We start from the raw sequence: 57671 nt of genomic DNA, 5'->3' as shown, positions 1-57671 counted from the left end.
TAGCCGCCTGTGCTATCTGAGTTTCAAGTTCTGCGCTCTTTTCCTCAAGCGCTTCTATTTCTGATTCTATGTTATCATACTCCTTCTGCTCCTTAAATGAGAGTTTGGTCTTCTCTCTTGGAGCGCGGTATTTGCCCTTGGCAGTCATATTTTCAGCTTGAGCATTACTGTCACCGGAGGCTGCATTGCTGCCTTTTGCTGCTTTTCCTTTTGCATCAGAGTCGCTTCCTCCAGCAATCCCTTCTTCTTTTTTGTGAAGGAGATAATCAGAGTAACCGCCTTCGCTCTGATAAAGACTTCCGTCCTCTTCGAATGCGAAAATGCGTGTAACAACACGATCAAGAAAGTATCTGTCATGACTTACGGTAATGATAATTCCCGCAAAGCCGTCCAGATAATCCTCAAGAATTCTGAGGGTCTGAATATCCAGGTCATTTGTAGGCTCGTCCAAAATTATTACATTTGGCTGTTCCATAAGAACCCGCAAAAGATATAGTCTTCTCTTTTCACCACCTGAAAGCTTGGAAATCGGTGCATACTGCATTTCAGGATTAAAGAGGAACCTGTCGCACATAACAGATGCTGAGGTAAGTCCATCCGTTGTTCTGATGAATTCCGCCGTATCTCTTATGTAATCGATCACCCTCTTACTTTCATCAAGAGCTTCATTCTCCTGCCCGAAGTAACCAATCTTTATAGTCTGTCCGATTTCAACTGTTCCTTCATCGGGAGTCACATCACCAATAATGCATTTAAGAAGAGTAGACTTACCGCAGCCGTTAGGTCCGATAATTCCTATTCTGTCCAGCTTATTGAATATATATGAAAAGTTTTTAAAAAGTGTTTTGCCTTCATAGGCCTTGGAAATCCCTTCAAGAATTATGGTCTTGTTTCCCATTCTTGTAGGAAGCGAAGAAAGCTCAATCTGTCTCTCTTCCTCAGGACGCTGCCTGTCGCGGAGTGCTTCAAATCTCTGGATATGAGCCTTCTGCTTGGTAGACCTCGCTCTCGCACCTCTAAGCATCCAGGCCAGATCCTTTCTGTAAAGAGAAGCCGCTTTTCTCTCGGCAGCCTGCTCGTAATCAAGGCGCTGCTGTTTTAGCTCAAGAAATCCCGAATAATTGGATTCATATCGATACACACTACCCTTGTCAATTTCCAGGATTGAATTAGTCACCTCATCAAGGAAATATCTGTCGTGGGTTATCATAAGAAGTGCGCCTCTAAAGTGCTGCAGGAAATCCTCAAGCCACTCGATCATATCAGAATCAAGATGGTTAGTAGGCTCATCCAAAATCAAAAGATCAGAAGGCGTCATGATAGCAGCAACAAGAGCAGCTCTTTTCTTCTGTCCGCCTGACAATATGGATGATTTGCACTCAGGATCATCGATTCCGAATTTGGCGAGGTTAGCCTTTATTTCGCCCATTTTATCCCAGTGGTCACCACCTGCATAGATTTTGTCTGCGATGTTCTGAAGCAGGGTCTTATCCGTATCAAATTCAGGATTCTGTGGAAGATATGAAATACGAAGGCCATTACTTACTATGACCTTCCCGCTATCTGGTGAAGTCACTCCTGCAACAATGGAAAGAAGTGTTGATTTACCAGTTCCATTGGTACCTACCACGCCAATTTTGTCTGTGTCGCTTATTCCTACGGAAATCCCACTAAGAACAGGCTTTGACATATATGATTTTGATACGTTTTCTACATTTAAAATATTCATAAGCCTCTGCCATATTTACTTTAAAATTTTTTAATTTGGGCTAAATCCCAAGTGTGTTTTTTCATGCCATAAAACTAAGTAATATTAGCATGCCACAACTATTTTGTAAAAATCTCTCTGATTATTGTAAAATCTATATATAAATTTGATAAGATGATAGTTTTATAAATTACCGTTTCAGCACACTGACCTTGAGAAAACATATAAGCACATGTGGGGGAATAACAATATGAATACAGAATCTTCAAGAGAAAAAGTTACATTCTGGTCACTTATCTGGCTATTGGGACTTGCAGGGCAGCTGTGCTGGAACATGGAAAACCAGTGGTTTAACACATTCGTCTACGCCAAAATTGCTAAGGATCCCACAATTATTTCCTGGATGCTTGCAATATCGGCTGCCGCCACTACTGTTTCAACCTTTCTTTTTGGCTGCATCTCAGACAGAAAAGAAAACCGCAAAAGTCTTGTTTCTATCGGCTATATTCTCTGGGGAATTTTTACAATTCTTTTCGGTACAACAGAATTCATTAAGACGTCCGGAAATGAAAAAAGCTCTATCATCGGTGTTGCCTTCGCCGTGATAGCAGCTGATGCTATTATGAGTTTCTTTGGATCCATGGGAAATGATATCGGATTCAATGCATGGATAAACGATCATATGACTATGCAAAACGCCGGTGCTCTTGGAGCTGCCATCGCCGTGCAGCCTGTAATAGGCACTATTGTCGGCACAATCCTTGGTGGTCTTCTTGTTGGCGCTGACGATAATTACATGCGCCTCTTTACCGTTATTGGTGGAAGCGTCATTATCCTGGGTCTGTTTTCTTTGTTTTGCATGAAGGATTCTGAAAATCTCATGCCTTCTATAAAAGGCACCTTCTCAGAACAATTCTTTTCTATATTCAACGTAAAAGAGTATCTTAAACACAGAGAGCTTGTATTTGTAAACCTCATGCTGGCTGTTTACTTCATATCCTTCAATGTGTATTTTTCTCATCTTGGAAATTTCATGATCTATTATCTTGGATTTACTGCTGACACCATGGGGCTCATTGAAGGCATAGGACTTCTTGTGGCAATGCTGACCACTATCCCTGCTATTAAACTAATTCAGGCAGACAAATCATCGCTTATAGTGCTTTCCTCCCTTTTGGTTAATTCTATCGGACTTCTGATCATAGGTCTTATGGTATCGCCATCAAATGTCAATCCCGATAGCATCTGGAATCCGCATCTTCTTGCAGGCGTTCTGTTCGTGGGAATCGGCTACATCCTGTTCTTACAAACAGTCACAGTGTGGTCAAAAAGACTTTACCCCGAGGATGCCCGCGGACAATTTGAAGGGATCAGAATCATATTCTATGTCCTGATCCCCATGGTAGTAGCACCTTTAATTTCTAATCCTATTATAAAAAGAAGTGGCGAATTCGTGGATGAATATGGTTTTACCGAGTATTTACCCACAAATACGCTATTCCTTGCAGGAGTGATTATAGTGCTCCTCACTCTTATCCCGCTCCTTGCTGCAACTAAGGAGCATAAGCGTACCTGACACTTTTTGTGGCACTTTAAAGGCCACCTTTGGTGGTGAGGGTTTGTAGACCACTTTCATTTTGGTCCTATAACCCCATCCCTCAGCCTTCAAACACATACACGTTCCAGGAAAGAGGCTTTACATACTGCTTGAACTCGCCGTTTTCAAACTTGTAGTTTTCTTCCTTTTCAGGAGCAATGCGCTCATCGTTCTCATAGGTGTTCTTTAATTCCATATCATCTGTATGCATGCTATAAGCTGCTACAGGTTTATAGCCCTCAAAGCCCTTAAGGTCAACTGTGAGAGGATATTCTGCATCTTCATTTCTGTTGATAACAAATACTGTAAGTCTCTTATTTTCTGCATCCCATGCGCTGGCAGCATCAATATAGTTAACGCCCTCTTTTCCGGTGTACTGTGATGTATCCTCGATGGCATAGCCGGGCATATCGTAGGTCTCAGATTCAACCTTAGTATCAAGGGATACTCCCTTGGCATATTCCATGAGCTGCATATATACATAGTGAGAAGCAGATCTCCAAACGTGATCGTGGTTTGAAGCAGCAAGTGCTGAAAGTCCGCCTGTCATGCAACCTATCTTAACTCTGTCAGCGTGCCTTAGAAGTGCAAGCTGAATAGATGCCATGGAAAGTGCATGGATCATATCACCGCCCGGGAACTGACGATCAGGCATATTGTCAGGATCATGCAGAATATATCTTCTCTCAGGATCGAAACGATAGTGGTTTCTCGCCATATTGTATCTGCCATAGCCGGGGTGCAATGGCTGAAGGGGTCTCTGCATTGCTCCATACTCATCAAAGGAGAGCATCACCTGCTTGGGTGATCTGTGCTTGGAAGCCACATAGTCAATCATCGCAATCTCAGTATTGATGAAGTCTTCATAATATAAAGAACCACCAAGAAGTGCCTTGATGTCTCCGGGTTCTGCACTATGATAGTGATGAATAGATACATAATCAACTACGTCGTAGCACTTGTCCAAAACTTCCTGATCCCATGCAGGGAATCCCTCCATGAAGGGAGCTGATGATCCGCACACTGCCGTCTTAATTGATTCATCAATCCACTTTATCGCCTTTGAAGTTTCAAGAACCTTATGTCCATAGCCTTCAGGATTCTTATCCCATGCACCAAGCTGCCAGGGACCATCCATCTCATTGCCAAGATACCACATCTTTACATTATAAGGATCTTCGTGGCCATTCTTCTTACGAAGGTCTGACCAGTAGGTGCCACCTTCATGGTTGGTATATTCCACAAGATCCATTGCATCCTGGATTGTTCCTGTACCCATATTAACTGTGTAAAGAGGCTCTGTTCCCACCTTTTCAGCCCACTGCAGATATTCATCATGTCCCACATCATTTAAAATATACTGATGCCACGCAGGATCCAGGTGAGTCTTTCTGTCCTCCATAGGACCAATCGAATCCTTCCACTGCCATGCAGAAACAAAATTACCTCCCGGCATCCTGACTGCAGGAAGTCCTGTGAGTTTCAATGCATCAATAAAGTCTCTTCTGAATCCCTGCTCATCAGCCGTAGGATGCTTGGGATTAAACATGGTTCCGTTTACCATTGTTCCAATCGGCTCAAGGAAAGCCGAAAAGAGCTTTTCCGAAATATCACCCACTTTATAGGCCGGGTGCACTGTAACCTTAGCATTTTGCGCCATATTAAATACCTCTCTTTACCCCAAAACTCTGTATTAAAAAGCCCCTCATGCATTACATATTAGAATGTAACACACAAGGAGCTTTAAACTCTTAAACAATATTGTCGTAAACATACCAATTCTTGCTACTTTTAAGAGAGTCAGGGGAAGTCAGCGACCAGTCGGGGACCAGTCAGGGGGACGGTTCTCGACTGGTCCCTGACTGCCCCCTGACTCAAATCACAGTAACTTCAGCACCTTCGCAATCCCATCATGGTCATTGTCCTCTGTGATGTGCTCAAAACGCTTCTTTAATTCATCAGGTGCATTGCCCATAAGGACGCCCAGACCCGCCAAATCAAGCATTTCAACATCATTATAGTTATCACCGAATGCTACCACTTCGTCAGTGTCAATATTTAAGGTATCACAGTACCTTTTTACAGAATCTGCTTTGTTTACATCCTTATTCATTATTTCCAAAAGGATGTCTGACGATTTAACAGCATTTACTTCAGGAAAATGCTTCCTGATGGTCAGTTCAATATCATCAATTTCATCCGGATTACACATGCACAGGATTTTGTGAACCACTTCGCCTTCCTTCAAGAATTCAATTGATCCTTCAGAGGCTTTAACTTCTACTATGGATTCTTCCCTTCGGACTCTTGCGTCATCCCTGGATTTTACGATCCATTTATCCCCTGCAAAAATATTCCATGCTACAGACATTTTTTCCGATTCAATAAAATCAATTATCCTCTTAGCAAGTGGTATCTCTAATCCGTTTTGGTAAATGATATTTCTGTCTTCATCCTGAATAAGTGCACCACTAAAAGCAATAATGGCAGAGTCAAAGCCATTTTTTTCCAAAATGGGGTATATCCCGGAAGGACTTCTGGCAGAAACAATTACAAAAGGAATCTTAAGATCAAGTATTGCTTTTCTGGTCAGATCCGTTACCCTGTGCTCTGAATTCACTAATGTTCCATCCACATCACAAAATATAATTTTATACATAAATAACCTCTAATTGATGGACCAAAAAGACTGGTGAGAGCATCTAATACTCACACCAGTCTCGTCTTCTTAATTATTTATCAGTCTTTCAGAAGAGCCATACGATCAGGATCGTTAGCAAATACTTCCTTGATGTTATCCTTTTTAACAACTGTGGGATCAAGCTCGTAGATCGGAACTTCAATCTTACCATTATCAGTAGCTACATCTGTAGCGGGCATGCCTTCACCCTTCTGAAGCGAGTTGATGATCTCGATTGACTTAGCAACAAGATCCTGTGTAGGCTTTGCAACTGTGCAGTACTGCTTACCCTGCCATACCCATTCAACTGACTCGTTCTCAGCATCAAGACCTGTTACTACAGGATTAGGCTGGCCAGCATCTTCACAAGCAGTAACGATTGCTCTTGCAATACCATCGTTAGGAGAAAGAACGCCGTCGATTTCCTTGTCACTGTAGTTACCTGCAAGAAGTGAATCCATACGCTTCTGAGCCTTTGCATTGTCCCAGTCCTCAGTAGCACACTGTGTGAACTCTGTCTGTCCGGATACAATTACGATGTTACCTGCATCGATTTCAGGCTGAAGAACTGACATAGCACCCTTAAAGAAATTAGGAGCGTTAGGATCAGCAGGGCCGCCACCAAAGAGCTCTACGTTGTAAGGGCCATCGCCTTTCTCAGCCTTAAGGCCATCAAGGAGAGCCTGTCCCTGTAATTCACCGGTACGAACACTACCGAACTGAACAACGCCGTCTACTGCCGCTGTATTCTCGATAAGTCGGTCATATCCGATTACATAAACACCTGCATCCTTTGCTTTCTCAAGAACGCTGCCAAGCTGAGTTCCGTCGATAGGTCCTACAACGATAACCTTAGCACCATTCTCAATCATGGACTCGATCTGCTGTTGCTGCTGAGGAACCTTCTGATCAGCCGCCTGAACTATTGCCTTGTAACCGGCTTTTTCGAGTTCTTCTGTAAACATTGTCTCAGCTTCTTTCCAGTTCTGAGTTCCAAGCCAGGGAAGTGAAACGCCTATTGTTGCACCTTCCTCAAAGCCTTCTGTAGCGGTAGCTGTTTCTGTAGCTTCGCCTTCAGAATCAGAAGCTGTGTCTTGTGTTGTAGCTTCAGTTTTTTTCTCATCAGATGTGTTTGTTGATCCTTCACGACCTGAACCACATCCTACAAGTGTTGTGGTTGCAAGTACTACTGACAACATCATTGCCATTATCTTTCTCTTTTGCATAATTCTCCTCCTTAGTGAGCATTACCTTTTTTATTTAAGGCCTGCAGGCAGCGCTACCTGCAGGTGATTCCTTACATATTTTTGTTTTTCTGTCCTTAATAATTTTTCTCTAAAAACTTATTTCTTTTCTGTTTCCTTTGAAGGGAAAAGTCTTCCTATAATTGATGCCTTTCCTGTCTTCTTGTTGTAAACATCAAATGCTACTGCAAGAAGAAGAACCAGACCTTTGATAACCTGTGTCTTATCAGCACCTACACCCATAAGCATCAGACCATTGTTCAAAACTGCCATAACCATTCCACCGACCATAGTTGCGAGGATGGTTCCAACACCACCGGATACTGCTGCTCCACCGATAAATACCGAAGCGATTGCATCCATTTCCCACTGTGTTCCGTCTGCAGGACCTGCTGCCGTTGATCTTCCAACGAAAAGAATTCCTGCAACTGCTGCCAGCATTGACATATTCATCATAGTAAGGAAATATGTGCGGCTTACATTTACACCTGAAAGAGCTGCTGCACTCTTGTTTCCACCTACTGCATAAATGTGACGACCAAATCTGGTTTTCTGTGTAATGATGTGATAAACGATAACCAGAATAAGAAGAATAAGTCCGGGTATCGGGAATGATGTCCCCTCTCTTCCTGTGCCATATAACCATGTGAAGTAAGCGATAATTGCTGATACCAGCACGATTCTGGTTACTACAGCCCACATAGGCTGCTTCTGTCCGGATATTTCTCCGGAGTGCTTGTACTTCCTAAGTTCAAAATAAATGAAAGCTACAATTCCTATAATTCCCAAAAGCAGTGTTGAGTTATTCATTCCTGTAAAAGCAGGTCCCCACTCAGGCATGTAGCCCGCGCCGAAAAATCTTAGTTCATCGGGAGCCGGTACTGAGATTGACTGTGAAATCCAGATAACCAGTCCTCTGAACATCATCATACTTCCCAGTGTTGTGATGAATCCGGGTATTCCAAGCTTTGCAAGGAAGAATCCGTTCCATGCTCCTACGAGCGCTCCTATTGCCAGAGCTATAAGAACTGCCACAAACCAGTTGAGATTGAAATCATGTGCGACCTTTGCCATAACCATTCCGGCAAATCCTGCCACACTACCAACTGACAGATCAATCTGTCCTATTACAATTACCATTAGCATTCCCAGTGCCAGGATCAGGACATATGCATTACCTGACAAGAGATTCTGGAAATTGGAAGAAGTAAGCATTCTTCCATCAGATATAATGTTGAAAACCAAGATCAGTACTACCAGAGCCAGAACCATCGTATACTGACGAAGATCTTCCCCTAAAACCTTTTTTATAACTTTCATGACTATAAAACCCTTTCCTGAATTGTTTTTAGTTTTTATGCGGATGTAACTGTCATTCGCTTCATCAGTGATTCCTGATCGGCTTCGCTCGCCATCAGCTCTCCTGTTATACTTCCCTCGAAGATTGTGTATATTCTGTCTACCACTCCCAAAAGCTCAGGAAGCTCAGAAGATACCATAATTACTGCTTTCCCCTGATCTGCAAGCTCATGTATCAGCTTGTAAATCTCATATTTAGCACCTACATCGATTCCTCTTGTAGGTTCATCCAGAATCAGCACGTCGGGCTCTGTGAACATCCATTTAGAAAGAACTACCTTTTGCTGATTACCACCTGATAAGGTGCTTACACCAACACCAACATCTTTGCATTTAATGCGAAGTGCTTTTTTGTATTCCTCAGATGCTGCAAGCTCTTTTGCCGAATCAAGAAGTCCTCCCGTAAGTATCTTCTTCATATTGGCTGAAACAATTGTCTTCTTTATGCTGTCCAGAAGATTCAGGCCAAGGTTCTTACGATCCTCAGGAACATAAGCAATGCCATTCTCTATCGCAGCTTCAACAGATGTCAGCTTTACTTCCTTGCCTTTGAGCTTTATTGTTCCGCTCTTGTAGATTCCGTAGTTACGTCCGAATAATGAACGCATCAGCTCTGTTCTTCCGGCACCCATAAGTCCTGCAAAACCGACAATCTCACCTGCTCTTACATAAAATGATGAATTTTTGCATACCATTCTGCCTTCGACTTCGGGATCCTCAACACACCAATCCTTAACCTCGAAAATCACCTCACCAGGATTCGATGTATGCTCAGGATATCTGTTCTCTATAGAACGTCCAACCATGGACTTGATTATCTTGTTTTCATCAACCTGTCCTGCTACTACCTCGTAGCTCTCCACCGTCTGACCATCACGGATAACCGTAACCGCATCTGAAATTGCTGCAATCTCATTCAATTTGTGGGAGATCATGATACAGGTTATGCCTTTTTCCTTAAGACCTCTCATAAGTTCAAGGAGGTTCGCGGAATCGTCTTCGTTCAAAGCCGATGTAGGTTCATCCAGAATCAGCAGTTTAACATTCTTAGAGAGAGCCTTCGCTATCTCTACAAGCTGCTGCTGACCTACACCAAGATGCTTGATAAGTGTATCCGGGCTGACTGAAAGTCCAACCTTTTTCAGCAATTCAACTGTCCTTCTTCGCTGTTCATTCCAGTCGATAAGACCACTCTTTGTCAGCTCATTTCCCATGAAAATGTTCTCGGTAATTGAGAGCTCCGGAATCATCGTGAGCTCCTGATGGATAATCGCGATTCCCGCCTGTTCAGATTCCTTTATGTTTCGGAACTTCATTTCCCTGCCATCAAAAATTATCTGTCCGTCATAAGAACCGTAAGGATAAACTCCTGACAAAACTTTCATCAATGTAGACTTTCCGGCACCGTTCTCACCACATATGGAGTGAATCGAATCTCTTGTGACTTCAAGTGTTACATCCGAAAGGGCTTTCACCCCGGGAAATTCCTTTGTAATTCCTCGCATTTCCAGAATTAAAGGATTTTCATTCATTACTTCCTTCAACCTCCTCTAGTTTGCTAAATATCTAAGAAAAGTTTTCTTAACTTATTTTGCCGTAAGATACTGACTGGGCTTTCCCAAAACCTTATCAGTTGCAATTGCTGCAGCTCCGTAAAGAGTAGGGTCAACGCTCAGCTCCGACATCACTATATCAACCTGTGAATACAGTTCCGGAATTGTTCTCTCCTCAACGATTCTTTTTATTTCAGGTAAAAGAATATCCGATGCCTTGGAAATTACATCACCGATAACTATAATGTCCGGATTATACGAATTTATAAGCGTTACACATCCATAAGCTATATATCCCGCCATTTCATTCATGAGCTCTGTTACCACTTCATTGCCATCTCTTGCAGCTTTAAATATGAGTTCATACTCATCAGCTCTCTTCAGCTTTTTATCTGTGAATAATGACGGTACTGCTTTCTTTGCTCTGTTAAGCAGTGCCTGCGTCGAGGAATAAAGCTCCAGGCATCCGTAGTTCCCACATTCGCATCTGGGTCCGTTGACATCTATACTTATGTGTCCGATCTCACTTGCAGCTCCCAGTTTTCCCAGCAGAATCTCTTCATTCACAACTATTCCGGAACCGACACCCTCTCCCATCAGGAAATATGCCAGGGTATTCATGGGCTTCTTATGATTTCCGAACCACCACTCTGCCATTGCTCCGGCATTAGCATCCTGTTCTATGAAAACCGGTTTGCTAAACTCATTCTCAAATTCCCTTACAAAATTCACATCATGCCAGGCAAGCATTCGTGAAACAATTGCTATATGTCCTTCATTTCTAAGGTAAGGACCGGGAACTGCCATTCCAATCGCAACAACATCCTCATATTTATCCAGATAATATCGAATTTGTTTTTTCATATCCTTCAGGACGATTGCCGGATCTTTCTCTATATCGAATTCTGTTTCTGTCTGTTCGTAGAACTTGCCGGATATATCAAACATCCCGATTGTGTACATATGTCTTTGAAATTTCACTCCCACAACCAGGTTGTTTTCCGAGTTGAGCTTCAGCCCGATTGCCCGTCGATTTCCATTCCCCTTTACAATTCCGGATTCTATTACAATTCCTTCATCTATGAGCTGAGCAACTATTTTTGTTATGGAAGCCTGTGTAAGTCCTGTCATCTTTGCCAGTTCAGCTCTCGAACAAATTTCATTCTGTTTTTCTTTTTGGTGAATAATCTTAACTATCTGAGCTCTATGCGCTTCGTTAAGATCACTGTTATTGATTATTGGATTCTTAACCAATTTATAATCATCCCCTAATAAAACTTTGTTTATGTTTCAGCCGTTAATATATTAACTTTGTTAATATATTATGCACATTTATACCTAAGGTCAATACATAATCAGTTTTCATTGTAAATATTGTATACTTACACTAACCGCATTCCCCTTTTTTGGTAATTTTTCACATATAACACTTTAAACCTTCATGTAATAATCCCAAAAAAGCCCTCAAAATAGGCAATATTCATCAAATTACATCAAAATAACGCAAAATATCACTCAAACTCAATCAAAAAAAGTAAAAAGAAAAGCCAAGGGTCAGTCAAGGGGACGGTTCTTCTGACTTAATTAACCATAAGGTTAATCAAGTCAGAAGAACCGTCCCCTTTTGACTGAACCTTGACTTATTATTTCAAAAGACCTGCCATAACAAATACCAATGGTGAATTCCAGTAAATAGTGATTTCATTTAATGAGTAGCAACCAACATCGTCTAAGTAGCACTTCATGGGAGCTGTATCCTTCGGAAGTGTCTGTGCCTTTTCATCTTGAAGTCCCGAGTTGGGGCCTCCGGATACAAGTCCCGGCCATGGCTCATCAATACCATCTACAGCAGTAGGACGAAGGTGTGGATTCCTGTATGCCTTCTCTCCATTACCTGTAACATAGCTGACATCCATACTATTGCAGCCAAGCAGGTAATCAAGTCCTGAAGTAAGTACCTTCTTATATTCATCCTTCGGATCAAGGAGTCCTGCAACAGTGAGAACCATCATATACTTAAGAACTTCCATATTGCTGCCCCAGATAAAATCGCTCTTTAGCATGCAGAGATTAAAGCCGTTCTCAGACGCATTTTTACATAATCTCTCTGCTTCCTCCAAAATACTGTTTTTGGAAAGCTCTTTAAGCTCACTATCCTCTCCTGTAAGGAGCATTGAAAGAGAACCAAAACCGGCCACATCAGTCCATCCAAAGCAGGTAAAGATATTACCCTGATAGAACTTGAAGGAGTCCTCCTTATCATATGCTGCAACCTTGTCACGTAGTGCAAGAGCATCGTCGTAGTATTTCTTATCCCCCGTAGCTTCATATAAAGAGCAGGCTGCCCAATATCTATTTGAAAAATCCTCGGGTTCCGGATATTCACCGGTATTTGATCCTTCAGCATTTTTGAAAAGAAGGGGCTCAGGATTAGACTGCAGCCATTCATATGCCTTAAGTGACTTCTCCATAAGAAGATCAGCATATTTGCTGTCATAATCTTTGTAAACAACTGATGCAAGTGCAAAAACAGCAGCAATATCAGCTGTCGCAAGAGAAGATACGCTAAATAAGAATAACTCAGCTTTATCCTCCTCAGGCATGATAAAATCAGCATGATTGAAGGTTGTAACCTTATGCCACACAGAACCGTTTTCGCGCTGCATCTTCATAAGGAAATCAAGCTCGACCTTTACTTCCGCCAAAATGTCAGGGAGTTCTCCCTTTTCACATTTCTCAGAAGGAATGTCGAATTTCACATCCAAAAGGTTATTAAAGAATCTCACTCCATAAAGAAGATGTGCCACTGCTACAGCTCCGGCAGTTGAGTATCTTCCATAGTCTCCTGCATCATGCCATCCGCCGCATACATCCACAGGATCTGTGTCCTCACCGTAAACGGTAGCCTTTGTAAGATGACAGGGCTCGTGGTAATATTCACCGGCAAACTCCTTGCTAAGTCCATGTCCACATCTAAGATAATAGAAGCATTTGCATATATCGTGCATCAGCTTATCATAGCTTTTTTCGGAAATATCAAAGCTGACACTCTCTGCATCTCCTGCTACGACCTTATATTTTCCCTGACCGGTAAAAGAGCTAAAGTCAGCAATATAAGTATCTTCACCTGAGATTTCATCCGTTCCGAAATGACTTGTTTTCCCCTCAAATACTATCTTCTGATTTTCATCAACAAGTTTGAAATCCGGGCTTTCAAAGTTAAGAACAGCCTTCTTGTCACAATTTGGTAAAAAACCAACCTGATTAGTAAATATTTTTCCCATAATCTTCTATTTCCTTCTCAAAGCTCTTATAAATCAGTAAAATTTCTCATACCAGAAAATCTTAATACAAAAAATCCTGTCAGGCAATCAGCTACCTGACAGGATAAGAAAAATATTAAATATTATGATAAAAAAATCTACTTAATATAATTAAATATGGTTAGCAACCTCAAATGCATCCCAGATACCATACATAATGTTAGATACCTGTCTTGCATCTCCAAGAAGATATATCTCATCTACATCATTCTTGTGCTTGTTATAAAGCGTATTTTCACTGGTGTAACCAACGCAAAGCACTACGCTGTCTGCGCTAAGTTCCTTTGTACCGTCTGCCACTTCAGCCTTAAGGACGCCATCTTTATATCCTGTAACCTTAGCTCCGGTTACAACATCGATGCCGTTAAACGGAATCAGCTTTTCAAGCATCTCCTTATTAGCTGAGCAAAGAGGTCCGTTAACTGCAAGTATCTTATCGAGCGCCTCAACGATTGTCACCTTCTTGCCCTTCATTGCAAGGTCAAGTGCTAGCTCGCATCCAACAAGTCCGCCACCGACAACTACTACATTATCACCGGTCTCCTTCTCTCCAAGAAGTACCTGCTCAGCAGAATAAACCTTATCGTCATCACCAATTGAGAACATCTTCGGTCTTGAGCCTGTAGCAAGAATAACTGCATCATAGTGATTGTCGAGAATCTCTCTCCCCGAAGCCTCTGTATTGAAGTGAACCTCAACATTAAGGCGTGTCATCTCATCCTCATACCACTTTGCAAGAGCAAGATCATCTTCCTTGAAAGAAGGTGCTCCTCCGGGTATAAGATTTCCGCCAAGTCTTCCTGTCTTTTCAAAAAGTACAGGCTCATGACCTCTCTCTGCAAGTACTCTTGCAGCCTCACAGCCTGCAACACCACCACCGACGATAAGAACCTTTTTCTTCTTACAGATAGGATTGAGTCTGTTAACTCGCTCCTTACCTGCCTGAGGGTTAACCGCACAGTTGGTAAGTGAATATGCCTGAATACGACCCATGCAGCCTTCCTGGCAACTTATGCAGGGACGAATCTGGCTTAAGTTATTTCTTCTTATTTTATTTACAATATCAGGATCAGCCAGTGTAGGACGACCAAGAGAAATCATGTCGCACGCACCACTTTCAAGGCAGTCGAGAGCTGTATCAGGATTGTCCACACGACCAGCCATGATTACAGGAATGTTCACGTTTTCCTTTGTAATTCTTGCAAACTCTCTGTAAGGAGCCTTCTCCATGTACATCGGCGGGTGATTCCACCACCATGCATCATAAGTTCCCGCATCTACATCAAGTGCATCATAGCCATATTTCTCAAGAAGCTTTGCTGCCTCGATACCTTCCTCGATATCACGGCCCTTCTCCTCAAACTCTTCTCCGGGAAGTGCACCTTCACGCCAATCCTTGACCATACTCTTAAGTGAAAATCTAAGAGCAACAGGGAAATCCCATCCGCAGGTTTTTGCAATTTCTTCACGAATTTCTTTTGCAAATCTAAGTCTGTTCTCAAGTGATCCGCCGTACTCATCTGTACGCCGGTTAAAGAAAGAAATTGCAAACTGATCAATAAGGTAGCCTTCATGAACAGCATGAATCTCAACTCCATCAAAGCCTGCACGCTTTGCATTGTAAGCTCCCTTGCCAAAACTCTCAACAATTCCGTGAATTTCTTCTACTGTAAGAGGTCGGCAGGTCTTATCAAGCCATCTGTGTGGAATGGGTGATGCGGAAACTGGAGGAAACTCTCCTAAATTAGTAGGAATAGTAACACGTCCGAATCCGCCACTCATCTGTAGGAATATCTTTGAGCCATAAGCATGAATGCGCTCTGTCATCTCACGGCTGGTTCTCACAAACTGAACCGGATTATATGTTGAATTAGGAGTGTTGGGAAATGAAGGCTTCTCAATCTCAGTATCAGAAAAAGTAACCCCTGTGATAATGAGACCAATTCCACCCTGTGCGCGTCTGGTGTAATAATCAATTCCCCTGTCATTCCATCCACCCTCGCAGTCGCCAAGCCCAAGCGGTCCCATAGGTGCCATTGCATAACGATTTTTAATTTCCAGTTTGCCAATCTTTATTGGCTCAAAAAGTTCCCGGTATTTCATTAGTAACCTCCTTATACCTGCTGTATTTAAAAATATATATTCCCCAAGTAAATGAATTTCTTCAATATAATAAAATTTTACTCGGACTTTGAATAACCATCAACAAAAGGTTATGTTTGCACAACTATTTTTTAAGACCTTAGTTCATCATGTAAATGCCTTTAAGAAAACTGCGCTTTCTGTTGTAGTTTCCCACCCTTGTTATTTTGTTGTGCAATTCTAACAATATTTTCAATTTATTCTTGTAAGAAATATTCACTGCTCTAAAAAATAATATTTCGCATTTTTATTGTTGCGCATGTATCAATATATGATTATAATTCGCTATGGTTAAGATATGCGATGCAGGTTGACACTTGCAGCGCAAAGCTATAGGGACTATAACATGTCTACCGTTTGCACCTTACTTGATTATTATGATGACTTTATTTGAGCATGGGACATGTTGCCCATGCTTTTTTGTGTTGTTTGCGATTGCTTAAGCAATCAGAAAGAGAATGGTAAAAAAATGAAAAAGAAAAGCAGAAACATGGTTCGTAGCATCATCCTTATTGCCTCTGTCCTTGCGCTTTTAATGTCAGCGCTCATAGGGTTTATCGGTTATAACCATATTAAGAAGGCATACCTCACTTCCTTCTCAGAAGGACTTCAGGCAGCTGCTATCCTGGTTGAAAATCAGCTCACACATTCAGTTGATGGTGATTGGTCAGTATCAGAAGACGGTCAGCTTATGAAGGGTGATACAGCAGTTCACGATATGTATCAGGAACAGCTTGATGACCTTCACGCAAGAACAGGAATGGATTTCACTTTATTCTATGGTGATACACGTTATGTTACTTCACTTAAGGATGCTGAAACCGGACAGCGCATGGAAGGTACAAAAGCTTCAGATGTTGTTATTTCAACAGTATTAAATGGCGGAAACGAATACCTTGCAGAAAACTTCCAGATCGGTGGTCAGGATTGGTACGCATATTACCTTCCTCTTAAGAATTCAGACGGTTCTATCGTAGGAATGGTATTCGCAGGAAGAGATACTTCAGTCGTTGTTGCAAACATGTCAGCAGCTATGAAGGCAATTATTGCAACTTTCGCCCTCTTCTTCATATTTAACTGGATTGTAGCTCGTATTATTATCAGCAGATCCACAAAGTCAATCCGCGATATCGTAAACGGACTTCAGCAGCTTGAAGATGGTGATCTTTTCTTCTATATTGATGATCGCACATTCAACCGTAAGGATGAGCTTGGTGTTATCGCAGGAAGCTCAGCTCAGGTTCGTGACAAGCTTCAGGATGTTATCAGCGCTACCAAGAAGCTTTCAGAGGACGTGTCTACATCGGGTATTAACCTTGCATCTTCAGCAGAGACAGCTTCTCACGTTGCAGAGCAGGTAACTACAGCAGTTGAAGATATCAGCCGCGGTGCTCAGTCACAGGCTGAGAGCGTTGAGAACTCAGTTAACAACACAAACGAAATGGGTGACAGCATCGACGATATCACAGTAAGAGTTGAGGATCTTTCAACAGCAGCAAACGAGATGTTAACAGGTGCAAACCGCACTGTAGATACACTTAGTCATCTCATGACTAAGAATGCAGACGTTATGTCTTCAATGAATGACATCAACGACCAGATTCGTCTTACAAACAACTCTGTTAAGGATATTGCAGAGGCATCAAATGTAATTACAGCTATTGCTGAGCAGACTCACCTTCTTTCTCTTAACGCTTCTATCGAGGCTGCAAGAGCAGGTGATTATGGTAAGGGCTTCTCAGTAGTTGCTCAGGAGATCGGTACTCTCTCTTCACAGTCTAAGGAAGCAGCCGTTTCAATCAACAAGATCGTTGATGCACTTGTAAGCGAGTCTCAGAAGAGCGTTGATACTATCGAGCAGCTCAGCGAGAGCATGCAGGAGCAGAACGAGCAGCTCACTACAACAAAGAATGATATGGATGCAGTTGTTATAAATGTTAACAACGTAGACAGCTCAACAAAACTCATTGCTGAAAGAGTTCATATGCTTAACGAGCTTAAGACAAACTTCTCAGATATCATCTCCGAGCTCTCTGCTATTTCTCAGCAGAACGCAGCTTCTACACAGGAGACAAACGCATCTATGGAAGAGCTTAATGCTACATTCGCACTTATCAGCGATGCTGCAAATGACCTTCGTAAGATGGCTGAGACACTTAACGAAAAGATGGATTACTTCTCCTTAGCTGAGGAAGAGAAAAAGACAGCATAATAGATAAAATAATATATCAGAAAGGCTACTGTTCACTTGAACAGTGGCCTTTTTTCAATTAATAAACTTTTAATAGCGATTTTCTTATTGATAAATACAATTATGCTAACATAAATTTAATAATACGCAGTATTTCGCAATCTTTGAGGTGGTGCCAATGATTAGTGGTTTTAAAAACAGTCTTGTTAAGAGGGTATTTTCCTGTTGTGCAATTGCAGCAGTTGCACTTTCATTTGGATGTGGAAACACCTCAGTTTCCCAGGTGTCTGAGACCGATGAAAAACCAAACGTAAATATGGTTGAAGAAGCACTGAGTAATGTTGGAAATCCCACTGATCTTGTGGCTGAGGAAGGTGCTACCATTGAGATCACATACTGGGATGGATCTCCTGCCGATGCGCAGGCCTGGGATACTATACTTAATAAACTTGAATCGGACCACCCTGAAATCCAAATAGTACGTCAGATGTACCCTGCTACCGAATACAGAGATATCATGGACTCCAGAATAAACAATGGTGACTGGCCCGATGTTATAAGGTATCAGTATCAATATCTTGGTCGTTTTAAGTCTCAGGATGTAATGCTCGACCTCACTCCCTATTTATCAAAGAATGATCTTATGGATATAAATGAGGGTTTCCTTGCCAGTGGACTTTATAATGGCCAGATAGTTGCTCTTCCGCATCATACAGACGTGATTGCTATGTTTTACAACAAGCGTATGTTTGAAAATTCAGGCATCCGAATTCCCAAGAACATCGCGGATGCCTACAGCTGGGATGAGCTAAAGGACATAGCAAGGAAAGTAAAACAGGATAACAAGCTGCAATATGCCGGAACCGGAATCTGGCTAAACAACCTTGGATACAGATATCTGCCTTTCGTATACATGAATGGTGGATCACTCCTTGACGAGAGCCAGACCAATATAACCGTCGATACAAAACAATTCCGTGAAGCGGTGCAGTTCTACAAAGATATGAGGGATGAGAATCTGTTCTCGGAATCAGGCTTTACCGGACCTCAGGAGGCGAATAATCTTTTCGTATCAGAAGAGGTAGCATTTGACTTTGCAGGAAGCTGGCACTGTTCATTTATGCAGGAAAAAATGCCCGACAACTGGGGCGTTACCTATATGCCTCAAAAAGATGGAAAGACAGGCACAGATATGGGCGGCAATTCCATTTTCTGCTATAAAAACACAAAATATCCCAAAGCTGCTGCAATCGTGGCTTCATACATAACCAGTAAAGATGTCATGAAAACCTTTTGTGAAACCGGGAATTTCATTCCGGTTCGAAACAGCCTTTTGAATATGAGCCTGACATACGAGAACTTTAATGATGAAATGCAATTGTTTTATGAGGTTGCCAAGACACTGGATCCAAAGATGGCAGCTGATGAAACCTCCGAGCATTTTACTGATCTCAACATCATATTCGGAAACAACATGGATAAAATTGTTTTCGATAAATCCGCGACCGTCGATGCTGTAATAAAAAACTGTAAAAAGGAAATGCAGGCAGCTCTCAAAAATCAGTAAAACCTGGCCATTTTCTTAGAGGATCTGTTATGAAAAATCATTTTTCAATAATCGGATTCAAACTAAACAAAAAATATTTATTCATTTCTTTCTTGGGAATGTTTCTTGCCGGACTTTTCATCATAGTATTGTTCTACAATCTCTACAATACTTCCAAAGAGAGCCTTATTAATCTGTGGAAAAATGATGTAACTGACGCAACTAACGGTGTTGATTCCTATCTTTCTACCCCCGCGGACGCAGTTGAATTCTTATCTGCAAAACTGAACTCAATGATAAATTCCAATGCTTCTTCAGATGAAATCAGTGCTTATCTTGCTTCCGAATCAGAAGTGTACTCAAAGCTTATTGAGGGCAGCCAGCTTGGAATTTACGGCTATTTTAACGGTGAATATCTTAATGGAACCGGATGGGTTCTGGATGAAGCCTACGAGCCTACTGAGAGACCATGGTATAAGGCTGCGCTTGATAGTCAGGGACGGGCTGTAATAACAACTCCATACCTTAGCGCAGAGACACACACTATGATGATCACCGCATGCAAACTCTTAGATGATGGAAAAAGCGTAGTCGCAATGGACCTTTTCCTAGAAGAGCTTGAGGACTATGTTCAGCGCCTAACCGTTGAAAACAATGCAGAGGCAGCCATCATTATTGATAAAAACGGAACCGTAATCGCACACTCCAATTATATGGAAGTCGGTAAAAACTATAACACTGAATGGGGAGATGCCGGCAGACAACTTGTGGACGCACTTGTAACAAAATTTGACGGAAGTGCTGTTTTGTCCGATCAAAATGGCAGCCATGCGGCCTTTTTTGACAGATGCAACAAAGGCTGGTATGTAGTCCTTATCATGGATGAAAAAAGTGCATTCATTTCACTTAGAATAATATATATATTGGCAGCTCTCGCTCTTATAGTTGTACTGGTAATTATATTTTTTATCTCAAGCTACATGGGACACAAACAGAATGAAGTAGAACACCTGAGCAGGGAAGTGCTTGCTGTAGCAGACATATATGTATCAATGCTGCATATAGACCTTGACACTGACACAGTTTCTGTTGTTCGCGGAAACGAAGATGTAGACAGACTTCTTGGAGGTAATTTTGAAAGCTTCAGCTTCAGAACTGATGAGTTTGCAGAAAAGATGTGCGCAGAGCACTTTAGAGATATGTTAAAGAGCTTCCTTGATGTTGATACACTTTATGAGCGTATGGAAAATGTTAATACCATTTCATGCGAATTTGTTGATGACAAAGATCGATGGGTCCGCATGAGATATATCGCACTAAAAAGAGATGAAAGCGGACATATGACTCAGCTTCTACTTGCTATTGAGTCCATAGATGATGATAAGAAGAAGCAGGAGAAGCTCCGTGTTTTGTCAGAAACTGATCGAATGACAGGGATCATGAACAGAGGAAGCGGCGAGCAGCGAATTCGCGAAAAATTATCAACCGCGGACGGCGGAATGTTCTGCCTTATGGATGCCGACAAATTCAAATACGTAAATGACACCTTCGGACATTCTGTAGGTGATAAGGTTCTTATTGCAATTGCCCATACTCTTAAGGATTCCTTCCGTGACTCCGACGTGGTATTCAGGCTCGGAGGCGATGAATTTGCCGCATTTGCAGTGGGGGTCAAGGATAGTGACATCGGAATGATAATCATGGATAGATTTTTTAAAAAGCTTGATCTTATTGATATTCCGGAGCTCAAGGGTCATAAGATATCTGTCAGCGTCGGGGCAGCCTTCTATGACTCTGAGACTCACGAACCCTTTGAAAAGCTCTATGAGAGAGCTGATAAAGGAACATATCAGAGCAAAAAAACTACAGGTAACAAGGTTACCTTCATGTAGCAGATGATATAAATTCTTCCAATGTAGAGAATATCACTTCAGGTTCAACAGGTTTTGACAGGTGTGCATTCATTCCTGCCTGAAGACTGCGCTGTACATCCTCATCAAAAGCATTGGCTGTAAGAGCGATGATAGGAATCTTTTTCGCATCCTGCCTGTCAAGTGCCCTAATCACAGTTGTGGCTGTAAGGCCATCCATTTCCGGCATTCTCATATCCATCAAAATAGCGTCATAATAGCCTTCCGGATGGTCTTCAAACATCTGTACCGCTATTTTTCCATTCTCAGCATGCTCAACCTCGAGTTTTTTGATATCAAGAATTTTCATCATAATTCTTGCATTAACTTCAATATCCTCGGCCAGAAGTATCCGCTTTCCGGCAAGGGATTTCTCAACTTCTTCATTACCGGATGCTTCACTCTTTTCCTGCACCTCGTCTTCGTCCACATGGTCGGAATCCATAAGTGTCACAGTAACAACAAACCTTGTTCCCTCTCCTTTTTTACTGGTGACGCTGATCTCACCATTAAGCATGTCAACAATATTCTTTGTTATTGCCATGCCAAGGCCGGTACTGCCGTATTTATTGGTGTTAGATGCATCCTCCTGACTGAAGGCATCAAAAATGCGCGGAAGATATTCTTCATCCATTCCGATTCCGTTATCTATAACCGTGAACTTAAGAAGGCTTTTACCTCCGTAATTCTTGGTTCTCTCAACAGTAAAGCTGACGTCGCCGCCTGCAGGTGTAAACTTTACAGCATTCCCAAGGATATTGATAATTATTTGCTCGAGCTTCATCCCATCGCCGATAAAAAATCTGTCTACATCCCCTATTATCTGCGAAGTGTAGTTTATGTCCTTGTCCTTGCACTGGCTTCCTATAATTGTATCCACCTGATCAAGAAGCTTTCTGAGTGAAAATTCCTCATTTTTAATGACCATTTTTCCTGACTCAATTCTGGACATATCAAGAATATCGTTGATAATCTTCAAAAGATGATCAGCAGAAGAACCGATCTGTTCAAGATAATCTCTTGTCTGATCGGAAATATCAGGATCACTAAGGGCGATCTTATCAATACCTATAATTGCGTTCATAGGCGTTCTGATTTCATGGCTCATGCTGGAGAGGAAAGCGGTCTTTGCCTTACTTGCCTCTTCCGCAACCGAAAGCGCATCGCTAAGAGCCTGGCTTTGTTCAAGTGTTCTTCGCATCTCTGCATCAACATCTGTAAAGCCGACTCCTATAGAATGAACTATATGATCTTCTCTGTCCTCAACTCTTCTTACACCTGCAATTCGTATCATCTCATAAGATTCCCTGCCATCCTTTATACTCAGATAGCTATACGCAATCAGGGTCTCATTTAAAAGTCTTTGACGAATATTTACAGGATCTATGAATTTGAGAAACTCTTCCCTATAATTTTCTGCCACGTGTTCATGGGCATAGTTTCTGAATGTGGTGCTAAAGCAAAAGGTCTCTCCTTCCTTTAATCCGTTTTCAAGCTCTGTATGAGATCTAAAGCAGGTACCCTTATCCTTATCAAGATTGACATAATATACGCTCCAGTAATCCGAAGCCAGCGCAGTGATCATATTGTTGGCCTGTCTTTGGGCATGATCCATATAGAGCCTCAGGTGATCTCTTACGCTGTGGATTTTTAGACCGATAAGCTGAATTTCATTTCGCGCGACACCTTCCAAATTTCCCGTCTTTTTCTCATATTCTGCAATATCTGCGCCGGAGGAATCAGCCAGCTCCCTTGTGATATCATCAACATCCTCTGCAAGGTCATTTAAATCATTTACAAGCACATCAAAATAGCTCCTGACATTTCTCATTACAAAAATAATCAGGAATACTCCTACTACAACCGTTATCATGATATCTGCAAGTATTATTCTTACAAAACTTTTTGTCTGCTCATCATACCAGGTGGCACTAAAATCAACTGCCACTATTACTGCCACATTCCCGGCAGAATCAAATACAGGGCTGTATGCACTGTAGAACTTACCCCAGGAATCCTCATAGGGATCCATATCAACTGAAGGGATGCCATTGCTCGCATTATTAAGTGCTTCCGTATAAACAATAGGTGACCCAAATTCACCTGGGTCCTCGGCAGGATCAATTGAGAACACAAACTCAGACTCACCGACCTTCTTTATACAATAAATGTATTTTAATTCCATATTATTCTGGAATGCTCTGAGCTTGTCCATTTCAGCTTCGTAATCTTCTGATCCTTCATCCTCTGCCGTGAAGGTACCTACAACATCCCCATCAAGCATGGATGCTGCAGTGTTTGACATATCCAGCATCCTGCTGTTGATCAAAGATTTAATAGCCTTCTGTGATTGCATGGTTAATGACACACCAAGAAAAACATCTGCAAAGAGAAGGAATAGTGATACACCTGTAATTATCTGCGTGGTAAGGCTCCATTTTCTACTCTTCATAGGCTTGCCCTCTCCACTGTCAGAATCTCATTTAATGTTTCAATAAGCTTGCCAATGTCAATTGGCTTAGCAATATGTCTGTCCATTCCTGCATCAAGTGCAGCCTCAACATCCTCCTTAAAAGCATTTGCTGTCATGGCAACTATCGGTATTCCGGAAATCTCAGGATCATCTAATGCACGGATTTGTCTTGTCGCTTCATATCCATTCATTACAGGCATCTGAACATCCATAAGAATTGCCTGATAGTAACCTGCTTCAGAACTTTTTACCTTATCAACTGCTTCCGCGCCATTTTCCGCATAGTCAACCTGGAAGCCGAATTTCTTCAAAATCCTAATGGCAATCTCCCTGTTTACAGGCTGATCGTCAACAAGTAAAAGCCTTACCTTTGTATAATCAATCTGTCTTCCATGGAGCGCATCACTTTCATTTTCTGCCATCTCGGAAGCATCAACTGTAGGAAAGCTTATGTCGATTACAAATTCTGTTCCCTTGCCCTTTTCAGTCTCAACAGTTATGGAACCATCCATAAGATCTAAAATATTCTTGGTAATGGCCATACCAAGGCCGGTTCCCTGAATATCAGTGGCATCCTTCTCTCTCTCGTAGGCTTCAAATACCTTCTCTGCGAATTCAGGACTCATGCCCATTCCGGAATCCTTAACACTTATTCTGTAATAAGCTCTGCTTGCACCTTCCGATATCTGGTAAAGAGACACCCTGACGCTCCCACCTTCAGGTGTAAATTTATATGCATTACTAATAAGATTAAGCATTACTCTGTTTAATCGGTTAGCATCACACATTACATAACGATTCTTGATATTCTCAGCATCAAGCACAAAGTCTATTCTCTTTAGCTTCATCTGCGTGGAAAAGATATCTCTGATATCATCCATGCACTTTTTGAGATCTGTCTTTACAATATCCAGTTCCATCTTGCCGTTTTCTATTCGGCTCATATCAAGGATATCATTCACAAGAGCCAGAAGATGCTTACTTGAGGCCTCAATTTTATCCAGATACTCGCGTCCCTCATCCGGCATGTTATCAACATCCTTAGCCAGTTCCGTATATCCAATAATGGCATTCATTGGCGTTCTGATGTCATGACTCATGTTCGACAAAAAGTCACTCTTGGCCTTGCTGTTTTCCTCCGCTCTGGCCTTTTGCACCTCAAGATCCTTTTCTCTGTGCATCATATTGTTATAAATGGAAAACATTATGAAAAGAGCAACCAAGATAGTCGCCATCTGCAAAATACTATTCATCTGCATTGAGTCATTGACTCTTTCAACCTGCTTTGCTATATAATCCTCTGACTCAATTATTTCATTTAAAGTCAGAGTGACCCCATGAGCAGAGAGCTCAGTCTCGTTATACTCATCAATATTTACAAGTACCTCAGCTGTTGTTTTCTTGGTAGCTTCGCGAAACCACAGCATTGACAGGAAAAAGACAAGGAACAATAGCGTTATCCATACTACTGTTGATCTGCCAAAGCGTCTTTTCCTGTCCCTCATGTACACGTGACGGAATGCAAAAAAGCCCAGCATACTCCACACGATCAATATCAGGTAGGACTCTGTGGCAAGCTTACTTATAGACCATACTCCCGGTATGAGGAAATATATTGTATATGTCATCGAAATAAGAAAACCCACCATTCCTGTCACTTTTACAGGAAGATAGTTTTCTTTTCTGGCGGTTTTAAAAGCGGTCCATGAAGTATATACATAAGCAAGAGTCGCACCTACAGTATTTACATCAATGATCCATCCTATTGCTGTTCTTCCAAAAAGCGGGATTGGAATAGATATCAGAACGAGTACGAAGATTACATTTGCCGGAACACCCTGCTCATTGATTCTGGTGAATCTGCTTCCTATCATATTGTCTTTAGCCATGGAATAGACAAGCCTGCTGGCTGCTATGAGATTACCTACAAGGCCGGTCATAATCCCACATACAGCTGCAATTCCTAGAATTACAAGCCCCTTGTCTCCCATGTAAGTTTTGACTGCATTAAACGTTGGCAGCCCCTTAACTCCGGAAAGATTTTCCAAATCCTTAATATAATACTTCCAATAGGAATACTCCTTTGGCAGCGCAGATGCAGCAATGAGCACCAAAAGCGAATAGGCAATTACTCCTGAAATAAGAGCTATGACAATGATTGGAAAGGCTTTTTTGACATTAAAGGAATACTCTTCTACCGAATGGGTGATAGATTCAAATCCGACATAAGCCCATGGTGCGAGAAAGACAATTCTCATGATCTGACCGGCACGTCCGGTATCTGCCGCATAGTAGGGTTTAAGGTTTTGCAAAGGCTGACTTCCCGATGAAAAGATGCATATTGCGCAAAAGACGATACCTCCAATTAAAAGTATCGCCATTACAATCTGTACTATTTCCGAGAATTTAACACCGTGGATACATACTCCACACGCAATTCCCAGTGCAAGAAGGCTCAGCAGTACTTCACCCAAATACACAGTGTAGCCTGCAACTGTATAGTGAAATCCAAATTGAAACAGACTCCCGAAAAGATTTCTGAAAATAATCGGAAGAGCTGTTACATTTGCCCATACTATTGCTATATAGACAAGCATCAAAAACCAGGTGCTGATAAAACCGTGATCATATCCCAGCGTATTCTTAGTGTAGGCATAAGTACTTCCACAGTCAGGATAATGCACCATCATGTAAAAATAATTAATACCGACAAGCAGCATCACAAGCCCGCCAATGATCATTCCAATGACGGTACCAATTGGTCCTGCCATTGGGAGGAACGTGGTGCCGGGCATGACAAATGATCCCCAGCCCACACTGCACCCAAAAGCCAGAGCCCAGGCTCCGATTGGAGTTAGATATTCTCTTAAGTTAGAATTATCATTTGTTTTTCCCATTTAACAATAATCCATTATCACTTATGTCCCACGACACCTGTCGATCTCATATGAGAGCGTACAATCTTCAAAGAATTCATTACTCTCCCACTTCCTGTCTATTCTGTCGATCACAACATTGATATCGCTCTCTTCCGTTTTTACCAAAACTACCATCGTCTGATTTTTGCTATACCTTGTTACTACATCACTTTCTCTTAGCAGGCCGCTGACCATTTCAGTAAAGCTGCTTGTAGCTTCATCAATATTTACTCCTGTATCGGCATCAATCGTATACAAAAGCACAAATACTGAGCTTCTGTAATTTGATACCATCCTGTTCAAAAATCTATATACTGTCATTAACTGCTCAGTATTAAGCACAAGAGCACCTTTTTTAGGGCTTCTCTCTCCCATGAGCATCATTGCCGCAGAAAGAGCCTTGGTTTTCTCATCTACATTCTTTTCTTCAGTTTTTTCTTCCAAGAAAACCTTGTAGCCATGCTTGCCGTTTTGTTTTACATCATAGAGAGCTTTATCCGCCTTCTTGAAAAGTGTAAGGAAATCCTTTCCTTCATTTGGAGCAAAAGCACACCCGATGGATGCTCCCAGTGGGATTTGCATATCCTCTCCCATCAGTTCCTTTGCAGATTTAACTATCTCCGCGTTTATAAAATCGGACTTTTTCGCCACAATCTCTTCGCTATCGATGTTCTTACAGTAAATGACGAACTCATCGCCGCCCATTCTACCTGCGATATCAGTGGATCTGATTGCAGCGCAAAGAATCTGAGCGAAGCGTATAAGTACTTTGTCGCCCATGTCATGTCCATAGATATCATTTACAGGCTTAAAGCTGTCGAGATCTATCATCATGAGCGCTCCGCCAAACTTTTTACAAACACTGTCTATCTCTTCCTGGGAGGCCTTCTTGTTTAAAAGCCCGGTCATAGGATCAGTTCCTGCTGCCTTCTTGAGCCCCTTTATCTGTTCAAGATTCGCAAAAATATTAGATATACGCCGAAGAAGAACATCTGCCCTGAAAGGCTTCCTGATATAGTCAATCGCACCTATTGAGAAACCTTTACTTTCAGTCTCATCCTTTTTGTCAGCTGTCATAAACATAAAAGGAATATTCTTTCCAAGCTCTTCCTGAACGATGATCCTGAATTTGAATCCGTCTATTTCAGGCATTCTAAGATCAGAAAGCACCAGGTCCGGCGGGCTCTCCTCAATGATGCTGATGGCTTCTTTAGCCGAGGATGCGCAAACCGTCTTATATTCGCTTTTCAGAATATTATCTGTCATTCTAAGAGATATTATTTCATCATCCACAATGAGGATTTTGTGATCTTTCATAGTAATCTCCTGCAATTTAACGCCGGATTAATTACCGGCTATAAATCGCTCCGGTTAGTGTAAAATGGCTTCTTAATAAATCGTACCATATACATTTTTCCAAATAAGAAAAAACGTATAAAAAAATATTAAAATTCTATATTCTTTTGAATAATTGAGTTTTTAAGGTATAATATTAATATTGCAACTGTGTTTTATAGAGGAGAAAGCTATGACAATAGATTCACTTAAAGCATTTGGCGCAAATACTGAAGAAGGCTTGGAAAGATGCATGGGAATGGAGGATTTCTATCTTGAAATGATAGAGCTTGGCATTTCCGATGAGCGCTTTGATAACCTCGGAGGTTTTCTTAAGGATGGCAATCTGGATGAAGCCTTTGAGACGGTTCATGCACTTAAGGGTGTAATAGGGAATCTTGCTCTTACTCCACTTTATGAAACCATAAACGAAATCACAGAGCATCTTCGCGCCAGAGAAAGCATGGACTATGGTCCACTTTATGAAAAGCTGATAAGTCAGAGAGATGCTATCAGAAATCTGTAAATGAATTTATTAAATAGAAAAACAGACCGATTCCCAAAAGGATTCGGTCTGTTTTATTTACTTATATTCACTTATCCCACAATACTCTTAATCATTTTCCAGTCGGTGCAGCGCTTATACCCATCACCCGGAAGCTCAGCCTCCTGATTCCAGGGTCTGTCAAAGACAAGCACCTTTAAATCCGGCAGATGATCAAAGAACTTGAACGCCAGAGGTGAATCTTCAATTGCATAATCAAAATGCATCTTGTAATAATCCTCAAGCTCAAGATTAAACTCACTATTTTTAATGAAATTGTCACGTCCATACTTGTTAAGACAGTACAGCTTAACACGTTCAAGACCGTGCTGATCAAGCCATTTACGTGATGCATCAAAGGCGCTGCTGGGGCGTCCCGTTATAATTGAGACGTCATGGCCCTCATCGATCCAGCTATTGATGGTTTCTGAAGCACCCGGTGTCTCTTCTATGGATAAAAGTGCCTCCGGAGTGTGACCTGCAAGCATCATCTTTTCATATTGCTCATCATTAAGATCATAGGATTTTTGCAGATTGAAAAACTGCACCTGCTCATAGGGCACTATTTTCCCGAACATCTTCTCAACAAGATCGGAAAAGCTCCTGGCAGTCTCACACAGGCAGTCATCAAAATCAATGTAAATATTCATTTATTTATTCCTTAAACTACTTCTACAAGCTCAATTGTAAAGTTCAGTTCTTTTCCTGCCATCTCATGGTTGGCATCAAAGGTGATGTTCTTCTCATCCTTTGCTACGACTCTTACAGGAATCGGTCTTCCATACATATCCTGAAGATAAACCTGCTCATCAACAGAAAGTTCTTCTGAACCGGGCATCTCAGCAATCTCAACTGTAAAAATCGCTGCAGGATCTGCTTCGCCGTATGCCTGCTCAGGCATAAGGTGAATGTCTACAGTCTCACCTACTTCCATGTTTGCAACAGCCTCATCAAAGCCTCTGATCATCATTCCTGATCCGCAAACAAACTGAAGAGGTTCTCCTCTGTCATAGGAAGAATCGAACTGAGTTCCGTCATTGAAGGTTCCCTTGTAATGTGTGCGGCAGATCTTGCCCACATTCTTACCTTCAATAGGCGGAGCTGAATGGCATCCGCTGCAACCGCCGCAGCCGCCCTCGTGTCCGCAGCCTGCTTCCTCATCATCAGCGCCGTGACCACAGTGGCCTTCTTCATGGTGATCTGAGCAGTTGTGATCCTCGCCGTGGTGATCACAGTTAACGCCTGTATTTACAAGCTCACCTCTAAGATAAGCTTCAACGGCTGCGTCCGCATCACCCTCTGCACCTGCGCAAAGCTCAATACCTTTTTCATCAAGAGCATTCTTGGCACCACCACCGATACCACCACAGATAAGTACGTCAATACTATTGTTATCAAGAACTCCCGCAAGGGCTCCATGTCCCTGTCCATCAGATCCGATGATCTCAGAGGACACTACTTTTCCGTCCTCAACCTCGTATATCTTGAACTCTTCTGTATGTCCAAAGTGTTGAAACACCTGACCATTATCATAAGTAACTGCAATTCTCATTATTATTACCTCCTATTGCAAAACATTTCTAGATTATAACAGTAATAGGAGATTAATGCTATATATGAAATTCCCCGTTTTTTTAATGAATCATCAGATTCTGATATCGCTCTCGGCCTTACTCATGATTGCCTCTATGTCAGCGCCTACTATATCAAGTCCTGTAGCCTTGATAAGCTGTACATCCTTGATTCCGTAGAAGCTCTGAGCAAGCTCCTTTATATAGCCAAAGCCGTATTCTTCAGGAACAAGTCCTCCGCCTGCGGTCATCACGTAGTAAAGCTTATTTGCTTTGCAAAGAGGCTTAGGAAAGCCCTCGGGAGTATATTCGAAGGTTATTCCCATGGCATTTATATGCTCAATATAATGCTTTAAGGAAGCAGGAAAAGAAAGATCCCAGTATGGTGCAGCAATAACTATTGTGTCAGCCTCGGCAAATTGTCTTGCCAGTGCAAAGCTATCGTCATCAAACTTTTTATCCGCAAGCAAAGAATCCCTTCTTTTTAGGAATTCTTCATCCGTAACCTTAAAGTCCACGTCCTCAAGCTTAAGCTCTGTCACCTCTCCATCAAGCTTTGAAAGCAGTGCATCTGCCAGTCTTTTTGTTCTTGAATCACTTCTTACACAAGCATTAATAAAAAGAATCATACCAAATCTCCTTTGTTCTATATCATTACCGGACACCCGCAAATATTCTAAGCAGTCCTGTCAGGCCTTTTTATAGGTCATCTTATCCCTTACAAGAAGCTTTTCTGCGACCATATCCCTTCGGATAGTGCAGAAATCATCATTAAAATCAGCAATAATGATGTTAACCTCCCTCTCAGTATAGCACTTTCCGCTTTCGAAGGCTTTTGCAATTTCTTCAAGAACGATTCTCTCCTTTTTTCGCTGTGTGGGAATACTTTTCAGCTTACCATACTCAAAGAAGCTGTCTATGACCTTCTTCCTGTATGCCTCGTCGCGCTCCTTTTGCAGATTTTCCTCCTCGGATTCCTCTTTCAAAATGTCGAGCATTGATACATTGAATACTTCATCGTTAATGGAGTAGATCGTATAATACTGCTCTTTTCTGGACTTTACAGCTCCCGCATCCACAAGCTTTTTAAGGTGAAAGGATATGGTTGCGGCTGTGAGACCAAGTCTCTCCGAAAGTCGCTCAACGTACATATCCTCTGACATCAGAGATTTCAGAATCTGTATTCGCGATTTGTCCGCAAGACATTTAAACAGTGCAATTGCCTGCTGTTCAGTCATGTAACACCTCCTGCTTAAAACAATTCCTCTACCTTCTCCTTTATCTCGGAAACTGCTGAAAACTTCGCTTCCTCGATAAGTATCTTGTGTGTATCATCATGGGCCTTGGCCTTTTCAAGGGATGACTCCCACTGGCCTGTAATATTGCTGAATTTTGAGAAAAACGCATCCTTAACCATATCCTCAGAGGTTCCTTTTGATGCAACGCCAAACACAGCCTTGCAGATATCATAGATATTGGCCTTAGCCTTAAGGATGTTACTCTCATCCATGCGATTATCTGCCGCAAGATTCTTTACTTCTGAAAGAACCTGCTCCTTTCTCCCGTCAAGGAAAGCATAAAACTCATTTATTTTTTCACTCATAATATTATCTCCTAATTTATTTCCAAAAATATTCTCCAACGCCAATCAGGTCGTTATGGAAATCCGCTTCATTTTCTCCGCCTAACATTGTGTTATCACCAATTCCGATGTGGAAGGTTCCGATCATCTTTTCATCGAGAACTGCGCAGCCGCAGAGGCTAGTCACACCCGGATTCATACCGATTCCAAGCTCACATACGGTGCTGTTTTCTTTGCCATAGGATGAAAGAACCTCGTTTAGCTCATCATTGTCCGAGTGCTCAATAACGCCATCCTTAACTGTGAGAACAACCTTGTTGAATTCGTATCTGGCCTTTGGATTTTCAGCATCCGGAAGATAAATCTTATCAAAATACACTTCGCCGTTTGTCCCGCTCTCAATCGGTGCAATACTGATCTCGCCACAGGGAAGATCACCATCTCCTGCATCGATATCCCATTTTCTGTCACCAAAAGTCATTTCAAGAGAATACTTTCCATCACAGGTCTTAATTGTAACACCGCTGTAGTTCTCATTGGTAGCCTTAAGCTCTCCACACTTTTCCTTAAGAGCATCATAATCGATGTCCATGGCAGCTTCCATGCGCGCCTTATAATCCTCGAACTCAAGTCCTTCCTTGCCTGCCATGGTTTCAGTTGGCACTCTGAGCTGAAGCATTTTTTTCTTGGTAGCACAGGTCTCAAAAAGTCTTCTCATATATCCGGAAAGGAGCTGCATCTTCCCGGGCTCTAAGGGCTTTGACAAGACTCCAATCGGTCTCTCCATAAGATCGATTACAACATCTGCGTCCTCATACAATTTGAAAAACTTATCATCATAGGTATTCTCTGTTGCATTTTCATTTATAAGCTGGCTCACCTTGATATTCTGTACTACCATCACCGGGGTTGCGCCTGCAGCAGCGATTTGCGCCTGAAGATAAGCGATATCATCACTAAAGCTATCCTCCATCCAATACTGTACAAGCACAAGGTCTCCAGCCTCAATTCCTGCCGCCTTTACTATCTTTTTATAAACTTCTATTTTCATAACCTTCATTTCTCCTTTGTGTTTTTATTTAGATGTTTATCTAAATATAATAGCGCTATTTGTTTCTGTCAACATTGTATTAAAAGCAAAAAAAGAAGACCGATCCCGCACGGATTTAGGTCTTCTTTACACTGTATTTTGTTTATCACAAATAAAATCCTACATGTGAATTATGCATTTAGCAGCTCTTCAACCTGTCCCCTCTTTTCATAAAGAACGCAGCCGCCCTTATGGTCATCCAAAAGGACACCTTCTTTTTGAAGACTGAGGAACAGCTTTGATTTCATCGCATCCCGGAGGGATGTCTCCTTTACATTGATGTCTGAATATGGTGAAAACGGGCAAGGCTCCGCTCCTCCATGCGAGTTAATATGGAAGAAACCTCTTCCTGCCGCAATGCAGCCGCCGGAGCTCTTCTCATCTCCCGGGAAGGATACAAATACCATCTCCTCATGCTCTTTTCTAAGACGCATGATCTCAGCTTTAAGATACTCTCTGTCATCTTCTTCCGGTGCCAGGTATTCAGAGTCCTCAGTAACCGGAACAAACTCAACGAATATTACAGCCTTGCAGCCTTTTTCAGAAAGCATGTTTATAAAGCGCTCCGAGGATACTTCCTTAATATTATCAGTAGTTACAGTGACAGAAGCTCCAAAAATAATGCCCCTGTTTTTCAGCTCATCCATGTTGGAGATCAGCTTGTCATAAACACCCTCGCCGCGTCTGTTATCCGTAGCTTCCTTTTCACCCTCGATACTCATTATAGGGATCAGGTTTCGGCATCTGTCAAACTCATCAAAATACTTTTCAGTCATGTAGGTTCCGTTTGTAAAAATCGGAAACAGGATAGATGGCTTCTTACCTGCTGCCTCAATAACGCCTTTTCGCAGAAGCGGCTCACCGCCTGCGAGGAGAATGAAGCTCACGCCAAGGTCATCTGCCTCTTCAAATACTCTATTCCAATCATCATCCGAAAGCTGATCAACAGGCTCTACATCCTCTGTAGCGTTGTTGCATCTTGAGTAACAGCCTGCACAGTGAAGATTACAGCTGCTTGTAATACTGGCGATCAAAAATGGAGGAATATGCTCGCCCTCTGCTTCCATACGTACTCTCTTTTTAGAAGCAGACTTACTTGCAAGCGCAAACTTTGCCATGTAAGCACTCTCTTTAGGATTCTTAAGTGTTGCTCTGACAGCATCTGCTACAACACGCTCAACACCTCTTGTCATATACTCTTGAATATTAAATACTTCTGCCATGTTAGCTACCTCTTACACAAATAAATATTACCCCGTAAAAAACGTGCGCATGAGTATTATATCACTTTTAAAATTTATTGCAATTAAATTGCTAACAATTTTTAATCCTTCTTTAATATTTAGTTCCTTCTGTTTTTCTGATTATATAACCGAAAACAGGCCACTCCTTAAATGGATATCGGCCTGTTTTTTGCAACATTAAGAGAAGATACGATATCTTACTCAGTATACTTATATCTTTTCATAATCTGTCCTGATGTTATACACAAAACAGTTCCGCTCACTCCAAGGATGAACATCATAAGTGCCGCTCCCGAGCCTTTTCCGCTTCCGAATAATGTTGTCCAGAATGGACTTGTGCTCTGCATAGCCATAAAGGGCTCACATATTTTATCCACGAAAAATCCGCCAAGGAAAAGTCCAATCGGAATGGTAAAGAACTGCAGCGTATTTCTGCAGGCGTATACTCTTCCCTGAAGCTCTACCGGAATCATGTTGCGCATGATCACATTCTGGTTAGCTGCCATAAGCGGTACGAATATCCATCCGATAATCTGCCCGATGCACCACAGAATGGGATTTCTTGAAAAGGCCAGAACGAAATTTTCAATTCCCAGTGCAAAAAGCATTGTGAGGTAAATTACTCTCACTCTGTCCTTAGGCTTTGGAAGAATCATGGGAAGAAAGCTCCCCGCAACCATCGCTATTCCTGAGCATGCGGTGACAATTCCGTATATACTGTTACCGGCTTTTGGAATTACAAGGGCCGGAAGTACCGCGTCAAACGATGAAGCCGTCAGGTTAACTCCCGCCATAAAGAGAATCACGGTAAGTATAAGGGGCGTATCCTTAAGGAACTTAAGTCCCTCCTTTGCAAGCTTAAGCACATTTTCATCGGCATTTTTACTGTTGTCCATCTCAGGAAGTCTGATAAAGAATAAAAGCGCTCCGAATGCAATGGCAAAAGTCACAAGATCCACAGCAATTACCACATCAAGTCCTGCAAGCCCGTAAAGAGCTGAGGCGATAAGAGGATTGCCGATTGAGACAAGGGATCTAGACAGCTGCTGAAGACCGCTTGTTTTCTGATAATGCTCCTTGGGAACAACCAGGGCATAGGTAACCTCAGATGCCGGCTGCTGCACTGTATTCATAAGTCCTGAAATAGCATTAATTGCATACAGATGCCACACACAAAGGGTATCCGTTTTATATAGCACAAATACTAAAACTGTAGTGAGGGCTGCAAAAAGATCGCAGACGAGCATGGTCTTCTTTTTGTCAAACTTATCGGTGAGCGCTCCGGCAAAAATGCTCATTATTATGTAAGGAGCATAGGTGCATATTGTAAGCGCTGCCGTGCTAAGTGCGGATCCCGTCTTCTCATACATCCATAGTGTAAGTGCAAACTCTGTCATGGCACTTCCAAGCTGTGACAGGCTCTGAGTGCTCCAGATTATGTAAAAATCTCTCAACTGCTTTATTAAGTTTTTCATTTTTTATTATCCTCCATACAAATTCAGTTAATTATCTGCATGGAGTATATGCACTGCAGTTTGGCATCTTCTGCCTCCTCTTAAGTTATTTATCTATCTTCTCAATATGAGAAAAAATGTCTACTATTATTTTGCCATTTTTCAAGGCAAGAACAAATATCTGCTAGTAGTCTTCAATCCTTTCCCTAATGATTCCAATTAATTATATATCATAAAATAAAAAAACAGGCAGATCCTTTCACGGATTCATGCCTGTTTTACACTTAATTTATTCAAGTCCCATGACTTCCCCGTAGATCATAACTGCGTTTCTTACACATTCCTCGCAGGGGCACAGGGGCTTACCATCAGTAACTGCCTTTAAGTCGCCGCACTTAAGGGCTCCGCATCTTTTTGCGAATTCCTCCTGAATCTGCTTCGTTTTGGAAAGAGTGCCCTGACCTTCGGTTTTAAGGCCTGCAATCATTCCTGCGCCTATTAGTGCTCCGCAGGTTGCCTGGAGGTTACCCATTCCGGCACAAAAGCCTGCAGATATCTGTCTGAGCTGATCCTCAGTAAGTCCTGTTTCATCAGCAAGTGAAACTGCTACTGACTGGGCACAGTTGTATTTGCCTGAAGTCTTCAGCTCTACTGCCTTATTTGCTCTTTCTGTCAATGTCATAATTATCAATCCCTTCTTTTGTTAGCTATCGCCTTCCTGATTTCATTTTCATCACAATGCAAAACTATTATTACTTCTCATCCTTGTTTTTTATCTTGCATACGCACTGCGTCATGGTTCCCATGGGGCAGAAGGAACACCAGGTTCTCTCCTTATAAAGTGCCATCACTATAAGTCCTATGAGCGTTGAAGTCAGCATAAGACTATAGAAGCCAAATCCAAACTGAGCTACCCAGTCCGGGAACACACTTCCATTATAAGCCCAGTGCCACGGCACTTTAAATGTCCAGAAGAGCTTTAATACTTTTTTAAGAGAATTAGCTCCCGAGAACACAAGGTAGGTCTGGAAAACCATGGTTCCGAACATTGTAAGGAAAAAGGCAAGGAATCCATATCTGAACCACTTTGACGAGAGCCACTTCGGAGCAGTTTTCCCTCTTGAACATTTCATTTTCCTTCCGAGCACCCAGAAGAGCTGCCCTCTTCCGCACATGTGATTACAGAACCATTTGTTGCCGCCTACTATCGCAAAGATGAGAGGCAGAATAAAATCTATCATTCCAAGCCATGCAAAAAGGATATTGAAAAATCCCAACGCAAAATAAACTATTGTCCATATCCAAAGGTAGTCATACCAATGCTTTTTCTTTTTTGATGCCATTATAATCTCCGTTTCCATGCCGGCAAAGCGCGCTAACACACTACTTGCCAACTCAGTTGTCACTTACTCTTATCGATCCTGCCGGACATGCTCTCTCACAAATTCCACAGCCGACACATTTGTTTACATCTACAACTGCATAACAGCCCTTGTAGATATCAATTGCCTCCCGTGGACATTGAAGCGCACAGACTCCGCAGGCAACACACCTATCAATATCATTAGCTGCCTTTCTCATATGAAAATCTCCTTATTTATTCTTTAGAGGTACTAAGCACATTTGCTTAATACATTTTTCAGCTGACAAACCTATTATAAGTGGTATAAAAAGTATATCAAGTACGCAGATTATATGGACTTAGTAAGAAAAAGTATACCATGGGTAAAATAGCAAGTAAGTAGTCAAATTATCATCGTGTCAGGACACTAGATCCCCACAGGTGGAATCGGACCTTCACTGGCTACGGTAAGTGCAGACATTTTATTGGCTTTAATAAGGCTCTCTTTAAAATCCATGCCATTTGTGAGGCATCCGATAAGGGAGCCAACATGCGTATCTCCGGCACCGATAGTGTTAACTACCGTCGTTTTTTCAGCGGGAATTGTATAGCTGCCATCGCCTTCAAAGCAGTACACACCTTTATCTCCAAGGGTGACTACCACTCGTTCATTAGTTAAAGAATAGAGGTATCCTGCTGCTTCTTCATGTCCATTAAATTTCCCACCTGATAGAGACTCTGCCATCGCTACTGCCTCATCTTCATTTAGATGTAATACAGGACTAAGAGCCAGGATGCGTTTATTCTTCTCATTTAAGCCGGTTCCTCTTGGTCCCGGGCAATAAAATATCTTTCTCTCCGGAAACTCATACAGGTAATCGATAAGCGCATCTCCTGTAGGCTCCTCAACCTCAAGTCCGGAGACGTAAACATAGTCGAACCCCTTCTTATCTATTTCCGACATCCATTGTCTTTTAAAAGTATATTCGGCACCATGAACCGACAAAAAGGTTCTTTCGCCGTCTGCTTCAACAAAGCAGTAGCAGCATCCATTTTCTTCCTCTGCCCTGATATTGGTTTTCAGGCCTCTTTCCTTTAAGAACCGCTCAGTCATTTCACCAAAAACTCCGCTGCCAACGGCACCTGCAAACTCAACATTTTCAGTTATAAGTCTGGCGGCACTGACTGCATTGCAGGAACAACCGCCAAGACTCATGACCTGCTTCGAGGGATGAATATCCTCCTTCGTCTTTGGAAGATGATCAAGATATATTACGACATCGACGCAGGCTGCACCGATAAAAAGAGCTCTTTTCATTTTTCCTCCTAAAAATAAGAATTCTTCTGCAAATTCCTTGCGTATTTCTTATTATAGAACAAAGAGTCGCTCGCGACTCTTTGCGCGCTGGTGCGCGCAAGCTTTAGCTTGCAAAATTCATCTGCGCACCAGTCGCATCCTTAGCGGAGCGCTTTTTATTCAATAGGAAATCCAAAGGAATTTCCTATTGAATAAAAAACAGGGCCAATAAAGCCCTGTTTATATCTATTACTAAAAGCTTAATACATTCTCACGCCTTCGTAACTTTGTTTCTACCGGCTTCCTTTGAAGCATACATAGCTTTATCCACACGGTTAAAGAAATCATCGAATTCATCATCAGCTTTAAGCTGACTAAGTCCGATGGAGCAGGTAATGTGACCTGCATCTCCAAAATCAGCTTCCTCAACTTTTTCCCTTAATTCTTCAGCAAAATCGTATGCCTCATCAATTGAGTGACCCTTTAGAACGATGACGAATTCCTCACCGCCCCAGCGTCCGACAGAAGCCATTTTTCCTGAAACCGAACTATTCAATATGCCTGAGAAATCCTTCAGCGCTTCATCGCCTATAGCATGACCATATGAATCATTGATGGTCTTGAAATTATCCAGATCTATCATCAGAAGTGCTACAGAATCTCCGCCCTTCTTAAAGATATCAATAGCGTTCAGAATCTCAGTCTTTATACCTCCATGATTGAACAGACCTGTAAGAGGATCCTTTAATGCGAGACCCTCATATTTTTTTAGAGTGGACATCATATCCATGACATTATCATTGATATTCTGCACCATGAAAACGAATCTGAAATCATCGTCGCTTCCGGTCTGCGCCCTGCTAAAAATGAGTTTAACCCAGATAAAGACGCCCTCAAGATTTTTCATCATACAATCAAAGGAAGTCGTTCTCCCAGGAGCAAGCTTTTCCTTTAAATATTCAGGATCCGTGATCTTAAGGAAATGCTTCTGATCTTCAGGCCATATCATGTTTACAGCCATAAGTCTCCACTGAGAATACTTTATGTTCGAATATACAGTATCCTCAGATATCTCAGTCACACTTATGCTACTGGTTGTATCCTGTATAAGATCCACAAACATTGAAAACAGATAAGTGTTCTGGATTGTGTTTACTTTTTTGGTGGTCATAAACTGCTCAACATACTCATCATCATCGAGTTCATCCATAGCAAACACATATTTATCTGTCCCTTTTATCGGATATACATTCATCTGAATGATATGAGGCGTGTCACTGCCTTCAAGGAAAATATTCAATCTTCTACTGTATTTTCCCTTAAACTGACCATAATAAGATGTAAATGCTTTGTAATCTTCGCTTATTTCTTCACTGGAGTTGCCAAGGTGAAACCACAGCTTCTGGATAAGATCTTCGTAGCTGCCTGTCTCATCTATGAATTCTTTGAATATATTTTTACGAGTAATGGTTCTATACTCATTAAGCTTAGCATCAACCATTACGATTGCATCAACATTTTCGTTCAAGAGTCTTAACAGATCCTCTTCTGTATAATCCTCTAGTGCCTTATTCTCCATACCTTCCCCTCATTTCCATACAGCCATGTATCAAATCCTGTCCGCGAAAATGCGCCCCTATGTAGACAGGATCAAAAAATCCCTTTAAAAGTAAGCGGCAAATTTCATTGCCGCTTACATATTATTATAACCTTATGAGAAGAAGGCTGCAATTATAACTATGGCATCGCCAAAATATTTAGAATTAGTTAAATTCAAAACAGGTCAAGGGTGCTGTCTAAGTATATCTCTTCCCTGACTTTAAGCTGATACTCAGCCTTTGTCATGTAATGCAATATGAATTCCAAAATAACAGCACTTCCAAGGCTTCGCCCTTCAATCTTAAAGTGTGAAAATCCCGCCGGAATATATGTTTTTTGAATATCCTCGCACCCGATAAATCCGGGATTCTTCATAGCTTCCGAAAATCTATAGCCCTTGCTTGCATCAGGTGATACGCAAACGTGATCTGCGCAGTCATCTCCAAGACTTTTCCTGCTGACATTTTCATAGCAATTCTTTCTGTCGTAGCAGTCATACCAACAGCATTCATTACACAGGAATTCAACTTTTTCCTTCATCTCAGGTGGAAGTGCTTTTAGCTTGCCCAGTTCCTTATTTAGTCTGAAATCCGGCACCACAAATCGAAATTCATCTCTTTTGAGCTCAGCTTCAAACTCCTTAAAGTCTGTTAATACCTTGGTTGTTGAGGAAACAAAATAGAATCCCGGATAGTTTTTTCTGATATGATCAAGCAGCAAATCCGAGTGGATTATCACCCCATTTTGAACTACTCCGTTTTTTTCAAATTCTGAGCAGAGCGTGTTACATTTTTTGTCAGTAAGATGCTCTGTTCTGATAAGTGAATTGCTAAATGTCAGACGAGCGGAAATTCCGTACTCTTTCATCAGGGCTATGATGCTCAGAGGATCCGCATCGCCAAAGCCCACCCGGCCTCCGCCCCAAATGCAATCAGCCGGTGCTCCGTATATTGAGCCAATATCACACCAGTCATAAAAATACTCTCTATGCTCCTTGAAGAGAGGCAGAAAAACCTTATAAAGCTCATAAAATTCAAACAGTCCCGGCAGATGATAAAGCGCGCGTCTTCCGGAGTTTTTCTGTTTATCTTCATTTAGCATATCTGCTCTCCTCTAAAGCATATTTACAGCTGACAATGAATAGTCACGCTTCCTGTTCCTTACGTCTTTTGATGCCAAATACAATCGTTGCTACAGCTGCAGCAAGTGCCGCGGTAATGCCTACAATGATTCCACCGTTTACGTTTACGGACTTGTTATCTGTAGAACCATTATTCACGGTTTTTGCGGCAAAATCAACATCCTTATCCCCCTTAACAAGGAACACGGCCGAGGCAGGAGAAACAGTAATACTATCCTTAACTCTGGAGAGTGCTTTTGTTCCCGCTTTTATTTCGCTGACGCAAACATTCCAATCACCCTTGGGAAGAGAAACAGTTGTCTCTTCAAGATTCGGATTAAATATAAGGAAAAGCTCATCTGCCTCTTCTCCATTTACTGCTCTGTCGGAATTATCCATGTCAAAGGCTATTACATTTTTATCAAGCCCCTCAACCGCTTTGACTCTCTTCTCAACCTCTGCGCCATCTGAAAGTCTGAGTAAACCATGGGCTTTTCTAAAGGAGATAATACCCTTATAGTACTCAAGGTTTGCCTTGTATTCAGGGTCATCCAAGGTCTCCCACTTTAAGCAGTTCACTTCATCTCCTGAACTGAAGCTGTTTGAATCAAAGGTTCCGTCATCCTTAACCTTTGTACGCAGTATTTCTTCACCTGCCTGCATGAAAGGTATTCCCTCGGAAGCGAAATAATAAGCCGCTGCGAGGTTACTCATTTTTATCCAGGTCTCTCTATCAAGATCCTCTCTTGAAGTTGCGATTCTGTCAAAAAGAGTGTTGTTGTCATGGCATGATGCATACTGGACTATCTGTGTCGGTTCCTTGCTCCACACCTCTTTAGCAAGGAAGGAAGAAATCATCTTATCTTCTTTTCCTGTTGCTCCTGATACCCAGCCCACTTCATCTGTGCTGAATACGCTTCCCTTTAATCCGTCTCTGATATTGTCGTTAAAGTATGCAAAGCCAGGAGTTTTTGTTGATGACTGCTGAGTTGCCAGAGTGACATTTTCCTTGGTAACATCAGTATTCATGCTCCAGCCCTCACCGTAGAAGATAACATCAGGATGAGTCTTGTGAACTTCCTCCATTATCTCGTTTATGGTATCAACATCAAGGAGGCCCACAAGGTCAAATCTGAATCCGTCTATGTGATATTCATCTGCCCAATAGCGGACTGAGTCTACGATGTATTTTCTTACCATTGAACGCTCGGAGGCTGTGTCGTTACCGCAGCCTGAGCCGTTGGAATAAGTGCCGTCTTCATTTATTCTTGAAAAATATCCGGGAACAAGTCTGTTGATGCAGAAGTCTTTTCCGCTGAAAACATGGTTGTAAACCACGTCCATGACAATAGAAAGTCCGTTGTCATGAAGGGCCTTTACCATCTGTTTTGCTTCCTTTACGCGCACCTCTCCGTTATAGGGATCTGTTGAATATGAGCCCTCAGGCACATTGTAATTCACCGGATCGTAGCCCCAGTTGAACTGATCCGCGGTCTTGGAATTTTCATCAACTGATCCAAAATCATAGAAGGGAAGGATGTGTACATGCGTTATTCCAAGCTCCCTAAGGTAGTCAATTCCTGTGGCTTCTCCGCCCTTTGTCTTGGTACCGGTCTTTGTGAAAGCTGTGTATTTACCTGCATCCTCTGTATCACCATCCTCATCGGATACAGAGAAATCTCTTATATGAAGCTCATAAATAACAGCATCGTTTATAGGCTCTCCAGCATGAGGGTTCTTGTCATCTGACCAACCCTCGGGATTTGTCTCGTCAAGATCAACTACCATTGCTCTCTTGCCATTAACACCGGTAGTCCTTGCATAAGGATCGCAGGCTTCAACATTTAATCCATCAAGAACTGCCGTATATGTATAGTAGGTTCCTGCAAGGTCTCCATTCACGCAGGTAGTCCATGTGCCATTCACATCGGACTTCATCTCGATTTTTTCCTTCAGGTCATCCTCCCAGCTTTTTCCTGATTCATACAGATTTAAGAAAACCTGCTCAGCTGTTGGTGCCCAGAGTTTGAAGGTTGTTTTGTCCTTGCTGTAAGTAGCTCCGAGGTCATCACCTTCATAGGTGTATTTATCCTCGAACTCTTTTGTTGAATAAATGATTGGCATATTGATCGGATATTCCTGCTCTTCGAATCCCAATCTGTAATTCCTCACAGGGTCAAGCTCATCAGCGATAGTGAGATCATAATAGTACTCGCTGTCAGAAGCTTTCTCCTTAAGCTTTACCTCTGTAACTTCTGTTTCACCAAGTCTTCCCGCAACATAGAAAGTATTTTCCTGCTGCTCATCAAGCTCCCCAGTAAACTGAACTGTAACTGTGTTTTTTCCATCATAAATAGCGCTCTTTAATTTTGTCCCCGTCACAACGTCATCTCCATATTCTTTAACTGCGCCTTCTACTCCTGATTCAACATAGGCATGTACTGTTCCTGATACTACTTCTGATATATCTATGAACTGATCTGCTTCTACATCCTTGTCCCAGTCCTCTGTCCTTACTATGAATCCAACCTTGGTGGATCCTGCTTTAACGGCCATAGTCGCAACCATCTCTCCGTCCTCTTCCTCGAAGGGATATCCTGCACCTTCACCGCCATCCGGCCATAGCCATGCGTCCCACTTCTTGTAATCCCCATCTTCTCTGTGGTAGTGGAGCTTAAGTGTCACTCCCTCTGCTGCTCTGACTGTTTCCGGAATTCCCATAAATGACAGTAGCTGCTCTGAGTTTTGCTGAAGATGCAGGAGCGCCTTTGACTGATGCTCTTGTTGTAGCTGCTCTGTCTGCTGTTCATGCTGTAGTTGCTCTGACTGCTGCTTTTGCAGTAATCCTTCAGATGCTCCTGCATTGGTCAGCACCATCGCCAATGACATGATGGCTGCCATGACAAAGGTGAATTTCCTACTAACTCTTTTCACTTTGTAACCTCCCGTGGTATAATTATGTCGCTTTGGAAAACGTTTTCTGCTAGAAAAATTCTACTACAAGAAAATTGAGACGTAAAGATGGAAATTTATGCTGATAGCATATATGTAGGTTGTCTCTGGGAGCAATAATTGAAATACGTTCCTCTGCGGGAGCATTTGTTCAGTTGCCTAATCGTCACATCGCGAACAAATTTAAGATTTTCATTTGTAGGTGAGCTATGATTGTCTATGAAAGAAGATTTTTGCGCTATTTCATAAATTAAAAATCGTGAGGTATCTATGAAATTGAGATTTTTTTTAATATCATAGATGACGGTGGCTACTGGTATCTATGAAATCAGCTTTTTCTCTCATTTCATAGATTGAAACCCTTGAAGTATCTATGAACTTAAGATTTTTTCAAATTTCATAGATGAAAGTAGCTCCTGGTATCTATGAAATCAGCTTTTTCTCTCATTTCATAGATTATAAGCCTTGTAGTATCTATGAAATTAAGATTTTTCCAAATTTCATAGATGAAGTAGCCCCTGAAATCTATGAAATAAGCTTTTTACCTCGTTTCATAGATTGATAGCTATATGGAGCATCAATGAAATTAAGACTTGCAATGTAAAAATTGTTATTTAGTAAAAGACAAAGTTAATTAGTCCATAAATATATCAAAAAACAACCAGAAAATACGGTGGAATAAATGAATAACAAAATATTACTAGAATTATTATGCATAACAGCTACATCTACTTTTCTTCTGACAGGATGTGGCACTGCCGGAAAAGCATCACAGAATGATGACCCAGGCGCAGATCTCATTTCAGAAAACTCCGACACAAGTATTATTACGGAAGCTTCCGGCACAAGTATTATTTCTGAAGAATCAGAATCAACCTCAGAATCCATCTCCACCTGGAAATCTAAAGTAGAGAATCTTCCGGAAGATTTCATATGTGGCATGGATGCGTCCTCTGTTCTAGTCGAGGAAAACAGCGGCGTAAAGTACTACGATTTTGATGGAAATGAGCAGGATGTTTTCAAGACTCTCGCAGATTCCGGAATCAACTACATAAGACTCAGGGTCTGGAATGATCCCTATGATGAAACCGGTAAGGGCTACGGCGGTGGGAATAACGATGTACCCACTGCAATTGAGCTTGGAAAAAGAGCAACTGAATATGGAATGAAGGTCTGCATCGACTTCCATTACTCAGATTTCTGGGCTGATCCAAAGAGACAGCATGCGCCCAAAGCCTGGGAAGGAATGAGTGTAGATGAAAAAAGCACAGCGCTCTACGACTTTACAAAGGAATCTCTGCAGCAGCTCCTTGATGCAGGAGTTGATGTTGGAATGATCCAGATAGGTAATGAGATAAACTACGGAATGTCCGGTGAAACTAAGCTTGATAACGTTATCACTCTTCTAAAATCCGGAAGCAAAGCTATAAGAGAAGTATCCGCAGATTATGAGAAAGATATTGATATAGTTGTTCACTACACCAGGATTACAGACAAAGCAGATGTCCTAAATTTGGTGTCCAAACTTGTGGACAGTGAACTTGATTTTGACATGGTCGGAATGTCCTATTACCCGTTCTGGGACGGAAGCATGGATAACATGGCACGGGTACTTGAGCTTATCAAAGAAAGATATGGAAAAGAAGTTTTCCTTGCAGAAACATCATATGCCTACACAACTAAGGATGGAGATGGCTCCGGAAACAGCTTTGGTGCAGGGGACGCAGTGGATGGTTATGAAGTATCTCCCGAAGGGCAGGCAACTATCATCCACGATATTTGCGAGCATGTAAATAACGTTGGAGGACTTGGTATCTTCTACTGGGAAGGCACCTGGATTCCCGTTGGGCCTGCGTCCTCAAACAACTCTCCCATTTGGGAAGAATATGGCAGCGGTTGGGCAAGCAGCTATGCAAAAGACTACGATCCCGAGGATGCAGGACTCTACTACGGCGGCTGCTCCTGGGACAATCAGGCCTTCTTTGATTTTAATGGTCATCCTCTTGAATCCTTGAAAGTCTTTGACTATATGAAAAATGGATTTTGAACTTCTCATCCATTTGCTATAATAATCATTTGGGGGAACACAATAATCAGTGTTGGTGTTTGATGACAGCAGCACTAGTGTGAGAAAAGTTAAAGGGGAAATCAAAATGAATAAACATTCAAGAAAAGTTCTGCTTTCAATCATGGCATTGTTATGCATGGTTGTCTTATTTCAGTGCGCACCTATAAAGTCCAAAGCAACCGACGCACCGGGTACACTGGTGGATGGCTTGCATTTTGGCGAGACATTAAAGCAGTTATCTTCCGGTGAAAATCAAGAGTATTATGAAATAAATCGTGTCTTAAGACATATTGTTTTCACTAAAACCCAACCATCAACAAGTCTCTCGCAAAAGGATATTGGTGTTAACGTTAAGGCATACTTCGATAAGGCCACCGGAACTGCATATATCTATTGTCCCACAAAGATCATTTTTAACAAGGACTGTGCCGGCATGTTCTATAATATGTGCAGTCTGGAATCTATTGATTTTAACCAGACTACAATTGATACCAGTAACACCATCGAAATGGATACTATGTTTCACAATTGTGAAATATTATATTCTATCAATCTTAGTCAGTTCAGAACCGGTAATGTTACAAGTATGTTCTCTATGTTTAGTGGCTGTGCATATCTAAAAAGTCTCGATCTATCCAACTTTGATACATCAAAAGCAAAGAAACTGGATTATATGTTTTTTGGTTGTACCGGATTGAAATCTTTGAATCTCAGCAGTTTTAATACAGCTAATGCAGAAGATATGGAGTTTATGTTCCATCGGTGCACCGCACTAAAATCACTGGATCTGAGCAATTTTAATACCTCAAACGCAAAGTATATGACTAGCATGTTTGCTGAATGTAGCAGCCTGCAGAGCCTTAATATTAGTAGCTTTGACACTTCTAATGTAAGCCGCATAGATTATATGTTTTATGATTGTTCATCACTCGAAACTCTCGATCTTAGTTCCTTTGATCTTTCATACGCAGATCGTGAAAATCAAACCGAGCATGTTTTTGGAGGTTGTAACAGTCTTAAGTTCATCTACTCGCCCAAAGTGCTAGTGAAACCTCTTGCCTATGATTACTATTCAGGCAACTGGAGTTATGACAGTAAACCTGTAGGAAAAATGGCCTTAGATGATAACAACAACGGTATTCCGGACAATGCGACCTTTTATGAAAAGCTTCCAATCGCTACAGTAAGTCACAAATATCTTCTCGTTAACAAGCTTGCGGATCCTACGATAATTGATCCTGATCCTGAGAGTCCGGTTGTTAATTACACAAACGAAGCTGAAGCAGTAATCGATCCCAAGCGAAAAGACGTAACCATAAATGGAATTACATACACTTTTGACAATGATTCCAATGCCACCGTTATTAAAATCGGTGACATAAAAAAAGCATCAATCGACAAGATTACCGTCAGTGAAGTTACTTATCCTGTGGTTGCCATCGCTGATGGTGCCTGCACAAATAATAATACAATCACTGCTCTCACTATCGGACCTAATGTGAAATCAATCGGTCAGGATGCTTTTAAGGGATGTAAGAAATTAAAAAAGGTCACCATCAAGGCTAATAAGTCCCTTGTAATAGGCAAGGATGCTTTCAAGAAGCTACACAAAAAAGCCGTTATCAAGGTTAAAGGCTTAAAGGGTAAGGCAAGAAAGAAAATCGTAAAAGCCATAAAGAAGCAGACAAAGGCTACCGTAAAATGATGGTCCCAGGGGTTAATAGTCCATTTTCAAGATTTTTGCTATATAAATGACATTACGACGGGGTTAATGGTCCAATTATCGGTCCATTAACCCCGTTCCTATAAGCCACATTTTGGCCCTATAACCCCGTCCACAAGTGGTCCTTTATTTCTCCGGATTTTTAACCTTCTCACATCCAACCTTTACCAAAGTCTCCAGCATTTTGACATAGGTATCATGGAATTTTAATATATTATCCTCGTCATAAATCTCTTTTACATATTCCAGCTCTGCGTCAAATCCGCCATCGCCATACTCATTTTCCAAAAGCTCAAGCTCAAGACGGGCACTGGCAGCAAAATATGGATCATCAAGCTCAATGAATTCAGGTTTCAGCTCATCCAATTCATCCGCATTTATTTCCAATTGAAGATTAACCTCCATAGGATCTGTATAGAAAGCAGAATCCATGCTGGAGAAATAATCATAGGAAGAATGGGCAATTCCTTCACCGATCTGTCGTTTAACATCCAGAAGCAGATCCTCTATATTATCAAAATCTTCCATATCAACACCTACAGGCAGGTTCTTGATAAGGAGTCCCACGACATTAGCCGACATCGGAGAAAGTCTGTCGTTAAATATCCAGTTAGTCATAACCCTGTTAATTTTATCATGCTCTGATAGCGCGATAAGAGCGCTTGCTATTGCCATGCATGAATGTGTAACACCCCAGTATTCTTCAGCTGCTCTCACTTCATCCGCATCGAACTTAAGTCTCTTTATCCTTCCTGCAGGAGAGTTTTTGTTGGACTCATAATCAGGCTTTGGCAAAACCTGATATTCTTTACCTGAAATGTCGAACTGCTCAGTAAAATACTCCCTGTCAGCATCGTACGTTCCGTCTTCGTGAGCCTTTTCGGCATCTTCAAGAATTATGAAATAGTAATCCTTTTTCAGTTCTCTGCCAAAGTAAGCATCTGTAATATCCTGGAAGAGTACACCAAGAGAACCGCCATCCATAAGAAGATGGTGTACATCAAAGAACAGATATGAAGCCGCCTCTGATCTGAACACACGCACTCTTAAAAGACAGGATTTAAGTATCTTCTTAAAGGGCTTAACCAGACTCTTCTTAAGCTCTTCTACATCTTCCTCTTTTATGTCTTCAACTTCTATCTTTGGCATAAGTTCAGGAGCATATCTTTGCTGAAGCTTGCAGTCATCGTTATACTCAAAAACTACGCTAAGTCCGGGATGGTTCTCTATCGCCTTATTTACTGCATCGCAAAGCCTTTGGGCATCTACTTCTTTGCCAAATCTTCCAAAGTAATGCATATTACTCCACATAGATGAACCCGGATTGTAAAGCTGATAATCCAACATCTTTATCTGCATAGGAGTCAGAATGTGAGGCTTAAGTCTCGCTTTTGCTTCACGTTCATCAATATCTCCAAGGGAAGTCCTTTCATCAACAACGCGTGCAATCTCCTTCGGCGTTCTTTTCTGGAAAACATCCGCAGCGGTCAGGCCTTCAATTCCTGCATCAGCCAGTACCATCATTGCCTTAAGGGAATCGCCTCCAAGTTCAAAGAAATCATCAGCCGTTCCGATTTCTACATCAACAAGCCCAAGAGACTTTGCAAATGCATCGCAGAGCTTTCTCTCAATTTCATTTTCCGGTGCAACATATTCTGCCTTAAGCTCAGAAGCGTCCGGATCAGGAAGTGATTTTCTGTCAATTTTTCCATTAATAGTAAGAGGCATTTCCTCCAGCTGCTTCATGACCTGCGGCACCATATATTCCGGCAGCTTTTCCTTTAGATAATCTTTATACGCATTCAGATCAGGCACCTTATCGCAGACATAATATCCTGCCAGGAATTCCTGAGAAGAAGTTTTTACGATCTTCACAGCAGCAGCTTTAATACCCTGATATTCAGACATTACTCTTTCTATCTCATCAAGCTCTATTCTGAATCCGCGAAGCTTAACCTGATTATCAATTCGTCCAAATATGCGGACTTTTCCATTATTGGTCCATGAACATAAATCTCCACTGTGATAAGCCTTATAATCATTATGTCTAAAGAAGGCCGCTTCAGTTTTTTCAGGAAGTCCGACATATCCTCTTCCTACCTGATTGCCTCCGATAATAAGCTCTCCTCGTATGCCTTCGGGAAGCTCATTTCCGAACTTATCGAAAATGGAGAAATATGTATTGGCGATAGGCTCACCAATAGTAATGCTCTCGCCTCTTTCCACAACATCCGCAGAGCAGCCCATAGTACATTCCGTGGGTCCATAAACGTTGAGAATGACACTGTCTTCTCTAAGTTCTCGCAGTTTATCATAGAGAGAAAGCGGGAACGCCTCAGCACCTATATCAAAGAATGTAATGTTCTTTATCGCTTCTCTCGATGATTGAATCGAAAGAAGACTGGACAAATAGGTCGGAGTACAGGTCATGCCATCAACAGCATTATCGATAATAACCTTCGCCAGTTTATCAGGATCATGGATCTCATCTTCAGTTGCAATAACTACCGTGTTTCCATTGCACAGCGGAACAAACTCCTCAACAACAGAAACGTCAAAGGAGAAGGAAGCCAGAGCCAGACATACCCTTCCCTCAAAAGCGTAATACATTATTTCAATAGACTTGTGGTTCTTGTAGACGTAATTGGCTATATTTCCATGCTCGATCATTACGCCTTTAGGTCTTCCGGTAGAACCTGAAGTATAAATGCAGTATGCAAGATCATCCTTTTTTGACTTTCGTATTTCAAAATCTCTATACTTCGAATCAGGACTTATCTCTGAAATGTCAGATACTCCAAAGATCTCCTCCAGAGTTAGTATCTTGTACTGTTTTCCCAAAAGTCCTTCTCTTACTTTTTTAATATCCTCTGTCGTCAGCAAAAGAGAGATTTCAGCGTCCTGCATACAGAAATCAATTCTGCCGTCCGGATATTCCGGTATAAACGGAACAAATCCGCCACCGGCCTTCAGAATTCCATTTTCAACCACATAGGTATAAACCATCCTGTCAAAAAGAACACCAACAGGGACATCTTCTCCGACATTAAGTTCAATCAGTTTTTCAGCCACCTGGCTTGACAAAAGATCAAGTTCCTCAAAAGTAAGCGATTTTCCATCACATATCACCGCCTTCTTCTGCGGACTCTTTTTAGCAAATCCCCTTATCTGTTCATGAACAGGAACAAATTCAAAATCGACCTTTTTATCATTGAACTCAGCAATCTTTGCCCTGTCCTCGTCATTCATCATGACAATGTCACCGATCATTTCACAGGTAAGAAGCTGGTTTGCTATGATAAACAAATGATCAGCAAAGCGTTTTATCCAGCCTTCGGAAAATCTTTCATTTCTGTATTCAATTGTCATATTGTAGAGGCCATTTGTAGCAAAAAGCTGTATAGACATGCATCCTGTTACCATGCCTGTATGATACTGCTCCATGAAATATGAGTCACTCTTAAGCCGTTGTTTTCCTGCAGCCATTCCCATATTATCAGTGAAAAGATCTCCCTGGAAAATAAGCTCTACATCCTCATTTACAGGACAGTTCTTTAGTACTTCATCAAAGGAGAAAATATCATTGCTCATATTGGCAAAGATCTGTTTACTCATGGATGAAAGATACTGCGTCACAGGCAGGTTTTCAGACAGATCGCCATAAACAGGAATTCTCTTTATCAGAGTTCCGATTGTATTATCCATCTCCTTTAAGGATCTGCCATTATAAACCGTTGAGAAGGATACATGATCGGCATAAAGATATTTTCCTAAAAGCAGCGCCATTGCGCCCATAAAGAATGAACTCTCCGAAACCTGATTTTTGTTACAGAAATCTCTAACAACCTGGGCCTTTAGTGTTCCGGGTTCATATCTGTAATTCACGCTGACACCTGGTGTTAGCGGGTTATTCAGATCTCCCATGAGCTGATCTATGCTGTCCATCTTAGAAAAGAGATTCTGATAATACTCTTTGGCTTTGTCATAGGAGCCGTTTTTAATGAGTTCCTCTTCATACATGCCCACCTGCTGAATGCAGCAGTCTTCCTTAAGCAGCTCTTTTCCGTCCAAGGCTCTGTTGAGGTCGGAAATGATGAGACTTAAAGATGTTCCATCTACTGCAATAAGCTGTGCCTTCAGAATCAGATAGCAGCATTTTTCAGTCTTATAGACAGCAAAATTAAACAGTAGATTATCAAGTACTTTAACAACAGGCATGTAACTATTGATAAAGTCGATACGTTTACTGCTTTCGCCTTCAAATACAGGAACTTCAACCTTATAGTCAGGAACCAGTTCCATATAGGGAAGCTCATTTTCACGACATCTTATCATGTATTTGAGCGTGGGATGGGCTTCAAAAAGAGTATTTACAGCGTCTATCAGCTGATTCTCATTGATTTCGGGATCCGCCTCCATCATGTATTGAACCGTATAGGTTTCTTTACTTCCTCCGGTCAATCCTTCCAGGTAGATTCCAAGCTGAGTCTTTGTCAGAGGATATTCCTTCCTGTCCATAGCCGGCAAAGATGCCCTTGCGTCAGCATTTTCAATAAAGTGAGCAAGTGATCTTGGCGTAGGATTTGCAAACACATCGCCATAGGATACGCTAAAGCCGCCGTCACCAAGAGTAGCAAGAAGTCTGGACACAGAAAGAGATGTGCCGCCATAGTCGAAAAAGTCTCCTATAACGCTCATTCTCTTAAGTCCTAAAACATCAGAAAAATATCCGCAAAGCTTTTCCTCAAGTTCTGTCTCAGGTTCCTCATAATCTCCGCCATTAGAGGGTATTTCTATTTCAAGAAGCTTTGCACGATCTATTTTATTATTGGCATTAAGTGGCATCTCATCTAACTGAACCATAGCCCCGGGAAACATGTAAGCGGGAAGTTTTGTCTTTACTAATTCAGTTATATCCTTGTGTTTTACTTCTTTGGAGCATGTAAAAAAGGCTACCAAAAAGTCTTCAAACCCATTGTTCCTCATGAGTACCTTGCAAAGATTAACTTCGGGATGTTGCATGATAACCTTTTCAATTTCACCAAGTTCAACTCTCTGACCATGATATTTGACCATATCGTCAGCTCGGCCGGATATGCAAACCTGTCCTTTTTCGCCTATGTAAGCCATATCTCCGGTCCTGTAAAAGCGCTCCCCATTAAGCATGATGAAGCTTTCTTTATTGCGTTCCTCCAATTTCTGATAACCGGTAGTGATGGTATCTCCACTTAATATAAGTTCACCTACGGTACCGTCGGGCACAATATCCCCATATTCATCAATAATCTTTATCGCCAAATAATGCATCGGATCGCCAATGCTGATCTCCCGATTTTCACTGGTTAATATTTTACTGAAAGCATAAGAGTTGGTTTCCGTCATTCCATAAGCGTTTATAACACGCAGCCATGGATTACACGTAAATACCGGCTCAAGGACAGATGCATCCAGTTTTTCTCCTACCAAAATCATAAAATCAAGAATAGCTATTGCAGGTCTTGACTGTTTAATTGTCATCAGATTTTTTACAAATGACGGTGTTGCTAAAAGGGATTGAACACTGAATCTAAGCATCTTTTCTATAAGAGATGACATATCCCTATAGTCTTTTTCCTCAGCAAAAACAAGACTGTCACCATTATAGAGAGCCTGATAATCACAAATAGATGCAATGAAATTTATCTGAGTTATGCACATAGATACCTTTGGCTCTTTGAATTGCTCAAAAAGCGTAGGATCATCTTTGGTTACAGTAACTGAAAGTGTGTCTGCCAGGATTGTATTACGTACTCCCTTGGGAACTCCTGTTGATCCCGAGGTATAGAAAATATGCGAAAGCCTGTCCATTTTTATTTCGGGCAAAGGCACAGGTTCCCCTTCGTAGGAAAGCACTTCTTCAACCAGGAGAACCTTATATTTATTGGTATCAAGGTCTTGTTTTCTGTCAAAAATTTCTTTAGTAGTTATAAGAACCTTACTATCCGCATTTTCCATACAAAAGTTAATTCTGTCTTCCGGATACTCATCTGTCATTGGCATATATGCATATCCAGCTCTTACAATTCCTATTTCCAGGGAAAATACATATGATTTCCTGTCCAAAAGAAGACCAATAACATCTCCTTCCTCCAGCCCGGGACATAGTGACATAATTGCATATGCCGCTCTATTACCCATTTCGTCCAAATTCCTGTAGGTGAGAATTCTGTCAGATGCAATTACCGCACTATCGTCAGGTCTTTCCTTCGCCAAAAGTGCTATTTTTTCAGGTATAGACATAAATAAAGAATTTTTTTTCATATTCCGTACACTCCTGTTTATTCAGTCAATATGTCGCCTTACTCATTACCCATCACAGTGTATTCTTTTTTGTTTTTAATAAGAAAAACAGTAGCGATTGTAGCGGCTATTACTTCAGTGGTAGCCTGTGCGAGCCATAACCCTTCAGTTCCAATGAACAATGGAAGCACAAAAATACATGTGGTCTGAATTACAAATGTTCTAGAAAAAGCCAGAAATCCTGAAACCAGGCCGTTATTTAAACCTGTAAAGAATGCTGAAGAGTACTCGTTGAATCCCTGGAACAGAAATGCAAAGGCATAGACTCTGAGTGCATGAACAGAAAGCGCGTAAAGATTAGCGTCATAGCCTACATATATCTTGGAGATTAATGGCGCACTGACTTGTGCTATGAAAAACATGAAAATGCCAAATGTAATGTTAAGAGTTAGTCCCTTTTTCAAAAGACTCCTAAGCTCATTTTTGTTTTTGGCACCATAATGATAGCCGACAATAGAGGTAGCCTGCATTTGTAGCCCATAAAAGAACGAGGCAAATATACCCTCCACAAAGACGGTCACTCCATAGGCGGCAACTCCGTCCTCTCCGATCAGCCTAAGGAGCTGGAAATTGTAAAAGACAAAGATCAGAGCAGTTGCCATATCATTGACCATCTCAGAGGCACCATTTGTACATGCATCTATAAGAGGACGCAGCTCGGCTTTTCCTTTTACAAAATGCAGAGGACTAGAATTTGGCCTTGCAAAATAGATAAGAGGGATGAGTCCGTTTAAGCATGCTCCTATTCCTGTTGCGGCAGCAGCTCCAACCATTCCCCATTTAAACACTACAACAAAAAGAAAGTCAAAACACAGGTTACTGAATAAGTTTCCAATGGAAATATACAGACCAAGCCTTGGCTTTTCTGCAGTAATCAGAATACTCTGGAAAGTATAGCCCAGAATCATGATGGGGAGGAATAAAAACAGTGTACGTCCATATGGAAGTCCGTATACCAGAATCTCAGGTGTTGCACCAATCAGCGTTGCTATGGGACGCAGAAAAATAATACCGATTATTGCCAGAACAACACCTATTGCAGCTGCTGCCTTTACAATCGATGTGAAATAGAGCTTAGCAGTTTGCTCTTTTCCTTCTCCTAACTCCAAAGCTATAAGTGCACTTCCGCCCGAACCAAACATGTATCCAACCATCGACAAGACAAGCTGGAATGGATAGACGATATTCACTGCCGAGAATGCAGTCTTGCCAATGAAATTAGATACGAAATACCCGTCTACAACATCATAGGTAATAGATATAAGAATCATTCCTACGGTCGGCATGGCAAAAAGAAGTAGTTTTGAGTATGTAAAATGATCTGACAGTTTAATCTCTTTCATATACATTTTCTCCAATAAAAGACGCAATAATCCCGATTGTCAGTTAAGAAAATTTTACCATGTATCGATAACTTTTATCGTAAAAAATGTATAAAAAGGACCTATCAGATTATTAAATTTTCACAAAGTATTTTTTCAAAAAATGTATAAAGACAATTTCTTCTCAGACATCATCAAATCTTTCCAAACAGCATATCTGCTGTCTTCTCAAGCTCTCTTCTCTCCTTAGTGTCATCGTAGGATTTTTCCTTATCATCAATTCCCTTAACGACATCTATTGAAAAGAGGCCATCCCGATTACAATAGAAAAAGATTTTGCGAACGCCGCTTATCTTGAATCTTGCTTCTGCATTTCCTTCAGGATAAAGTTTCACCATTTGGATGCGATCCGGAGAAGATGCTGCGATAAAGGATATGTAGTGATCCTTCGTCATCTCATGGTCGATTCTGACATAGTATTCATCTTCAACACGCTCTATGAAAATCATGTGGTTTTCATCGGTCTGCTCTGCCTCCGCAGGAAGGAGCTGCACGCCGTGGCACTGAATCACCGCTTCACCCATGCTGTGGATCGCATTTCCGCAAACGGGACATACATAGAATTTTGAGCGCATCATGTTTGCCGAGACGTTTTCATTCTTGATCTTGTTGCCGGATATCAGCTCTGTCACTGATATTCTGAAGGCATCCGCAATTGGTTCAAGCAGAGTTATGTCAGGATAGCCTTTTCCTGTCTCCCACTTTGAAACTGTCTTATCGGTTACGCCCAGAAGTTCAGCAAGCTGGAGCTGCGTCATTTTCTTTTGTTCGCGCATTTCTTTGATAACTGCGCCTGTTACATATTGGTTCATAATTTACCTCCATAAGTACAACATTACTTTTTTCTGCTGCCCTTATAGAAATATTAGCAGGGTGTCACATGTATCACTACCTACGCAAAGTAGAGTTACACACCATTTTCATCCGTCATATACCGTACTTATGGTATTTTCTATACTAACTGATAACTCTCAACAATCCCCAAAAAGATCAATGTGTCCTCTCCGTTCTGTCCACCTCATAGGCCACATACTCGTGGTCAAATTCATAGCCGAATTTTTGGGATAATCCCACTGAATTCATATTCTGTGCGTCCCAGCTTGGGTACAGACCATCGTCAAGACATCGCAGAATAAGAGCCGCACAGGCAACTGTTGCCAGGTGTTTTCTTCTCTCCTCCATAGCAGTGTCCACCTCTATCTCAATCCCTTCGTTATAACGGGTGTACGATGAAGCACCGGCAACTATTTTTCCATCCTTAAGAATAACCATGCCTCTTCCGATTTTCAGATAGGACTCCTTGCTCTCAAAGGATGATACAAAGTCCTCCGTCACAGGGTCCTCCAGGCATTTATCATAAAGCTCAGAGTCTATCTCCTTTAGTTCATAGCCCTCCGGAAGCTGTTTTACAAACTGCTCCAGAGCATCCCTGTCAAATCTGGTATCTTTCTTAATGGCATATCTTGTTACTCTCTTCGATGAATCAGGAAAACACTCCTCAATGAGCGCAGCCCACTCATCATTTTGCGGCACCATAATAACAAAACCCTCAGGCTTATTTATCATGAGCTCTCTATCAGGAACTCCTGCATAAAAAGCGAAGCCCCCAACAAAAGCAAGGGCAGATTTGGGATTATCCGGGTCAGTAACATATATTTTCCCCATGACCTTCTGAAGACATGAGTATATGAGAGTCTCCTCCCAGCCTGCAAACAGTTCTAGAACTTTTGATGTATCCTCTAATTCATAAATCATACTTTCGTTATGCCTCCTAAGCTATTGGTATCTCTGGATATCAATTCCGGTTTTTCCATAGCCTATTTTTTTTCCTTATGTGCAGTTATTATCGTATAACTGCTTGCGTTTACTGTGATAACACTATCATCTATCATCACGTACCAGTTTTTTCCGTTTCTCTCAATTCTGGCATTATTATCAAGAATTCTTTCTCGACACCATACGACAACATCAATATCTCCTAGACATAGATTTTTCTTAATCCGTATGGCTCCCATCTCTGTGGTATGGACCTTCTCGATGTTCTCAATTAGAGCATTTTTCATACTTTTTATCATTCCTTTCACTTCGCTCAGGCACAAACATGGAATGAAAAAATCTGTCTGTGCATCCCCTCTACATTTTCTCAATAAAGCCTTATACTATACTAAGGAACAGCGGTATACTACAGAGCACGAGAGGAGGTGTGGCGAAGTAGTTTATTTCGACCCCGTATACTTATATGTGTCGTCGCCCTCACAAGTACAAACAAGTGGGACATTGAGCCCGGACTCTTAGCATTGGTATAAGCCAACTTATATAGTCACAGGACGACAGTCAATGCTGCTGTTCCCTTTTCAGTAAAGGTGGTGATCTATAATGATGAGA

General features: G+C 41.5%; 39 protein-coding genes (1 of these 39 running past the window's edge). 7 read left to right on the top strand and 32 right to left on the bottom strand.

The genetic code is table 11. The annotated features are described in order from the left end of the window. Positions 1-1729, bottom strand: partial view of an ABC-F family ATP-binding cassette domain-containing protein gene (locus G586_RS0111655; protein ID WP_026527897.1) — the 5' portion only. It extends 125 nt beyond the left edge of the window; 1729 of the gene's 1854 nt are visible here — the first part of the coding sequence; its start codon is at positions 1727-1729; the stop codon falls past the left edge of the window. A 229-nt stretch (positions 1730-1958) separates the two neighbouring features. Between G586_RS0111655 and G586_RS22790 the strand changes: the two genes are divergently transcribed. Next, on the top strand, positions 1959-3284 hold the full coding sequence (locus tag G586_RS22790; protein ID WP_051204751.1) for an MFS transporter: 1326 nt from the start codon (positions 1959-1961) through the stop codon (positions 3282-3284). Positions 3285-3366: 82 nt separating this feature from the next. On the opposite strand, the gene G586_RS0111645 is transcribed toward G586_RS22790, so the two are convergent. The 8 genes from G586_RS0111645 to G586_RS0111610 all read right to left on the bottom strand — a co-directional run bounded on the left by G586_RS0111645 (position 3367) and on the right by G586_RS0111610 (position 15567). Beyond that, positions 3367-4965 (bottom strand): alpha-L-arabinofuranosidase C-terminal domain-containing protein, encoded by a 1599-nt coding sequence (locus tag G586_RS0111645; RefSeq protein ID WP_026527896.1) that lies wholly within the window; start codon positions 4963-4965, stop codon positions 3367-3369. Positions 4966-5184: 219 nt separating this feature from the next. Continuing rightward, positions 5185-5964: a Cof-type HAD-IIB family hydrolase gene (locus tag G586_RS0111640; protein WP_026527895.1), complete on the bottom strand. Its 780-nt coding sequence runs from the start codon at positions 5962-5964 to the stop codon at positions 5185-5187. Positions 5965-6044: 80 nt separating this feature from the next. Continuing rightward, a complete protein-coding gene (locus G586_RS0111635; protein ID WP_026527894.1) occupies positions 6045-7211 on the bottom strand; it encodes a substrate-binding domain-containing protein in 1167 nt (388 codons plus the stop codon). A gap of 117 nt (positions 7212-7328) precedes the next feature. Continuing rightward, positions 7329-8549 (bottom strand): sugar ABC transporter permease, encoded by a 1221-nt coding sequence (locus tag G586_RS0111630; protein WP_026527893.1) that lies wholly within the window; start codon positions 8547-8549, stop codon positions 7329-7331. Positions 8550-8584: 35 nt separating this feature from the next. After that, positions 8585-10120 (bottom strand): sugar ABC transporter ATP-binding protein, encoded by a 1536-nt coding sequence (locus G586_RS0111625; RefSeq protein ID WP_035773126.1) that lies wholly within the window; start codon positions 10118-10120, stop codon positions 8585-8587. A 54-nt stretch (positions 10121-10174) separates the two neighbouring features. Further along, on the bottom strand, positions 10175-11395 hold the full coding sequence (locus G586_RS0111620) for an ROK family transcriptional regulator (RefSeq protein ID WP_026527891.1): 1221 nt from the start codon (positions 11393-11395) through the stop codon (positions 10175-10177). A gap of 389 nt (positions 11396-11784) precedes the next feature. Then, the gene (locus tag G586_RS22785; RefSeq protein WP_051204750.1) at positions 11785-13425 is read right to left on the bottom strand and encodes a glycoside hydrolase family 9 protein; all 1641 of its coding nucleotides are present in this window, start codon (positions 13423-13425) and stop codon (positions 11785-11787) included. Between the two features lie 150 nt (positions 13426-13575). Beyond that, complete coding sequence (locus G586_RS0111610; protein WP_026527890.1) at positions 13576-15567, bottom strand: oxidoreductase; 1992 nt, start codon at positions 15565-15567, stop codon at positions 13576-13578. A gap of 508 nt (positions 15568-16075) precedes the next feature. Here G586_RS0111610 and G586_RS0111605 point away from each other — a divergent pair. The 3 genes from G586_RS0111605 to G586_RS24985 all read left to right on the top strand — a co-directional run bounded on the left by G586_RS0111605 (position 16076) and on the right by G586_RS24985 (position 21235). Next, positions 16076-17818 carry a methyl-accepting chemotaxis protein gene (locus G586_RS0111605; RefSeq protein WP_026527889.1) on the top strand — a complete coding sequence of 581 codons (1743 nt, stop codon included), beginning with the start codon at positions 16076-16078 and terminating at the stop codon, positions 17816-17818. A gap of 157 nt (positions 17819-17975) precedes the next feature. Next, complete coding sequence (locus tag G586_RS0111600; protein WP_026527888.1) at positions 17976-19364, top strand: ABC transporter substrate-binding protein; 1389 nt, start codon at positions 17976-17978, stop codon at positions 19362-19364. Positions 19365-19393: 29 nt separating this feature from the next. Beyond that, positions 19394-21235, top strand: coding sequence for a sensor domain-containing diguanylate cyclase (locus tag G586_RS24985; protein WP_051204749.1), 1842 nt, complete (start codon positions 19394-19396; stop codon positions 21233-21235). Here G586_RS24985 and G586_RS24980 read toward each other — a convergent pair. From G586_RS24980 to G586_RS0111580, 3 genes are read right to left on the bottom strand one after another with little or no spacing between them, the layout of a single operon-like run. Continuing rightward, positions 21228-23705 carry a hybrid sensor histidine kinase/response regulator gene (locus tag G586_RS24980; protein ID WP_051204748.1) on the bottom strand — a complete coding sequence of 826 codons (2478 nt, stop codon included), beginning with the start codon at positions 23703-23705 and terminating at the stop codon, positions 21228-21230. The two genes, G586_RS24985 and G586_RS24980, sit on opposite strands and share 8 nt — an antisense overlap. Beyond that, entirely contained in the window at positions 23702-26623 is a 2922-nt protein-coding gene (locus G586_RS24975; RefSeq protein ID WP_051204747.1) for an ATP-binding response regulator, read from the bottom strand. Before G586_RS24975 ends, G586_RS24980 begins: the two co-directional genes overlap by 4 nt. Positions 26624-26644: 21 nt before the next feature. Next, on the bottom strand, positions 26645-27961 hold the full coding sequence (locus G586_RS0111580) for a GGDEF domain-containing response regulator (RefSeq protein WP_026527887.1): 1317 nt from the start codon (positions 27959-27961) through the stop codon (positions 26645-26647). A 211-nt stretch (positions 27962-28172) separates the two neighbouring features. Between G586_RS0111580 and G586_RS0111575 the strand changes: the two genes are divergently transcribed. Then, on the top strand, positions 28173-28505 hold the full coding sequence (locus tag G586_RS0111575; protein WP_035773123.1) for an Hpt domain-containing protein: 333 nt from the start codon (positions 28173-28175) through the stop codon (positions 28503-28505). Between the two features lie 71 nt (positions 28506-28576). Here the strand turns inward: G586_RS0111575 and G586_RS0111570 are convergent, their stop codons facing one another. From G586_RS0111570 to pulA, 15 genes are all read right to left on the bottom strand, one after another. Then, a complete protein-coding gene (locus G586_RS0111570) occupies positions 28577-29173 on the bottom strand; it encodes a 5' nucleotidase, NT5C type (RefSeq protein WP_026527885.1) in 597 nt (198 codons plus the stop codon). Between the two features lie 11 nt (positions 29174-29184). Next, the gene (locus G586_RS0111565; protein ID WP_026527884.1) at positions 29185-30075 is read right to left on the bottom strand and encodes an FKBP-type peptidyl-prolyl cis-trans isomerase; all 891 of its coding nucleotides are present in this window, start codon (positions 30073-30075) and stop codon (positions 29185-29187) included. A gap of 93 nt (positions 30076-30168) precedes the next feature. After that, positions 30169-30723: an NAD(P)H-dependent oxidoreductase gene (locus tag G586_RS0111560; protein WP_035773121.1), complete on the bottom strand. Its 555-nt coding sequence runs from the start codon at positions 30721-30723 to the stop codon at positions 30169-30171. Between the two features lie 60 nt (positions 30724-30783). Beyond that, positions 30784-31332 carry a DUF2087 domain-containing protein gene (locus G586_RS22765; RefSeq protein ID WP_035773119.1) on the bottom strand — a complete coding sequence of 183 codons (549 nt, stop codon included), beginning with the start codon at positions 31330-31332 and terminating at the stop codon, positions 30784-30786. A 14-nt stretch (positions 31333-31346) separates the two neighbouring features. Further along, positions 31347-31697 carry a hypothetical protein gene (locus G586_RS0111550; RefSeq protein WP_026527882.1) on the bottom strand — a complete coding sequence of 117 codons (351 nt, stop codon included), beginning with the start codon at positions 31695-31697 and terminating at the stop codon, positions 31347-31349. A gap of 16 nt (positions 31698-31713) precedes the next feature. Further along, positions 31714-32727: an aminopeptidase gene (locus tag G586_RS0111545; protein ID WP_026527881.1), complete on the bottom strand. Its 1014-nt coding sequence runs from the start codon at positions 32725-32727 to the stop codon at positions 31714-31716. Positions 32728-32897: 170 nt separating this feature from the next. Next, positions 32898-33989: a radical SAM protein gene (locus tag G586_RS0111540; RefSeq protein ID WP_026527880.1), complete on the bottom strand. Its 1092-nt coding sequence runs from the start codon at positions 33987-33989 to the stop codon at positions 32898-32900. Between the two features lie 218 nt (positions 33990-34207). Continuing rightward, positions 34208-35485: an MFS transporter gene (locus G586_RS0111535; protein ID WP_026527879.1), complete on the bottom strand. Its 1278-nt coding sequence runs from the start codon at positions 35483-35485 to the stop codon at positions 34208-34210. A gap of 268 nt (positions 35486-35753) precedes the next feature. Beyond that, complete coding sequence (locus G586_RS0111530) at positions 35754-36146, bottom strand: C-GCAxxG-C-C family protein (protein ID WP_026527878.1); 393 nt, start codon at positions 36144-36146, stop codon at positions 35754-35756. Between the two features lie 70 nt (positions 36147-36216). After that, positions 36217-36807, bottom strand: a complete 591-nt coding sequence (locus G586_RS0111525; protein ID WP_035773116.1) for a 4Fe-4S binding protein — start codon at positions 36805-36807, stop codon at positions 36217-36219. A 52-nt stretch (positions 36808-36859) separates the two neighbouring features. Then, positions 36860-37045 carry a 4Fe-4S binding protein gene (locus G586_RS0111520; protein WP_026527876.1) on the bottom strand — a complete coding sequence of 62 codons (186 nt, stop codon included), beginning with the start codon at positions 37043-37045 and terminating at the stop codon, positions 36860-36862. 188 nt (positions 37046-37233) lie between these two features. Continuing rightward, a complete protein-coding gene (locus G586_RS0111515) occupies positions 37234-38124 on the bottom strand; it encodes a carbohydrate kinase family protein (RefSeq protein ID WP_026527875.1) in 891 nt (296 codons plus the stop codon). A 250-nt stretch (positions 38125-38374) separates the two neighbouring features. Continuing rightward, positions 38375-39682, bottom strand: a complete 1308-nt coding sequence (locus G586_RS0111510; RefSeq protein WP_026527874.1) for a GGDEF domain-containing protein — start codon at positions 39680-39682, stop codon at positions 38375-38377. 194 nt (positions 39683-39876) lie between these two features. Next, complete coding sequence (locus G586_RS0111505; RefSeq protein WP_051204746.1) at positions 39877-40803, bottom strand: hypothetical protein; 927 nt, start codon at positions 40801-40803, stop codon at positions 39877-39879. Between the two features lie 43 nt (positions 40804-40846). Next, on the bottom strand, positions 40847-43756 hold the full coding sequence (gene pulA / locus G586_RS22760; RefSeq protein WP_242832006.1) for a type I pullulanase: 2910 nt from the start codon (positions 43754-43756) through the stop codon (positions 40847-40849). Between the two features lie 700 nt (positions 43757-44456). Here pulA and G586_RS22755 point away from each other — a divergent pair. Next, positions 44457-45821 (top strand): glycoside hydrolase family 53 protein, encoded by a 1365-nt coding sequence (locus G586_RS22755; protein ID WP_051204745.1) that lies wholly within the window; start codon positions 44457-44459, stop codon positions 45819-45821. A 106-nt stretch (positions 45822-45927) separates the two neighbouring features. Then, positions 45928-47547 carry a BspA family leucine-rich repeat surface protein gene (locus G586_RS24970; RefSeq protein ID WP_051204744.1) on the top strand — a complete coding sequence of 540 codons (1620 nt, stop codon included), beginning with the start codon at positions 45928-45930 and terminating at the stop codon, positions 47545-47547. Positions 47548-47691: 144 nt separating this feature from the next. On the opposite strand, the gene G586_RS0111480 is transcribed toward G586_RS24970, so the two are convergent. From G586_RS0111480 to G586_RS0111460, 5 genes are all read right to left on the bottom strand, one after another. Then, positions 47692-53865: a non-ribosomal peptide synthetase gene (locus tag G586_RS0111480; RefSeq protein WP_026527872.1), complete on the bottom strand. Its 6174-nt coding sequence runs from the start codon at positions 53863-53865 to the stop codon at positions 47692-47694. A gap of 38 nt (positions 53866-53903) precedes the next feature. Beyond that, complete coding sequence (locus tag G586_RS0111475) at positions 53904-55247, bottom strand: MATE family efflux transporter (RefSeq protein ID WP_026527871.1); 1344 nt, start codon at positions 55245-55247, stop codon at positions 53904-53906. 173 nt (positions 55248-55420) lie between these two features. Then, positions 55421-56098 carry a helix-turn-helix domain-containing protein gene (locus tag G586_RS22745; protein ID WP_081674333.1) on the bottom strand — a complete coding sequence of 226 codons (678 nt, stop codon included), beginning with the start codon at positions 56096-56098 and terminating at the stop codon, positions 55421-55423. A 178-nt stretch (positions 56099-56276) separates the two neighbouring features. Beyond that, a complete protein-coding gene (locus G586_RS0111465; protein WP_026527870.1) occupies positions 56277-57041 on the bottom strand; it encodes a GNAT family N-acetyltransferase in 765 nt (254 codons plus the stop codon). A 62-nt stretch (positions 57042-57103) separates the two neighbouring features. Continuing rightward, positions 57104-57349 carry a DUF3781 domain-containing protein gene (locus tag G586_RS0111460; protein WP_026527869.1) on the bottom strand — a complete coding sequence of 82 codons (246 nt, stop codon included), beginning with the start codon at positions 57347-57349 and terminating at the stop codon, positions 57104-57106. Positions 57350-57671: the final 322 nt, after the last annotated feature.

Origin of the sequence: Butyrivibrio sp. VCD2006 (assembly GCF_000423925.1) — a bacterium.
Classification (GTDB): domain Bacteria; phylum Bacillota; class Clostridia; order Lachnospirales; family Lachnospiraceae; genus Butyrivibrio.
Note: the sequence above shows the minus strand (reverse complement) of the source record. Positions and strands in the feature narration are given on the sequence as shown.

Bases quoted from the DNA above. Each gene is read 5' to 3' on its own strand.
- G586_RS22785 (WP_051204750.1), bottom strand. From the start codon at position 13,425: ATGGGAAAAATATTTACTAATCAGGTTGGTTTTTTACCAAATTGTGAC.
- G586_RS0111565 (WP_026527884.1), bottom strand. From the start codon at position 30,075: ATGAGAATTGCAGTTACTTATGATAATGGTCAGGTGTTTCAACACTTT.
- G586_RS0111570 (WP_026527885.1), bottom strand. From the start codon at position 29,173: ATGAATATTTACATTGATTTTGATGACTGCCTGTGTGAGACTGCCAGG.
- G586_RS0111625 (WP_035773126.1), bottom strand. From the start codon at position 10,120: ATGAATGAAAATCCTTTAATTCTGGAAATGCGAGGAATTACAAAGGAA.
- G586_RS0111600 (WP_026527888.1), top strand. From the start codon at position 17,976: ATGATTAGTGGTTTTAAAAACAGTCTTGTTAAGAGGGTATTTTCCTGT.
- G586_RS0111605 (WP_026527889.1), top strand. From the start codon at position 16,076: ATGAAAAAGAAAAGCAGAAACATGGTTCGTAGCATCATCCTTATTGCC.
- G586_RS0111505 (WP_051204746.1), bottom strand. From the start codon at position 40,803: ATGCTAAATGAAGATAAACAGAAAAACTCCGGAAGACGCGCGCTTTAT.
- G586_RS0111520 (WP_026527876.1), bottom strand. From the start codon at position 37,045: ATGAGAAAGGCAGCTAATGATATTGATAGGTGTGTTGCCTGCGGAGTC.
- G586_RS22755 (WP_051204745.1), top strand. From the start codon at position 44,457: ATGAATAACAAAATATTACTAGAATTATTATGCATAACAGCTACATCT.
- G586_RS22745 (WP_081674333.1), bottom strand. From the start codon at position 56,098: ATGAACCAATATGTAACAGGCGCAGTTATCAAAGAAATGCGCGAACAA.
- G586_RS0111480 (WP_026527872.1), bottom strand. From the start codon at position 53,865: ATGAAAAAAAATTCTTTATTTATGTCTATACCTGAAAAAATAGCACTT.
- G586_RS0111550 (WP_026527882.1), bottom strand. From the start codon at position 31,697: ATGAGTGAAAAAATAAATGAGTTTTATGCTTTCCTTGACGGGAGAAAG.
- G586_RS0111630 (WP_026527893.1), bottom strand. From the start codon at position 8,549: ATGAAAGTTATAAAAAAGGTTTTAGGGGAAGATCTTCGTCAGTATACG.
- G586_RS0111515 (WP_026527875.1), bottom strand. From the start codon at position 38,124: ATGAAAAGAGCTCTTTTTATCGGTGCAGCCTGCGTCGATGTCGTAATA.
- G586_RS22765 (WP_035773119.1), bottom strand. From the start codon at position 31,332: ATGACTGAACAGCAGGCAATTGCACTGTTTAAATGTCTTGCGGACAAA.
- G586_RS0111540 (WP_026527880.1), bottom strand. From the start codon at position 33,989: ATGGCAGAAGTATTTAATATTCAAGAGTATATGACAAGAGGTGTTGAG.
- G586_RS0111610 (WP_026527890.1), bottom strand. From the start codon at position 15,567: ATGAAATACCGGGAACTTTTTGAGCCAATAAAGATTGGCAAACTGGAA.
- G586_RS0111560 (WP_035773121.1), bottom strand. From the start codon at position 30,723: ATGATTCTTTTTATTAATGCTTGTGTAAGAAGTGATTCAAGAACAAAA.
- G586_RS0111580 (WP_026527887.1), bottom strand. From the start codon at position 27,961: ATGAAAGATCACAAAATCCTCATTGTGGATGATGAAATAATATCTCTT.
- G586_RS24980 (WP_051204748.1), bottom strand. From the start codon at position 23,705: ATGAAGAGTAGAAAATGGAGCCTTACCACGCAGATAATTACAGGTGTA.
- G586_RS0111525 (WP_035773116.1), bottom strand. From the start codon at position 36,807: ATGGCATCAAAAAAGAAAAAGCATTGGTATGACTACCTTTGGATATGG.
- G586_RS0111535 (WP_026527879.1), bottom strand. From the start codon at position 35,485: ATGAAAAACTTAATAAAGCAGTTGAGAGATTTTTACATAATCTGGAGC.
- G586_RS0111575 (WP_035773123.1), top strand. From the start codon at position 28,173: ATGACAATAGATTCACTTAAAGCATTTGGCGCAAATACTGAAGAAGGC.
- G586_RS0111545 (WP_026527881.1), bottom strand. From the start codon at position 32,727: ATGAAAATAGAAGTTTATAAAAAGATAGTAAAGGCGGCAGGAATTGAG.
- G586_RS0111510 (WP_026527874.1), bottom strand. From the start codon at position 39,682: ATGGAGAATAAGGCACTAGAGGATTATACAGAAGAGGATCTGTTAAGA.
- G586_RS0111460 (WP_026527869.1), bottom strand. From the start codon at position 57,349: ATGAAAAATGCTCTAATTGAGAACATCGAGAAGGTCCATACCACAGAG.
- G586_RS22790 (WP_051204751.1), top strand. From the start codon at position 1,959: ATGAATACAGAATCTTCAAGAGAAAAAGTTACATTCTGGTCACTTATC.
- G586_RS24970 (WP_051204744.1), top strand. From the start codon at position 45,928: ATGAATAAACATTCAAGAAAAGTTCTGCTTTCAATCATGGCATTGTTA.
- G586_RS24975 (WP_051204747.1), bottom strand. From the start codon at position 26,623: ATGGGAAAAACAAATGATAATTCTAACTTAAGAGAATATCTAACTCCA.
- G586_RS0111530 (WP_026527878.1), bottom strand. From the start codon at position 36,146: ATGACATTGACAGAAAGAGCAAATAAGGCAGTAGAGCTGAAGACTTCA.
- G586_RS24985 (WP_051204749.1), top strand. From the start codon at position 19,394: ATGAAAAATCATTTTTCAATAATCGGATTCAAACTAAACAAAAAATAT.
- G586_RS0111465 (WP_026527870.1), bottom strand. From the start codon at position 57,041: ATGATTTATGAATTAGAGGATACATCAAAAGTTCTAGAACTGTTTGCA.
- G586_RS0111635 (WP_026527894.1), bottom strand. From the start codon at position 7,211: ATGCAAAAGAGAAAGATAATGGCAATGATGTTGTCAGTAGTACTTGCA.
- G586_RS0111475 (WP_026527871.1), bottom strand. From the start codon at position 55,247: ATGAAAGAGATTAAACTGTCAGATCATTTTACATACTCAAAACTACTT.
- G586_RS0111640 (WP_026527895.1), bottom strand. From the start codon at position 5,964: ATGTATAAAATTATATTTTGTGATGTGGATGGAACATTAGTGAATTCA.
- G586_RS0111645 (WP_026527896.1), bottom strand. From the start codon at position 4,965: ATGGCGCAAAATGCTAAGGTTACAGTGCACCCGGCCTATAAAGTGGGT.